Annotated in this window: 21 protein-coding genes (2 of these 21 running past the window's edge); 15 read left to right on the plus strand and 6 right to left on the minus strand. The window is 52.9% G+C overall.

Going from position 1 to position 57,671, the window contains the following annotated elements; translation table 11 throughout:
- On the plus strand, positions 1 to 2,474 hold the 3' end of the coding sequence (locus tag BM123_RS09755; RefSeq protein WP_090167771.1) for a PKD-like domain-containing protein. 5,836 nt of this gene lie to the left of the window's left edge; 2,474 of the gene's 8,310 nt are visible here — the last part of the coding sequence; its start codon lies off the left edge, out of view; it ends in the stop codon at positions 2,472 to 2,474.
- Positions 2,475 to 2,542: 68 nt separating this feature from the next.
- Positions 2,543 to 3,580: a T9SS type A sorting domain-containing protein gene (locus tag BM123_RS09760; RefSeq protein WP_090167773.1), complete on the plus strand. Its 1,038-nt coding sequence runs from the start codon at positions 2,543 to 2,545 to the stop codon at positions 3,578 to 3,580.
- Positions 3,581 to 3,784: 204 nt separating this feature from the next.
- On the opposite strand, the gene BM123_RS09765 is transcribed toward BM123_RS09760, so the two are convergent.
- Complete coding sequence (locus BM123_RS09765; protein ID WP_139211827.1) at positions 3,785 to 4,756, minus strand: hypothetical protein; 972 nt, start codon at positions 4,754 to 4,756, stop codon at positions 3,785 to 3,787.
- 83 nt (positions 4,757 to 4,839) lie between these two features.
- Here BM123_RS09765 and BM123_RS24680 point away from each other — a divergent pair, with 83 nt between their 5' ends.
- The 3 genes from BM123_RS24680 to BM123_RS09775 all read left to right on the plus strand — a co-directional run bounded on the left by BM123_RS24680 (position 4,840) and on the right by BM123_RS09775 (position 7,170).
- Complete coding sequence (locus BM123_RS24680; RefSeq protein ID WP_262490452.1) at positions 4,840 to 4,965, plus strand: hypothetical protein; 126 nt, start codon at positions 4,840 to 4,842, stop codon at positions 4,963 to 4,965.
- Positions 4,966 to 5,030: 65 nt separating this feature from the next.
- The gene (locus tag BM123_RS09770) at positions 5,031 to 6,554 is read left to right on the plus strand and encodes a bifunctional metallophosphatase/5'-nucleotidase (protein ID WP_090167776.1); all 1,524 of its coding nucleotides are present in this window, start codon (positions 5,031 to 5,033) and stop codon (positions 6,552 to 6,554) included.
- A 43-nt stretch (positions 6,555 to 6,597) separates the two neighbouring features.
- Positions 6,598 to 7,170 carry a PhnA domain-containing protein gene (locus BM123_RS09775; RefSeq protein WP_090167777.1) on the plus strand — a complete coding sequence of 191 codons (573 nt, stop codon included), beginning with the start codon at positions 6,598 to 6,600 and terminating at the stop codon, positions 7,168 to 7,170.
- A 112-nt stretch (positions 7,171 to 7,282) separates the two neighbouring features.
- Here the strand turns inward: BM123_RS09775 and BM123_RS09780 are convergent, their stop codons facing one another.
- Positions 7,283 to 7,732, minus strand: coding sequence for a DUF1761 domain-containing protein (locus BM123_RS09780; RefSeq protein WP_090167779.1), 450 nt, complete (start codon positions 7,730 to 7,732; stop codon positions 7,283 to 7,285).
- A gap of 237 nt (positions 7,733 to 7,969) precedes the next feature.
- Between BM123_RS09780 and BM123_RS09785 the strand changes: the two genes are divergently transcribed.
- A complete protein-coding gene (locus BM123_RS09785; RefSeq protein WP_090167781.1) occupies positions 7,970 to 8,719 on the plus strand; it encodes a LytR/AlgR family response regulator transcription factor in 750 nt (249 codons plus the stop codon).
- Positions 8,720 to 8,918: 199 nt separating this feature from the next.
- Here the strand turns inward: BM123_RS09785 and BM123_RS09790 are convergent, their stop codons facing one another.
- The 4 genes from BM123_RS09790 to BM123_RS09805 form a co-directional block, all read right to left on the minus strand.
- The gene (locus BM123_RS09790; protein ID WP_090167783.1) at positions 8,919 to 26,312 is read right to left on the minus strand and encodes a SprB repeat-containing protein; all 17,394 of its coding nucleotides are present in this window, start codon (positions 26,310 to 26,312) and stop codon (positions 8,919 to 8,921) included.
- 139 nt (positions 26,313 to 26,451) lie between these two features.
- Positions 26,452 to 28,614 (minus strand): fibronectin type III domain-containing protein, encoded by a 2,163-nt coding sequence (locus BM123_RS09795; RefSeq protein WP_139211828.1) that lies wholly within the window; start codon positions 28,612 to 28,614, stop codon positions 26,452 to 26,454.
- The gene (locus BM123_RS09800) at positions 28,601 to 35,281 is read right to left on the minus strand and encodes a fibronectin type III domain-containing protein (RefSeq protein ID WP_090167786.1); all 6,681 of its coding nucleotides are present in this window, start codon (positions 35,279 to 35,281) and stop codon (positions 28,601 to 28,603) included. The genes BM123_RS09795 and BM123_RS09800 overlap by 14 nt, the downstream gene beginning before the upstream one ends.
- A 40-nt stretch (positions 35,282 to 35,321) precedes the next feature.
- A complete protein-coding gene (locus BM123_RS09805; protein WP_139211829.1) occupies positions 35,322 to 37,103 on the minus strand; it encodes a TonB-dependent receptor in 1,782 nt (593 codons plus the stop codon).
- A gap of 188 nt (positions 37,104 to 37,291) precedes the next feature.
- On the opposite strand from BM123_RS09805, the gene BM123_RS09810 reads away from it, so the two are divergent.
- From BM123_RS09810 to BM123_RS09850, 9 genes are all read left to right on the plus strand, one after another.
- Entirely contained in the window at positions 37,292 to 40,525 is a 3,234-nt protein-coding gene (locus tag BM123_RS09810) for a histidine kinase dimerization/phosphoacceptor domain -containing protein (RefSeq protein WP_090167791.1), read from the plus strand.
- Between the two features lie 111 nt (positions 40,526 to 40,636).
- Positions 40,637 to 41,017 (plus strand): LytR/AlgR family response regulator transcription factor, encoded by a 381-nt coding sequence (locus BM123_RS09815; RefSeq protein ID WP_090167793.1) that lies wholly within the window; start codon positions 40,637 to 40,639, stop codon positions 41,015 to 41,017.
- Between the two features lie 100 nt (positions 41,018 to 41,117).
- Positions 41,118 to 42,317, plus strand: coding sequence for a GAF domain-containing sensor histidine kinase (locus BM123_RS09820; protein WP_175489316.1), 1,200 nt, complete (start codon positions 41,118 to 41,120; stop codon positions 42,315 to 42,317).
- Between the two features lie 231 nt (positions 42,318 to 42,548).
- Complete coding sequence (gene rplM / locus BM123_RS09825) at positions 42,549 to 42,989, plus strand: 50S ribosomal protein L13 (protein WP_090167796.1); 441 nt, start codon at positions 42,549 to 42,551, stop codon at positions 42,987 to 42,989.
- Between the two features lie 161 nt (positions 42,990 to 43,150).
- Positions 43,151 to 43,540, plus strand: a complete 390-nt coding sequence (gene rpsI / locus BM123_RS09830) for a 30S ribosomal protein S9 (protein ID WP_090167799.1) — start codon at positions 43,151 to 43,153, stop codon at positions 43,538 to 43,540.
- 154 nt (positions 43,541 to 43,694) lie between these two features.
- Positions 43,695 to 44,498 (plus strand): 30S ribosomal protein S2, encoded by an 804-nt coding sequence (gene rpsB, locus BM123_RS09835; RefSeq protein ID WP_090167801.1) that lies wholly within the window; start codon positions 43,695 to 43,697, stop codon positions 44,496 to 44,498.
- Positions 44,499 to 44,665: 167 nt separating this feature from the next.
- Positions 44,666 to 45,496 (plus strand): translation elongation factor Ts, encoded by an 831-nt coding sequence (gene tsf, locus BM123_RS09840; RefSeq protein WP_090167803.1) that lies wholly within the window; start codon positions 44,666 to 44,668, stop codon positions 45,494 to 45,496.
- 695 nt (positions 45,497 to 46,191) lie between these two features.
- Positions 46,192 to 49,902 (plus strand): M14 family zinc carboxypeptidase, encoded by a 3,711-nt coding sequence (locus tag BM123_RS09845; protein WP_175489317.1) that lies wholly within the window; start codon positions 46,192 to 46,194, stop codon positions 49,900 to 49,902.
- A gap of 278 nt (positions 49,903 to 50,180) precedes the next feature.
- On the plus strand, positions 50,181 to 57,671 hold the 5' portion of the coding sequence (locus BM123_RS09850; protein WP_175489318.1) for an SdrD B-like domain-containing protein. Its footprint extends 168 nt past the window's final position; 7,491 of the gene's 7,659 nt are visible here — the first part of the coding sequence; its start codon is at positions 50,181 to 50,183; its stop codon lies beyond the right edge, outside the window.

Here is a 57,671-nt window from a genome sequence, read left to right on the forward strand (position 1 = left end):
CAAGCGGTACGGTTGAATTTGATATTGTCGTCTTACCAGTCAACGAAGCAGTAGTGGAAGTTCGGCCAAATGACGGCTCTATTCCTCCGATTTCCCCTAATACGGTACTTTGTAGTGGAGAATTATTCGATCTCGCCGTTAAGGCATTCGGTAATAACCCTACTCCACTTATTGATAGCTTCGTTGTAAAGATTGATGTTCCTGCCGGATTAGTTGCGGGTGATACCACCTTTGTTACTGATACAACTCTCCTGAAGGATGATTACTCTAACTCAAGTGCACAGTTTACTCGTATACTTGGTATGAGTTTCGTCAATACTACGCCTGGAATTAAGACGGTGACCTACATCGCTACTCCCTATACGGAAGATTGTGCAGGCATCCCGGATACCACTACGGTTAGTTTCGAGCCTGAGATCGTGCTTACCTTAAACAACCTTTCTGTTATCTGCGCAGAAGCAGGGGTCACCGTTGAGCTTGAGTTAGAAGACGTCAATGGGCGGGATCTCAATGATGTCCCAGGACAATATCGCTGGGAAATGATTGGTGGAACAGCGAAAAAGTTTGCACTACAAGCTACTCCTAATAGCCAGTCGATTCTAATTAATGATGCAGAAACGAATACCTTTATAGCAAATAACCGCCAATTCATTTACGTCACACCTCAATCTGACCTGGAGGAAGGATATGTGGATTTTGCCATCGAGTATGATAACACCGGTGGTTGTATTATGGAATTTGATACCGTTCGCCTGACGCTAAGCGGGGAGGTAGAACCTGGAGTACTTGATACTGACTTTGGCGTGCAGTGCGATGGCGCCACCATTATTTTATCGAATGCTCTTCTCGGAGAATCTGCAGGAGGTGTCTTCACATTTGCTAACGGTGACCCTCTCATGAACGGGCAGAATTTCACGCCATCCATTGGTGGTACAAGCTCAACGCCAGTGGGTGTCGACTTTAAGTACGTTGTTGGTGGCGGCGATAGCGGCTGTGATAAAGACTCCGTAATGTTTACCATTATGGTTGAGCCAGAGCCAAACTCCGGAACCTGGAACAACATTCCTGGCGAGGCCTGTCAGGGTGCTGGTGATTTTGATCTTTTTTCCATGATCCCTGGTGCGACAGATTTTGGCATCTTCAATCAGGAAGCAGGACCAGGTTTCGCTGTGATCAGCAATGAAGGCACCATAACGCCATCTGATATTGCCACTGGCCTCTACACTTTTTCTTATACTGCCATGAGTCAGCACGGCTGTATGGATGATGACGCAGTCCAGTTTCAGGTTTTGGTTAATTCCGCCAGCGATTGTTCTACGCCGATCCCATGTGATGAGGTATCTCTTACTGCAGGGTTCAACGTTATTAGCTTCGATGTAATTCCCGAAGATGCAAGTATTGAAAGTGTCTTTGCTGACCTGATCGCTACCAACAACCTTCAGTCGGTAATCGCTATCTATCCTGATGAGCAAACTTCATCGCAATCGTGGACTTTTTTCCCCGGTCTTGGTGGAATTAACTTTATCCCCAGCGGTGTTCGAGGTGGATACGGCCTTGCGGTGGAAGTAGTAACCGATGCAACCGTAAGCGTTTGTGGTGTTCTGGTCGATACTACAATGGAGGTTCAGCTTCAATCAGGCCTGAATATCGTCGGTTACCCTAAGCAGGAGCCTACTTCATTAAGTAATTACTTTAGCACACTGATTTCTGACGGTAACCTGGTCGACGTTCGTACGATTAAGAACGGACAATTCCAGCAAAGCCTGATCACTAACCTCGGCCCATTTGGCCCTATCCGGGAGCTTGAAAACGGTTTTGGTTATCTGATTAACCTGAGGGCCAGCTACGCTGCTAATAGTTGGAGGAGTGGCGAAACAATGCCAACCTCTAATTTCGATCGCCTTTATGGCCAGATTTCTGATGTGGATGAATACGCTGGAGAAACCCTTTACTTCACTGACGAGGCAGGCAATGTTATGGGTACTGGAGAAGTGCGTGAAGATGGTTACTTCCTTAATGTATTCCTTTACGGTGACCTGGCGGAAACGCCACGTATAAGCGAAGGTTTCCAGCCAGGCGAAGAAGTTTTTGTTCGACTGCGTAACCAGATCTACACTACCGGAATAACCTTCAAAGGAGATTGGAGTCTGCGTAAAATCGAACTTATCCTTAGTGAGACGACGAGCGTGATTGAAACATCGGAGAACAGTGACTTTACGCTCGCGGTTTTCCCTAATCCTTCAGAGGGGCAAATTACAGTTAAGATGACCGTTGCCGAAGCGCAACACGAGAATGTAACCGTGCAGGTCATTAACGCCCTTGGCCAAGAGGTAAGTAGGTTCAGGCAGCCCGAACTGCTCACGGGCCAGAACATGCTTCCCCTAGACCTTGTTAACCTTCCTGCCGGAAATTACTACCTCCGCGTTGTCGGGAGTTCTGGAGTACTAGGAACAGAAGGCTTTATACTGAAATAAACAACTTGCATAATCCATTTAGTAGCGGGCCTGCCCCGCAGGCCCGCTACTATTTTTAATACAATCCAATGAAACATATTTGCCGTTTTTCAGTCCTTTGTGGGCTGCTTATTTTTACTACAGGACTTTTTGCTCAACCAGCAGAATTTGGCTTTCAGGCCGGTTGTAATGAGCCAGTGATCAACGCTGGCTTTGGCATGATCGGCATCGTTGCCGTCGACGGAAGTGCCCCCCCCGTGGGCTCCTGGATAGCGGTATTCAATTCCGCCGATGAAGTTGTCGGGCGAGGGCAACTGCAAGAATTCGAATTCCCGGCTGGAAGCGGAACCTTTGCCGTTGGATTCAGCATTAACGTGCAGGATTCGCCAGCCGGTGCATCATGCCCGATTCATACGCCAAACTTGCCGCTTCAACTAAGATATTATGATGCTGCAAATAGTGAAGTGTTAGCAACTACCCCAGCTTCCTTTCCCGGCACGGTTACTACTGGTAACATTGACGGACCTGATGGAGATGCTGCAGATGTTGACATTTACTCTTTTTCAACCTCCCTCCCCGTTTCCCTCGTTGATTTTACCGCTACGCCTAATGATCAGCAGGTTAACCTTAACTGGGCCACCAGCGAAGAAACGGACAACAGCCACTTCGAAATCGAGCGTAGTGCTAACCCGGAGTCTGGTTTCGAGAACATCGGCAAAGTATTGGGCAACGCCACCACGGGCGCCTTCAATAACTATGCTTTCACTGATGAGGTACCCACCAGTGGCGTGAATTACTACCGCCTGCGCCAGGTGGATTTTGACGGTGGCTTTGAGTACAGTGCCGTCATTTCTGTGGAAATGAATATCAGCAGCGATCGTCAGCTGGCCGTATTCCCCAACCCCGCGGCCTCTAATGGTCGATTAACGATCAACCTTCAGGGAGACTGGGCAAAGGGAGCTACTGAAATCCGCCTCGTTGATGCGGCTGGTCGCCTCGTGAATGAATGGAAAAACGTTACCGTAGGTAGTACCAACACCCAGCTTCCGGCTCTGCCTGCAGGCATGTACCAACTAATCGCTAAGGATGAGCAAGAGCAGAAGGCCGTCCGCCTGATGGTTCGTTAATCTGAGATTAGCCCTTTAATTGATTAGCGGTCAGTAATCCGCCTCCGGAGGTTTTCGGGAGGTGGATTATTGGCCGCTTTTTTATTGGCACTGGGTTGCGATAAAACAAAAGAACCCGAAGCCCCTCCCGCCATCCGGCGCAGTACGGCCGGGCGGGAGGTCTTCGGGTAAGATATCTTTAGGGGGTGTTTATTTCCGGGCTGTTTAGCAACAGCCAAAGTCCAGCAAAATGGCGGCTGGCTTGCTGGCGCGGCCAGGCTGCGCCTGGCTACTGAGGTGGAGAACCTCAATACCTGATTCGGATTCCTGATAAGTGAGAAAATCGGGCTGGCCATCGCCATCGATATCACCGATGGCAGAGAGGTGGACAACAGACCCCAGGGGCTCTACGGCCAGCGAATAAGAGCCCGAACGATGGTTGACGTAAGTATCCGTCACAAATTCCTGACCGTAGCGTTGCTCGCAGTTGACGCCGATGCGGTCCTTCAAGACAGCCTGAAGATCATTGATGGTGGAGCAGGTTACTTCCAGGGTTTCAAAGAAACCATAACCGGCAAAATGGTGCTCCCGCAGCGCTTGCTTTGCTCCGATGATGAGGTGTAAGTGGGCAAAGTCTTCTACTACGTAGGTGAGGTAACTATAACCCGGAGCATGAACCGTTACGTAAGACAGGGTAACTTCCCGGAGCTCAAACTTCCCCTCGGTACCATAGACGCCGTAGTAGCGAAAATTGACGGGTAGTACGTCTTCGAGTTCATAGCCGGCGCGAAAAGCGATAAAGTCGCGGCCACGATCAATCAGGTTTCGGGGTGCTGCAGGCAGGCTGTGGAGATAGGCATTGAACAGGAAACCGGTATCCTGGCCGTAGGCGGCCATGATCCAGACACCCGTAATCGGGGTGTCGTGAAAGATAAGCTCGTCATCAGCTCCCTGCCGCTCCCGGTGAAGGTTACGGAGCGAGCCAATGGTGTCATAACCCATATCACAGGTGGAGAGAACGCTGACGGTTTCGTTAAAAGGAATGAGCGCCAGCGAGGCAGAGGCCGTGCTCGGGGCGCTGCGCAGTTGCAGGCCCGAGCGGGCAATTACACGGTTGAATGCCGGATCTACTGTGTCTGCATGGGCGCGGACGCAGGTGCAAAGGAAGAGAACCAGGAGCAGGGGGGGAATACGCATCTTCATAGGTATACTTTTTCAGTACACTACAAAAGTGCGCCCCGCTGACCGGGGAAATGGGGAGAATTAGAATTTGCGGGAGTATGGGGAGAATTCGTTTTTATTCTCAGGTATTCGTGCAGCGGAAGGCTGAATACAGCCTGAACACCAGGGAAGGGAGCCTCTTTTGCTCCTTCAACATCCTCCTTGCACCTGCGGCCGCGCCCTGAACTATGGAATTGCCGGATTCCAACGTCTCTACCGTAAATTGTACCCACCACCAATTAAGATACCCATGCGCCAGCTATTTCTACTTCTCTTTGCCCTGTTGATCACGGCCTGTACGGCACCCACCGTAGCGACGGTTGTCCGGGAAGCTCCCGTTGAATTCATTATACTTCAGCTCAACGATGTATACGAAATTGCGCCGCTGGAAGGTGGTAAAGCCGGCGGCCTGGCCCGGGTTGCTACCGTCCGTCAGGAGCTGTTGCGTGAAAACCCCTATGTGATTACCATGCTGGCCGGCGATTTCCTAAGCCCCAGCTTTCTCGGCACCATGAAGTTTGAGAATGAAGCGGGAGAACGCGAAAAAATTGCCGGATTACAAATGGTGGAAACCCTGAACGCCATGGGGCTGGACTACGCTACTTTCGGTAATCATGAGTTTGACATCAAAGACCGTGCACTACTGGAAAAACGGCTCGCCCAGAGTGATTTTCAGTACACTGTCTGCAATGCTACTGCCGTTGTGGATGGACGGGAAAGGGCCTTTATGCAGGGGAATAAACCGGTGCCGGAATATCTGATTCACGAAATTCCCGTGGCGAATGGTGCCCCCTTGCGGCTGGGCCTGCTGGGCGTCGTGCTGCCATTCAACCAGATCAATTACGTAAAGTATACTGACGTTACGGAATCTTTTCGCAGCACCCTGAAGCAGCTGCAACCCGTCAGCGATCTCGCCGTGGCCATTACCCACCTGAACGTGGACGAGGACGAGGCGCTGGCCGCTGATGTGCCCGGCGTACCACTCTTCGTGGGCGGCCACGACCACAGTCAACTCAGCCGCTACGTAGAGCGCACCGTGATTGCTAAAGCCGACGCTAATGCCAAGACCGTCTACATCCACCGGATTTCTCATGACCGGAATAGCGGCAAAACCAGCATTAGCTCCACCATCCGAAAAATCGATGATACCATAGCCGACGAACCGGCCACTAAAGCGGTCGTAGACAAGTGGCTGGCCAGGGCCTTCACCGTTATGGAAGACATGGGCTTTGAACCCCGCAGGGAAGTCGCTGAAATCGACGAGCCGCTGGTCTGTAAAGAATCGCTCATCCGAACAAGCCAAACGAATTACGGCCGCCTGACGATGGACGCTATTGCCGCCGCCATGCCCGGTGCAGACGTATATTTTATCAATTCAGGAACCATGCGACTGGACGATAACATCTTCAATGTTGTAACGGAGTACGACATCCTGAGAACTTACCCCTTTGGCGGCAAGTTGGTGCGTATCGAGCTGCCCGGTGAGGTGCTGGAGCGTGCGCTCCAGACCGGCATCCGGGATAACCTCGGCGAAGGGGGCTACTTGCAATACAAGAACGTAAACCCCAGTGACCTGGCCGTTAACGGAGAGGTGATCGATCCGGGAAAAAACTACTCCGTTGTGCTGCCTGAATTCGTAGCCAAAGGCTATGAGGCTAATCTTGAATTCCTCGGAGATCATTACGACGGTACCAATGAAGAAATGCTGACCGTTGACGGCAAACCACTGCGGAATGATATCCGGGACGTGGTGATCTGGTATATGGGCAGATAGTAGGGTGGTAGTGGTCGTACTGAATTGACGTACCTTCGCCCCCATGAAAATTGATCGCGACCTGCAATCCCGCTCCGGCAATGCCTGTGAACTCAGTGGAGAAACTGAGAACCTGACCGTTTACGAAGTTGGTCCCGGAGCAGACGGCAGCCCGGAGAAAAGCATCGTTATCAGCCAAAAGCTAAATGACCAATTGACGGGAGAGGTGGACCCGGTGGCCAACGACTGGCGTTGCCTCAACGACAGTATGTGGTCGGAGGTGGAAGCGGTAAAAGTAGTCGCCTACCGTATGCTGCACCAGCTGCGCGGAGAAGGCTGGCCACAGGACCTGCTGGACATGATGTATCTCGAAGATGACACCCTCGCCTGGGCCAAAGCCGGCCTGCCTGATGAGGATGCCGTCGTGCACAAAGACGCGAACGGAAACGTGCTCGAAGCCGGAGACTCCGTTACCCTCATCAAAGACCTGAAGGTGAAGGGCGCTAACTTCATTGCCAAACGAGGTACGGCCGTGCGCAACATTCGGCTGGTACATGACAATGCCGGCCAGATCGAGGGCAAGGTCGAAACACAAATGATTGTGATCCTGACGGAGTACGTGAAGAAGAATAAGTAGGACTTAGGTTGCAGGTTGCAGGTTGCAAGTTGCGGGTTGCAGGTTCAGCTTGTAGGCCTAACTTCCTGCAACCTGCAACCTGCAACCTGCAACCCGCAACCCGTCTACCCGTCTACCCTTTTTTCCGCCACCCCCCGACAATACCGCCAATTACGGCAAAGAGCACGACGTAGTAGCTGCCATCAATGACACTCAGAATGGTGGGGTCGGCAGCGAAGCGGTTACTAACGTAAGAGGTTAGCATGGCTACCAGGCCAATGAGCGCACCCAGAACCGCGCCGCCAGCAAAGCTGAAGCGATTGGTTTGGACTACCAGCCAGTTCAGGATCAGTGCATAAATGACCATGCTGACCGCATTGATAATCATGGGGAGTACGGGGTCCAGGGTTATGGATTTGCCGTGCTTAAAGACTTCAGCTCCTGGTTCCGTTAGGCCTGGTCCAGTCATCCCAACGGCTTCTGCCCATTGGGCCTGGAAGAACAGTCCGTACCAGAGGAAGCCGATGAACATACCGGCAATGGCTGCGACGATGATCGCTAGCCAATTCGTTTTGTTTTGCATGATGGATGTTTTGCTTGTGTGAACATACGGTTTTAGTGTCTGATTTGAAAATTTAAATCGTTTTTGTTTTAAATGCCTGGTCTTAGATTTTCCTTTGGCGCTACTCTGAATGTCCGTAAGCGGGTTGTGAAGACTAGGATTGGTCGGTTTGCGCTACACGGCAGTCTTAATATTGATCTACAGGCTTAGCCATAAAAGCGTACCTTAAAACTTTATTTTTACCTACTTCAATCTCCTATGAATTCTGCCGTAAAAGTCTTAATCGTTGAAGATGAAATGATCATCGCTGCCAAGATCAGTATGCATCTGGAACAGTTGGGCTATGAGGTCGTTGGTATTCTCCCCAGGGGAGAGGAAGCCGTTGTGCAGTGCCGACAGTCGCCACCTGATATATTGCTATTGGACATCAACCTCAAAGGAAACCTTGACGGCGTCGAAACCGCTCAACTTCTCCTGAAGGAAGATATCATTGTGCCCACTATCTTCCTGACGGCAAATAGCGATCAGGCGACTTTTGACCGGGCAAAATCGACGCTCCCGCAGGCCTTCCTGACCAAGCCCTACCGCAAAACAGAACTTTCCCGGGCTATTGACCTTGCGGTTGCGAACGCTTCCACTGCACCTGCGTCCGCGCCCCAATCCGCCGCCATCTCCGAGGATGCTCACTTGCTCAGCGACCGCATCTTCGTTCGCCACAAAGAGCGTATGGTTAAGCTTTTCCTGAAAGATATCCTCTACGTTGAAGCAGAACGTGCTTACTGTAAGATTGTAACCTCCTCCACGGAATACCTCTTAAGTATCGCTCTTGGTAAACTGGAGGAACAATTGACCTCGCCCACCTTTATGCGCGTACACCGCTCTTACCTCATCAACCTGTCTCAGATTGATGAAATTGCAGAAGGCCACGTAGCTATTGCTGGCAAAGCCATCCCTATCGGTAAGTCACACCGGGAGGCTTTTATTGCGCGGGTGAATTTGATTCGGTAGCCTTACCTGTAAAGACGCGTATTGTTTTCCCTGGTCCCTCCCCGTCGAGCCCTGAACGAGAGATGTTGGAGAGAGGGAAGAAAAAACATTGAGAGCGATTCGTTCAGCGTCCGGACGGACATTTTGGGGCAGGAATCCCGCTTCGCTTGATTACCTGACCCAAAATGATCAATTCGATCGCCTCCACTTGTTGTTACTGTTAGAAAACCACAATCACCACCGTTCTTCGTGCCGTAGGCGTTTGCACCAGCAGCAGGTAAGAGCCGGCTTCCAGATTGAGATTGTAATTGAAGGTATAATCCGTGCCGCCCTGATCTTCCTGCCGGTCAACCGGGGTGCCGTCCATTTCATAAAGATTCATAAATATCCGGTCAGTATTGGTGAGTTCAACCGTGGCGATGAAGTTGCTATTGTTGGGGTTCGGGCTGATGCCTACGTCAGAAATTCCCGTACGGAAAAGACCCGTTGATGGGATCGAGGTACTGTCAGGATGAACCGTGATATTCTTCGTGAGCAGGTCGTCACAACCGCCAAAACCTGCCAGCAGACTCAGGCTGTATTCTCCGGCCTCATCAAAGATGAACCAGTACTGGTTTTGTCGTTGATCCACCTGGGTTACTCCTGCCTGATCGAAGATCCACTCCAGATTGTCGGGGGCCGGCCAGCTGGTTTCGAGTACGACGACGGAATCTCCAACCACGACATCCGATGGAAGGACAAAGCCCGCCACAAAGCTTTCGCCCGTCACGTTGACGGTTACTTCTGTGCTGGTCATACAACCGCTTGCGTTTGTTGCCGTAACGGTGTAAGTACCTGCTTCATCAAGGAGTACTACAGGATCGCTGCTACTGAATCCGCCGGCAGAAGTCACGGAGGTGTTACTGTATTCCGTTAGGTCTAAAGCCCAAATGTCATCCCGGCAAAGCGAGGTGTCCGCCGGGAAGGGCAACACAACAGCATCGGCTTCCGGTAAGAAGAATGTAGCTTCTGTAGTACAGCCTTCCGTACTTGATACGGTAACTGTATAGGTTTGCCCTCCGGCTAAGTCAAGGGCTGCTACTCCTGTCTGTCCGTCAGACCAGTTGATGGTTAAGGGCTCCATTCCGCCACTCACGGCGATTTCAAGTCGACCATCGGTCAGACTGCCACAGCTCGGTGCTATAGAGTCCACCACACTAATGGCAATGGCAGGGCCATCCTCAAGCGGGATGTCTAAGGTAGCTGTGCAACCATTCGCGTCAGTGATCGTGACCTGATAATCGCCAGCGATAAGACTCGTCAGAGCGGAGGTATTTGCACCATTACTCCACAGGTAGGAGAAAGGAGATGTACCGCCAAGTGGGGTAAGCACAATCCCACCATTGGCGGCGCCCGCGCAGGTCGGGTTCGTCAATGCTGCTTCCAGGCCAGGGGGCAGGATGAGGTCTACCGTCGCCTCTAACCTCACCGAACAACCCACTGCATCCGTTACCAGAACACTGTAGGTGTCAGCGGACAGGTTGCTGGCGGTGGCTGTATTCAGGGAAGTATCATGAGACCAGTTAAAGGTGTATGGGCCGCGTCCATCGGAGATGGTAACGGTGATTCCTCCTTGCCCATCCGTACAATTGGAAGGCGTGGCGGCGATGACGAAGGTGGCGGGGTTATCCACGGTGTTAACCATGATCATATCTTCTACCGAACAGCCCGCGGCGTCCGTTATGGTAACTCCGTAGTTGCCTGCGGTAAGGCCAGTGGCAGAGGCTGCATTCAAATCCTCATCGTGGCTCCAGTCGTAGGTCAATTCACCGTTGGCATTGATTACTGTCAGGCTAATGGAGCCATCGGTTGCCTCGCAGTTTGCACCCATAACAGCGGCTTCTGAAATGGTAAGAGCGTTACTTTCGCCTACGTTGAAGGTCCGGCTTAGGGAACAGCCATTAGCATCCGTTACTACTACCTGATAGATACCACTGGAAAGGTCTTCTGCCTGGTTACTGTTCAGGTCTTCGTCGTGGCTCCAGTCGAAATCATAAGGGGGGGCACCTCCTTCAACGGAGAGGGTGATGGCACCATTGCTTTCCCCACAACTGCTGGCAATCAGCTCCGTTGCGGTGATGCTTTCTGGCCCGTCTGAGGACTCAATCGAGATGGATAGGGCGGCAGAGCAGGTGGCGTCACTTACCGTGACGGTATAAAGTCCGCTACTCAGGCCTTCAGCGGTCTCACTGTTCAGTTCGCCGTCGTGGCTCCAGCTGTAAGTGAAGCCTTCCGAAAATCCACTGACACTAACCGTCGCAGCTCCGGTGGCTTCACCACAAGCACTCGGGCTTTGGGCAAAAAGGCTCACTGTCGGTGCCTCACTCCCGGCGATGGTGAACGTTTGTGCAACGACACAGTTGTTCGCATCCAGAACGTTTAGGGCGTAATCGCCAGCGGGCAAGTCGCTGAGCTGTGCGCTGTTTAGACCAGGGAAGTCTTCCCATTCAAAGGTGAAGGGGGCCGAACCTCCCTCGGGACTGATGCTGATGCTACCATTGTTTTCTCCACAGCTGGTGTTCTCGAGGCTCAAAACGTTCAGGGCTGAAGGCCCTTCCTCCAGGCCGATGGTGAACGTAACGCCGGTCGAACAGTTGTTAGCATCGGTGATCGTTACAGTATACTCTCCAGAGGCGAGGTCGCTAAAGCTGTCGGCGTTTATGCCCGGAGCGTGGCTCCACTCATAGGTGAAAGGCGCCCTTCCGGTAAGGACTGAAATAGCCGCTGTTCCGTTGCCGTCTTCACATCGGGCGTTGACCAGACCGGCTACTTCTGCGGTCAGCCCATCAATGGCTTCAAGCGAAGTGCTGATTTCTGCGGAACAGCCATTGGCGCCGGTGATGGTGACGGAGTAGTCTCCCGCAGCCAGATCTTCAGCGATGGAGGTCTCCAGACCATCATTATGACTCCAGGTGAAGGAGAGCGGGGATGCCAGACCAGTAGTACTCAGGCTAATGCTGCCGTTGTTTTCATTACAGGTCGGTTCGATCAATGCAGCTATAGTGGCCATCGGGGTTTCACTGCCTTCGACGGTAAAGTCACCAGTGATCATACAACCATTGGCATCGGTAACGATGAGGTTGTAGGTACCCGCTGCCAGGCCGGAGGCCTGGCTTTGGTCAAGACCGGCATCGTGATTCCAGGCATAACGGTAAGGAGCCAGCCCGCCTTCTACCTCAATGCTGATACTGCCATTGTCTTCTCCACAACGGCTGTTTTCCAGACTAAGGAGGTTCAGGGCCGAAGGACCAGCCTCAAGGCCGATGGAGAACGTTACAACGGTGATGCAGTTGTTGGCATCCGTGACGGTGACGGAGTAGTCTCCCGATGCGAGCTCACTAAAGCGGTCAACATTCTCGCCGGCGGCATGACTCCACTGGTAGGTGAAAGGCGCGTTTCCAGTGAGGACGGAGATGGTGGCCTGTCCGTTGCCGTCTTGGCAGCGGGTGTCGACCAGGTTGCTCACTTCAGCAGAAACCCCTTCACTGTCTTCGAGGGAAGTGCTGATTTCTGCGGAGCAGCCGTTGGCTCCGGTGATGGTGACGGAATAATCGCCGGCTGCCAGACCAGCGGCCATTGGTGCATTGAGCGTTTCGTTATGGCTCCATCGGTAGCTGAATGGAGGGGTTAGCCCCGTAGCACTAACGGTAATGCTGCCGTTCTCATTCCCACAACTAGGTTCGGTCGTTTGGTCCATACTGACCAGCGGTGTCTCGCTGCCGGCTACCGCAAAGTCAGCGCTGACGGTGCAATTGTTGGCATCGGTAAGAATGACGGTATAGGTTCCCCCCGCCAGGCCAGAGGCAATAGCGCCTTCCAGTTCTGGGTCATGGGACCATCTAAAGGTGAAGGGAGCCGTTCCGCCTGAAGCCGAAACTTCCAGCGCACCATTGTTCTCTCCACAGCTGGTCGGCGTATTAGCGATGAGTTCGACGTTTTCCGGCCCGGTTAATCCGCTGATCTGGAAGTCTGCCGTTTCCGTACAGCCGTTCTGATCGATGATGGTAACGCTGTGGTTGCCTTCAGGAACGTTGGTGGCTTCCGGACCGGATAGCGCCGCATCATGGCTCCAGAAGAAGAAGTAAGGCCCGCGCCCACCCTGTGGTTCTACCATTGCCTGCCCGTCATTTTGGGCGCAAGTCGCAGGTGCAAGGGTGAATTCAGGGAGCAGTGCGGTTACCTCCGTTTCTACGCTTGCGGTCAAGGCGGCAACGCAGCCCGTTGCATCGGTAAGGGTGATGCCATAGGTGCCGGCCGACAGGCCGCTGGCCGTGTTTGCGTCCAGTTCAGTATCGTGGCTCCAGCTGTAGGCGAACGGAGCAGTTCCGCCACCGTCGTAAGAAATCAGAATTACTCCCGTCTCTGCATTACAGGTATCCATTGAAATGCTGCTTATGCTGATGGTCGGACCGTCCTGGCTGCTCACTGAGGCCGTTGTCTCCGCCCGGCAACCGCCGTCACCCGTAATAGTAACACTGTAGTTGCCGCTGCCGAGATCTTCCGCCAGCGGACTATCTAGTTCCAAATCATGACTCCACTCATAAGCTAGAGGGGGCACTAATCCGCTTACGGAGACCAATATTGATCCATTGTTTTCTCCGCAGTTGGCATCAATGACTTCCTCTACGATTATTTCCGGGCTTTCGCTCTCATCGATGGTGTAAACGTCAGCCACCGGGCAACCATTCACATCCGTGATGGTCACTTCGTACTGGCCTGCAGCCAGCCCGATCGCGAGGCCCGTGTCCAGATCATCGTCATGAGACCATTTGAAAACATAGGGAGCACTACCCCCATCAGGTGCTACTTCAAGCGTACCGTTATTTTCACCACAGATAGTAGATCGCTGATTGATAACATTTACTCCTGCCGGACCATTGATAAATTCAATCTGAAAGACCTGAATCTCAAAACAGCCATTGGCATCCGTAATCGTTACGCCGTAGTCTCCGGCCGTAAGGTTCTGGAAATTGTCCACGTTTTCTTCGGGGGCGTGCGACCACTCAAAGGTGAAGGGTTCCGTTCCGCTGGTGACAGAGATCGTGGCGCTGCCAGAATCTTCTTCACAGATAGCATCACTTAATCCCGTAAGACTGGTGGTAAGTGCGTCCTGCCCGGTCAGGGTAAGCATAATGCTGGCGGTACACTCATTTGCGTCAGTAATGTCGATGGTGTAATCATCAGGAGCGAGGCCAGTGGCCGTCGGGCCGTCGAGGGTGTCGTCATGGCTCCAGACGTAAGTCAGGGGAGCGGTGAGTCCTTCAGCGAGGACGGTAATTTGTCCGTTGTCTTCTCCGCAACTTGGATTGGTTTGGCTGCCGATGCTGAGCGTCGGTGTGGCGCTGCCGTCAATGGTAAATACATCCGCTACGGAGCAATCGTTAGCGTCGGTGATGGTGACCTCGTAGTCTCCGGCAGCGAGGTTGGTCGCGACGCCGTCTTCCAACTCGTTGTCATGACTCCAGGCGAAGGTGTAAGGGCCCGTGCCTCCTTCCGGTGCGACTTCCAGGCTGCCATTATCTTCTCCACAGGTCGTTGCCTGCTGGCTGATGAGGGTCACGCCGGCCGGGCCGGCGATGAAGTCGATGCTGAAGGTCTGCACGTCTGTACAGCCGTTGGCATCGGTAATGGTGACGCTGTAGTCGTCGGCTTCAAGATTGTCGAAACTGGCCACATCTTCGCCCGGGGCGTGCGACCACTCGAAGGTGAAGGGTTCCGTTCCGCTGGTGACAGAGATCGTGGCGCTGCCAGAATCTTCTTCACAGATAGCATCACTTAATCCCGTAAGACTGGTGGTGAGTGCGTCCTGCCCGGTCAGGGTAAGCATGATGCTGGCGGTACACCCATTTGCGTCAGTAATGTCGATGGTATAATCATCAGGAGCGAGGCCAGTGGCCGTCGGACCGTCGAGGGTGTCGTCATGGCTCCAGACGTAGGTCAGGGGAGCGGTGAGTCCTTCAGCGAGGACGGTAATTTGTCCGTTGTCTTCTCCGCAACTCGGATTGGTTTGGCTGCCGATGCTGAGCGTCGGTGTGGCGCTGCCGTCAATGGTAAATACATCAGCTACGGAGCAATCGTTAGCGTCGGTGATGGTGACCTCGTAGTCTCCGGCAGCGAGGTTGGTCGCGACGCCGTCTTCCAACTCGTTGTCGTGACTCCAGGCGAAGGTGTAAGGGGCCGTGCCTCCTTCCGGTGCGACTTCCAGGCTGCCATTATCTTCTCCACAGGTCGTTGCCTGCTGGCTGATGAGAGTCACGCCGGCCGGGCCGGCGATGAAGTCGATGCTGAAGGTCTGCACGTCCGTACAGCCGTTGGCATCGGTAATGGTGACGCTGTAGTCGTCGGCTTCAAGATTGTCGAAACTGGCCACATCTTCGCCCGGGGCGTGCGACCACTCGAAGGTGAAGGGTTCCGTTCCGCTGGTGACAGAGATCGTGGCGCTGCCCGTTCCGTTGTCACAGATGGCATCACTGCGTTCGCTGAGACTGGTGGCAAGAGCGTCCTGTCCGGTCAGGGTAAGCATAATGCTGGCGGTACACCCATTTGCGTCAGTAATGTCGATGGTGTAATCATCAGGAACGAGGCCAGTGGCCGTCGGGCCGTCGAGGGTGTCGTCATGGCTCCAGACGTAGGTCAGGGGAGCGGTGAGTCCTTCAGCGAGGACGGTAACCTGTCCGTTGTCTTCTCCGCAACTTGGATTGGTTTGGCTGCTGATCGTCAGCACCGGCAGATCACTCGCTTCAATGGTAAATACATCGACTACGGAGCAATCGTTAGCGTCGGTGATGGTGACCTCGTAGTCTCCGGCAGCGAGGTTGGTCGCTATGCCGGTGTCTAGCTCATCATCATGGGCCCAGTCGAAGGTGTAGGGCGCGGTGCCACCGACCGGGGAAATGCTTAGACTGCCGTTGTTCTCGCCACAGGTGGTTCCCTCGTTGCTAACAGAATTTATGGCAGACGGGCCGAGTTCCAGACCTACGAAGAAGTCGATCCCGAAAGTGGCACCGTTAACATCAGTCACCGTGACTGTATAATTGCCGCGAGCAAGGTTGTCGAAGGAGGCTTCATTAACGCCTGGTGCGTGGGACCAGGCGTAGAAGAAGGGGGCTGTACCCGAGAGCACATTTACCTCCGCGGCACCATTATCATCAGTACATACTGAGTTTCTGAGGTTAATGATTTCTGCGGTCAGGCCTTCGGTAAGCACTACCGTGAGTTCAACGGCACAGTTGTTAACATCGGAAACGGAAACGGTGTAACTGCCTGCGGTCAGGTCATCCGCCAAAGGGGCATCAACGGTATCGTCATGACTCCACTGGTAAGTAAGCGGATCCGTGAAACCAGAGGTCGTGATGCTGATGGAGCCGTTAGCCAACCCTCCGGTGGGGTTGACCTGCTCGTCGAGATTAACGGTGGGTGCGGCGCTACCTGCAACGGTGAAGGTCTCAGTGAAGGAACAATTTTGAATGTCGATTATCGTCAGGGTATAGTCGCCCGGAGCGAGTTCAGTCAGGGTCGGGTCATTTACCTCGGGGAAATCAACCCAATCATACTCAAAGGGTGGATTACCACCGACGGGGGCAACGGTTAATACTGCATTGCTCTCTCCACAGGTGGTTCCTTCGTTGGCCGTTGCAACGATTGCCGTGGGGCCTGAGCGGGAGACGATAGAGAAACTCACAACCGTCATTGCACCTGCGTCATCGCTCACTGTAACCATGTAGTTGCCACCGGCGAGATTGTCGAAACTGTTAACATTTTCACCTGGAGCGTGTGACCACTCATAAGTGTAAGGGAATTCACCGACGTTGACCAGAATGGTGGCTTCCCCATCGTCGTTTGAACAGCCTGCGTCCCGAAGATTGATGACCCGGGCACTAATAATGGGTACGCCCAACTGGATAGTGATCATCTCTGAACAGCCTGGTTCATCGGAAACGGTAAGCGTATAGGTCCCCGCCGGAACACCTTCCAGGAACGGAGAATTGATACTGGGATCGTGGCTCCAGCTATAAGTGATCGGTTCGGTAAATCCGGAGACTACTACACCGATCTCACCGTTGGCCATGCCATCAGTAGGCTGGAATATGTAGTCGAGGATGATCTCTGGTTCGGGAGCAGGCTCAACGGTGAAGACTCTGCTAAGCGAACAGCCCTGTCCGTCGGTGACCGTCACGGCGTAATCGCCGATAGCCAGGTCGGTCAGTTCTCCATTCGTTACGTCCAGGAAATCGGCCCAATTGTAAGTGTATGGAAATTGTCCGTCCGCGGGTAAGAGCTCCAGGGTGCCATTGTCCAGCCCGCAGGAGGCGGGGCGGGAGTAGGAGAAAAACTCAGAGAACCCACCCTCAAATTCAAGCTCGAAACTGAGGTTGAAAGTAGCACCGGTAGCGTCTGAGACCTGCACACTATAACTTCCTTCGGAGAGATTTTCGAATGAGGGGACATCCTCACCCGGCGCGTGGGACCAGGCGTAGCTGTAGGGCGCAGTACCGGTCAGTACGTTCACCTCCGCCGTGCCGGTGTTGTTGGTACACACCGGATTGTTGACATTGATGAGTTCGGCGATGAGCCCGGAGTTGAGCACTACGGTTACTTCGTCGTAGCATAGGTTGGCGTCCTGAACGCCGACGGTATAAGTGCCGGCAGACAGGTTAGCTGCTATTGGTCCTTGCAGGTTATCGTCATGGCTCCAAAAATAAGTAAGTGGAGGCACGAAACCAGTCGTGGAGATGGTGATTGAACCATTATTCGCCCCTCCGGTAGGGTTCACCTGGTTGGTAACGCTGACGGCTACCGGGGCGCTACCATTGATGGTATAGGTTCCGCTAACGGTACAGCCATTGGCATCGGTTACCGTCAGGTGGTAATCGCCCGCCGGACCGCTAATGCCATCGAAGCCATTGGTCTGACCACTGGTCTGATCGGCTATTTCTGCCCAGTCGAATACATACGGGCGCAAACCTCCGGAGGCATTTACGTAGAGGAAGCCACTGCCGTTCCCGCAACGGGTATGCACTTGGGTGAATAGGTTCAGGGTTGGGGGTTCGTCGACGTTTATACGACCGGACCACTGTCCCGTACAGCCGGTAGCATCAGTAACCGTTGCTCGATAAAATCCGGCGTTAAGATCGGTAAAACCGGGTACGTTTTCGCCAGGAGCATGTTCCCAGTCATACCTGAAAGGTGGGGTGCCATTAGAAACGGTCAGGCTTATACTTCCATTACCATCAACACAAAGTGAGTGGGTTCTGGTGTCGGTTACCGTAATGGATCCTACGTTTTCTACCGTGAAGGTTTCCGTTACCGTACAGACGCCATCGGTTGCGGTTACTTGATACTGGCCTCCGGCAAGGTTCTCGGCTATCGGACCAGTGAGTTCAGGGTCATGGCTCCAGGCATAGGTAGTGAGTAAGCCAAGGCCAGTACCGATGACGTTAAGTTGCCCATTTGATTGTCCGCAATCTGCGGGAAGGCTTCCAGAGACTTCAAACAGATCGGGCAGGGGGCTTCCGTTAATGTTGAAAGATCTTTCGGAGGTACAGCCGTCCGCATCGGTAGCGGTAACGGAGTAGGTTCCGGCGGCCAGGTTTGTAGCCGTGCCGGTAACCAGAGTGTTGGTATGGCTCCACCGATACGTGAAGGGGGCGTTGCCGGAAGTAGGTTCTACGGTGAGGCTGCCGTTGTCGAGTCCACAGCTGGTATGTGTACGGCTGAGGTCAGTAAGGAAAGCGCCGCCGGGCGAGCCTTCAATGTTGTAGTTTAGCACGACCGAGCAGCGCGGACCGTTTTCCGTTACGGTTACGGAGTAATCTCCCGCAGCCAAACCGGAGGCAAAGTTTCCAACGAGACCGGGATCATGACTCCAGTTGTAGCGTATGCCATTGACGTTGCCGGTCGTTTCGAGAGTAATATTGCCATTGGGCGTTGCACAATCCGAAGGCTCCTGTCTGACGATTTGTACGGACAGCGGATTTGTGCTGGGAGCGATATTATACGTCCGATCAATACTACACCCGTTATCATCAGTGATCGTGACGGTGTAGTCGCCGGGGGCAAGATTGGTCGCCGGGCTCGTGGTGAGAGTGTTGGAGTGACTCCAGGCGTAGGTGAAGGGAGCCGTGCCGCCTACGGGCTCGGCGGTAATTTGACCGTTGTCGAGCCCACAGGTAGTTGCCTGGGCAGAACCATTGATCAGGCCTATGCCGCCGTTGCTGTTAATGGAAATGGTCAATTCGTCGGTACAGCCGTTTGCGCTGGTGACCGTAACCGTACTGAGACTGCCCGGAAGATTATTCACTGTAGGGCCGTTGGCCATCGGGTCATGCGACCAGGCGTAGAGAATGGGTTCGATGCCGCCGGTGGTCGTTACGGCGGCTGTCCCGCTATTTTGGCCGCAGGCCGTTGGGGTGCTGCTCTCCAGGCTTACGGTAATGCCGGGGATTGAACTAAGCTCAACAGTCTGTTGTCTGCTACAACCTGTTACATCGGTAGCCGTAATGGTGTAGGTACCTGCGGAAAGTGAACTCGCGAAACTTACGGTACGCTCAGGATCGTCACTCCAGGCATAGCTGTAGGGTGGGGTGCCGCCCACTGCCTGGACGGTAATGCCGCCAAAACCACTGTCGCAAGTATCATCATCCGCACTTAGAACATTGATCGCTACGGTAGCATCGATAGTTACGTCCAGAATTTCACTTTCACAGCCGTTGGCCGCTTGCATTTGGAACTGGTAGTCCCCGGGGGCAAGACCGCTGAATGTTGGCGAAGAGTCGTAGGTGCCGCCAGCGATACGATACATAAAGGGGGCGAGGCCGCTGGTGCCGGCTAAGGTAACGGAGCCATCATCGAGCCCGTTACAACTCACAGTGCTGGAAAGCACCGTCAGCCCCGGGGGAGCTGGCGGCGGAACGACTACAGATGTCTGGCCACTACATCCCGTTGCATCCGTGACGGTTACGTTATAAGTTCCGGAGTTCAAACCGATGAACCCGGATATATTGTCGCCGGGGGCGTGCTCCCAGTCGTAGGTAAAGGGAGGTGTGCCGTTTAGCACGGTTACGCTCGCGGTACCACTACCTTCCTCACAGCCAACGTTGGCACCCGTTGCCTCAAGCTCGTTAAAGCCCGTATTGGCGACATTATACGTGGCTTCCACGCTACAACCATTACTACCCGTAACCGTCACGGTATAATCGCCACCGGAAAGGTTCTCCGCCAGAGGACCATCGAGGTTCGAGTTGTGACTCCAGCTGAAAGTTGGATCTGGTACAAAGCCCGGGGTAACGGTCAGGCTGCCATTGGCCTGGCCGCAAGCCGATGGGGTGCTACTCTGTAAGAAGATCTGAGCGGCGTTGCTGGGGGCGATGGTAAAGCTGCCCACCGACGTACAGCCCTCCGTATCGGTAGAAGTAACGCCGTAGGTCCCGGCAGCCAAATTGCTCACCGTTCCGATGCTTAAGGTATTGGTATGGCTCCACCGGTATTCAAAGGGAGGGGTGCCGAAAGCGGGTACTACTTCCAGCGCACCGTTGTCTAGCCCGCAGCTTGTATTGGTAAGGGAGGTTATCGTCATCATCGCACCGTTCGGGCTACCGGTAACGTTAACGTCGATGCTTGCGGTACAACCAGTACCGTCTTCCGTAACGGTGATGGAGTAATCACCCGCCGCCAGTCCGGAGGCAAATTGGCCAGTAATGCCCGCATCATGACTCCAGGCGTAGGTCACGCTGTTGGTATTGCCTGACACGCCCACATTTATGGAGCCATTGCTCATTCCGCAGTCGGAAGGTGTCACGTTGTTGGTGCCCAGTACGATCGGGCTGGAGGAAATGATGGTAAAATCACGTTCCAGGCTACATCCATTGGCGTCCGATACAGTCACCGCGTAGGTGCCTTCGGCCAGATTAATGGCCTGGTTGGTCGTTAGGGCATCAGTATGGCTCCAGGTGTAGTTGTAGGGCGGGGTTCCTCCTACGGGAGTAAGGGTGATTTGGCCGTCGTCCTGCCCACAGGAAGTAGCTTCCACTATATCGGTCAACCCCTGGAGGCCAATAGAATTAGTGGCTGGAATGGTCAGCTGGTCCGTACAGCCGTTACTGCTGGTTGCCGTGACGATCACGTCGACTGTGTTCGGAAGATTGCTAACGGTAGGTCCGTCTGCCGTTAGGTCGTGCGACCAGCTATAAGCTACCGGGTCAATGCCTCCCGTGCTGGCCAGGGTGGCCGTGCCATTAGCAAGTCCGCAGCTATTCGGCGTGCTACTCACCAGGCTAAGACTGATACCCGGCGTAGTAGTCACCGTGGCGGTTGCCTGGGAACTGCATCCCACGATGTCGGTAACCGTGATGGTATAGTCGCCGCCGGGAAGGCCCGTAGCGGATGCCTGGCTCCGGTTTAGGTCATCGCTCCAGGCGTAGGTGTAGGGTGGGGTCCCGCTACTTACGCTGACGGTGACGCTGCCGTTACCACTTTCGCAGGCATCAGTGCCAATGAATAGCGACAATGACGGGCCCGCACTCGAATTGACAGTTGCCGTAAAGGTCTGAGAACAGCCAGCTGCACTGGTCACAATGACGTCGTAAGAACCAGCCAGCAGATTAGTAGCGGTAGGGCCCGTCTGTCCGTCTGGCCAGGCAAAGGAGTAGCCGTCGTTGCCGCCCACAACGTTCACCGTGGAGCTGCCGTCGGCAGTATTACAAGTAGCGGCAACGATAGCACCTTGCTCCAGGCTAAAGAGCGGAAGCTGGCCTACGGGCGCGCCAATCAAGGCACTCTCGCAGCCGTCGGCGTCCCGTACCTGAAACTGGTAAGCACCCGGCGCAAGATCGGTGAAAACAGGATCGGGACTGTAGACGTCTCCTTCCATTCGGTAAGAGAAGGGGGCGCGGCCGCTGGTGCCGGCAAGGGTAACGGAGCCGTTGTTGCCCCCAACACAGCTGTTGGTGATGGAAACCCATTCTCCGGCTACCGGATCCGGATCGCTGATGACGATTGGTTCGCTGGTGGCCGAACAGCCCGCCGCATCAGTAACCACAATGGTGTAGGTACTTGCCGTTAGGCCGGTAAATGTGCCGTCAGAGACGGGGGGCGCACCGTCCAGGGAATACTGGTAGGGAGGGGTGCCGCCGCCGGCCTGTGCTACTATTTGGCCGTCATTCTCCCCGTTACAGGTGGCGTCGGTGGGCGTGGCGCTGATGGTAAGATCATTGTTCTGGCTTATCAGGTCTACGCTGAGCAGGCCGTCCTGTAAGCAGTTAGCATCATCAAATACCCGTACGATGTAGTTTCCGGCTGGCAGTTCATCAAAAAACAATTCGCTCTGCCGTGGGCCACCGTTGATAGATGCCATGATGTTTGAGGAAAGGGGGTAACTGTTTTGCGTAATGTTGATCCGGAAGCTCCCGGTGGGGGAGCAACCCGGTTGCACCACATCCACGATCTCCGCCTGGAGGGGATCCCGACCGCCAACCCAGGCGTAACTTTCCACGATGCAGCCATTGGTCGACTCGATCCGGTAGTCGTACCGCTGGCGGGTCAAGTCTCTGCGTTCAACGAGCCCATCCTGTACTACACTGAACGAAGGTTCGCCATCGTCGAGCCAGTCGAATTGGTAAGGGCCTACGCCGCCAAAAAGGTCGACGATGAGTACGCCGTTGCCGGTACCGGGGCAAGGGGTTTCGTCTTCCGTTCTGACGCCTACTGAAATAGCACCGGGGGAGATAGGTATATCAATCACCTGCGAAATTTCACAGTTATTGGCGTCGTAAACACCAACCTGGATATCCCCGGAGGCCGCGTTCGTAATGTCAAGTACCGCTGGGCTGCCGATTGGAACCTGGCTTTCCCCCAGGTAGACAAAAGTTAAGGGTTCTACCCCGCCAGTAGCTCGAACCCTGACCTGAGCGTCACGGGCGCCGGGGCAACTCTCTCCCTGAATACTTTCCACCTCTAAGCTGAGCGGCAGCGGCGGTGCCGGGTTTTCAAAAGTGGCTGTCTGGCAGCGTTGTCCGGTAGCCGGATTATCAATGAAAACGGTTACCGTACCCGGTAGCATGCCCGATAGAAAAATAACGGAGTCCGCCGTCGTAATGGCTGCCGGGGCGGCTACACCATCGGTACTGAAAGTATAGGTCGTGAGCCCCAGCCCACCGTTGACCCGCATAATGCCCGTTAAAAACTCATCTAGTTCGGGGGGGCACTCTCCATCCCTTATCGGCGTAGGAGTAAATCTCACGCCATATTCCTGGGTCGGTTCGTACCATGGAAAATAACTGACGGTTCGGTCTTCGTAAACACAATTCCGGGCATCTCGCATGATCACCGCTACGAAGCCCTCTCCGCTAATATCAAAAGTGGTCTGCGGCGAAAAATCATAAATGGTCGTTGCAGAGCCTACCCCAGCCACTAGGCTGAACTCGTAAGGCGGGGTTCCCCCCGTTGGGTTACTGATGCTGAACGTAGCCCCGGAGCCGTCGCACTCTAATCCTTTGGTAAAGCCAGCAGTAAACGACATCTGATCGGGGCTGACGAGTCGAACCAGTTCTTCCGGCGGGCCACCCACTTCGTGCGATTGTGCGATGCAGCTTGCACCAGAGATGGTCAAACTGGGCTGAATACGAGCGAAGTAAGCGAAGGTGCTTGGGTCTTCTGGAATGTTTGCAAGGTCAAAATAGGCATTTATGCTGGGGAGTCCCCCAATGGTGATGGTATTGTCTTTGGAGTAGGTGTAGCTGAAGCTAGGTAGGCTAACGGGTATAAATCCCGAATTGTCAGAAGGGCCCGTTGAGATGTAAAGGTCAATGTCGAAAATGTCTTCGGGGTCTCCTCCTCCGTATTTCAGGGTAATGGACCCGTCATAGGCTTCATAACAGCTGGGATCTGTCTTGTCAATAATCTCAATGAAAAGTGGGCCCTCCGGTAGGGCGGTAAAGGGAACCGCCGCTGATGTACACTCAATGTGTATGGGCAAAGGGGAATAATGCAGTATGCCCAGCTCAAAAAGATAGTTGCCGGGCATTTGTCCACTCACCAGGATTTCCTGTATCGGATCATCAGGAGCGGTAAGTAAGGTTATGGGGCTTCCAAAAAGACCAGTTTCACCATCGGTATTGATAATGAATAGACTTTCATCTGCATTCATCATTTCCTGGGTGCGGAGAACCAATTCACAACTTCCCTGGCCGTAACTCAGGTCGGGCATCCGATTAAACTTAATCCTGAAGTCTACTGTTGCTTCATCGCATATGTAACGGGTGACGTAGCTCACGTCCAGTATTTCCAACTGGTCGGGCTCGGAAATAGTGATCGATTGGCTGGCTATACAACCAACGTTGGCATCGTCCTTTATTTCCGCCAGATAGGTGCCCGCTGCCAGATTTTCAAAAAGGGTTTGTGTCCCGAAGTCTCCTGGGGTGGTGCCCTGGGCCGTAAGGCGGTAAGTCAGGTTGCCATCGCCCGTACCGGTAAGCTGGATGCTGCCGTCCGTGTCCCCAAAACAGTCTACCGCCAGACGTGAATTAGCCAGGTCGACCTGTACGTTGACCATGGCCGGATTGGGGATGTTCAGCGTTCTGATGGCTACACAGCCATTGGCGTCGGTGACCTGGAAAGTATAACTCCCGCCCGTCAAACCGGTGAAAGTGTAGCGAATGGTATCATTACCAAGGTCTTCGGTAGAAAAAAGGTCTGCTCCCTGAATTTCGGCCATGTAGCCCGGGGTTCCACCGGAAACGTCGATTATGGCCTCTCCGCTGGTGGGTTCACACACCGTTGGTCCGGCTAGCATATTCAGGATGACCTCCATCGGTGCTAAATCAGGAGCGACCGTGAAAAAATAGGTCCGGTCACAACCCGTATTGTCGAGCCGGCGAAAGTTGACGGCGTAGTCTCCCTGGCGGAGATTCGCCGTAGTTGATGAGCCCGCGCTAACATCCCTTTGGAATACCTGGCTGTCTCCCCCGCCAAGTAATACGTTGAGGGCGGTCAGGGTCACCTCATTGGTACCCGTGCCATTATCCGGCGTAAAGTCGACAGGGATGGTCTCTCCCATACAGTTCACCGTCAGTGCGTCGCCATCAGGTGTCCAGCTACCACTGGCACGGTTGACTGGTGCTGAAATAGAAAATAGTTCTGAGCGTCTAGCACAGCCGTTACCGTTTTGGCGCAACGAGACAAAATAGCTTCCTGGTATTACGTCGGTAAAAACATGCTCCGTCCCGGCGTTCGGGGCCACAGGGCCGCTTACCGGTGTATCTTCATCGGCTGTACTATAAAGCTCCACCGTGAAATCACTGGTCGCAGCACCGACTCGTACCGTACCCGACGGCGTTTCACAACTGGCATTGGTGGGTACCAGCTGCGTGATCGCTGGAGCGGGTTGGGGGTCAATGTTGAATACCTCACTGTCCGTGCCACAATCGCCGATCAGGTCTCCCTCTGCGTTCCTGGCGTTGCTAGACGCAGTAATTATGTAACTGCCAGCCGGAACGTCTTGAAAGGTGTAAGGCATGATAGGAGAGACAACGGTCGGATTATCGAAGACGATGCCGGAGGTGTTAACCCGTTTCAATTGTAGTGCATAGGTAATGTTTGAGTTTAGCCCCGGTATGGGGTTTACCGTAACGCGACCTTTGCTTGCATCCTGGCAGGTGCTGGCGGTGCTAAAGGTGATGTCAGAAGGCTCTATACTTGGAAATATGTCGATGTTGCTGAAGTCCACCTGCTTAGGTTCCTCATCCCGCAGACACGTAACTAGACGGGCCCGGTAGCGATCGTTCGGAAAACCAGTGTACTCCACTTCGATGGGGGTACTAGTCATACGGTCCCCGATCGTTCCCCAGTTATTCCCTGCATTCCCTGACTTTTCGTAGCGGATGACGCCTCCGGTAAAGTTGTCGGCCAGCACGCCCTGGAGGTAGACATTGCCCCCTGCGCAAAGGTCCGCAACGGGTTCTCCGGCGGCATTTCCCGCAATTTCAACCCGTTGCAATACATTCTCCAAGGTATAAACGACGGTAAACTCAAAGCCAAAAGGAGAATTGGGGTCACTGTAATCACTTCCCATAACCACAATGGTTCTGGTGACGCCCGGTCCGGACCCTGCTTCCGGCCTGCCCGTTGGGCGTATCGAACCATCCTCATCATCAGGACCAGGAGAACTGCTAAGCTGGAGAGGGAAACCATCTCCAGCTTCCAGCCCATCGCTTTCCCCAACGTTTTCCTCCCAGGCATCCAGGTCGTCGAATACTACATCAATCCCCGTATTACACAGGTTAATGGTACGTGAACCGGGAACGAGGGTGCCACTCACAACCACCTGGTCGTCGATGTCGATCCATCCCGTAGTTTGCAGGTCGTTCAACGACACGAAAACGTTATTGTTGATGTTGGTGCCAAGGCCGCGCAGCTGGGCGTTGATGCGGTAGCGGGGGTCGGGGCCGTAAGGGTCCTGATTAACGGGGATACCGCAGTACACCCGTGTCAGCTTCATCTCGTAGGTCATCACGGGGTCCTGGGCCTGAAGCATCACTGGAAAAAGGCAACAAAGGAAAAACAGGAAGGAAAAGACTTTCATCGGATGAATATTGAAAAACGGGAGGGATAGAATAGTGAGGGTGGCGCGGTCGCAGGTGCGGAGAAAGCTATTTTAAGAGCGATGGAGGGAAAGTGCTGCCACTGCTTCTTAATCCTTTCACTGCACCTGCGGCCCCGCCCTAATAATTGACGGAAACGGCTGGGCTGAGGCGAGACAAGCCGCCGTCGGAGTACACGGCCCGCACCCGGTATTCGTAGTCGGTATCCATTTTCAGGGGGCCGGGGTCGGTAAACTGGTAGGCTGCTTTTTTCCCACTACTCGGCGCTGTAGGCGGCTGGTGCAGGGCAATGATGTCGGGGTTCTTTCCCGGTACATTGCGAAAGATCTCGAAGTGAAGGAATTTGTCGTCTTCCGGAGCATAGGTCCAATCCAGCAGGATGGTGTGCTCGCGGCGATCAGGGGTAGCTTTCACTTTCTTTACCTGCTGACGGATAAAATCGTCGATGACCTTTCCTTGCAGCACATCCGAGCTGGCCCGGAGGCCCGAGCGGTCTATGGCGTCGAGGCGGTATTCGTGCGTTAGGCCCGGCGCCAGGTCGGTATCGCGGTAGTGATCCGCTTCTTTTTCATCCGGAAAGGGTAGCGTCCTGATCAGCTGCCAGACGGTATCGCCCGCTGGTCGGCGGAATAACTCGTGCTGCTCAATGTCGGGCGTACGGCTGGTGGCGAAGTAGAGGTCGAGGTGCTCGGTGGTGCTGGTCACCTCTTTGAGCAAAGGGGCTGCCGGAGCGATGGTGTCAGGCCGTAGGATCTCGATGTATTCGGAAAACGGCGAGGGGTTGTGACGAATGTCGAGGGCCGTAATCTTAGCGTAGAGGGAAGACGTCAGCGTATTGAGGGTCGTTTCACCGATATAGTAGTCGTTAACGAGGGGCGTACTGGTGGCCAGTTTGAACTCTTCCTGTGGCGTGTTAGCGAGCCAGATACGGTAGCCGAGGAGGTCTTCCTCGGTGTTGGCGTCCCAGTTCAGGATCACCTTGCCGTCGTCGGTGATGATGCCCCGCAGGTTGACCGGCGTTTCCGGCGGCGTGGTGTCATTGGGCTGGGCCATAATGACGAAAGAGCGCAGTTCCCGGTTGTACTGGTCGTAAACGGCGATCTGGTAGTAGTTGACGCGCATAGGTGCTTCATCGCGGAAGTTGCGGGCATCGCCGGGGAGTAAGTCGCTTAGCGGTTCGAATATCCCCACTGCATTGTCAGCCCTGAAAACCCGGAAATTGTTGACGGGGATGTCGTTGGGGAAGGTCCAGCTAATGTCGAAGCCTCCTTCCTCGTTCGGGAAGGCCCCGGCGATGGAAGGCGCCGTTTCGGGCAGCGGGTCTTTGCCCATGCCCTGCACGACATTGCTGGGGGGGGCATCCTGGGCGAAGGGTGTGCGGCCGATTACCCGCATGAAATAAGGGCGGTTGTTCTCCGGCAGCGGTACCTGGTAAAAGGCTATGGGCCGTTGGTTCTCTTTGAAGACTGGGACAAAGGGTTCTTCATTGACCCGTTCCCAGCTAACGCCATCGGCGGAAAGTTCAATGAAGTAGCTGGTATAAAAATCCCGGGCGACTTCCACGTCCCAGCTTAGGACGCCAACCTTGTCTTCGAACTCGGCCTCCAGGCTGCTGATCTTCGTTTTTAGTACGTTGGACCCTGCTTTAACGGTGACGAAGGCGCTGTACTTGGTGTCGAGATTAGTGAGGTCTCCCGTGGCTCCCCGGAGGGTATAAATGTAGGTTTCGTTGTCCCGTACGTTGGTGTCGGTATAGCCCAGGCCTAGCAGTGTCGCTGCTTGCCAGGATTGATCTGCGGCGTAGAGCCCGAAACTAAAGCGGTTCTCCTGGTCAGTAGCACCGTTGAAGAGCGCTCCGAGGGATACTTCGTCGGCGTCGTCGGTCTGTGGCAAAAAGCTTTCTCCGTAGATGGCCTGCCCACCGATGGCCACGAAGTCATCCGTCGCTCCGGCAGTCTCGAAGGCTGCTAGCGGTGCGGGCCGCAGGTCTTGGGCTATGACGGTGGTCTGCTGGCGCTCGGCCAGGGGAAGGAGTTTTCCGTCCCGCATCATCGTCTGCCGGCTCAGTTGTAAGCCTTTGGTCCTGACTTGCTGCCAAAGCTGGAAGCTGCCCGGCGCCCAGCGAAGCAGTATGCTGTCGGTAGTCGAGTGCGCAATCATCGCCAGTTGGTTCTCCTGTTGTTGGGCAACCAGTTTCGCCTGGAATGAGAAACAAAACAGTAGCAGAAAGGCCGAAAGCCGTAGGGTGCCCATAGCGTGGTGGTTGGTGTTAATCAATTTCATTTGGGATCAGATGTTGGTAAGTGGAGGAAGGGCTGGTCTGGCCCGGGAGTACGTACTCAATGATCATCTCGTAGTCCCCATCAGGCGGGTAGATGAAATCCCACTCCATGAAGCTTTCGAGACCGGGGTCGGGGTCAGTGCCATTTAGGGTTCTTATGTAGTTGCCTGCCTGGTTCCAGTAGTCGGCGTAGTCGCGGTAGATTTGGTACGGCAGGTGGTATCGGTACAGGACGGGGCGTTTACGAGTGGTGAAGGCTCCTGAAGAGATGTTGTCATTACTCAGGTAGGGCAAGGGCGACAGGCTGTTTTGCCGGAAGAAAACTGCCTTCACCGGAGGCATCCCGTAGGGCTCTTCCTGCCGCCAGCTCAGGTTGAAGTTGTAGGGCGCACCCGCCGGAGAGGGGAAGTTGTCGTAGACGTTGGGCCGGATGCGGTTGTTGAACCAATCGTTGGCGGTAACATTCGGGTTGGCACGGATACGGATTAGGGGGGCGTAATCTTTGCCCTCTCTCTGGAATCCGCTTAATTCATAGCGGTCAAAAACCTCCGGGCCGGAGAGTACTTCCACAAAATCCTTTATCTTAAGGTAAGGGATGGGATCTAGGTTGGCGTCGATCGAATCCGTGAGGGCGCGGTCTTGCATGACGATGAAATCTCGTTTGAGCTCGGCCATCTTGTCGGCGAAATTGTCGTAGTGACTGGTGCGGAAATCGAGGTGATAGACGATGCGTTCTTTGCGGCTGGTCAGCGCACCGTTGGCCTCCTGGGTGGCTAGCAATATCTCGGTGTCGGCGGAGTCAGGTAGGGACCCCTGATCGAGGCTGAGCAGGACTGCATCCGCTGCGACTACGTTGGAGGTCAGGTCGGCATCTTCGCCCACCGGGAGATCGACGATCTCGAATGAGCTGACGACCGAGCGGGCCAGTTCATTGGCGGGGATGGCAAAGTTGAGTTGGTTGTTCAACGCATCGTAGGCATAACTGGCAGCGTTGACTACAGCGCCATCTTGCTGAAAACGGATCTGCTGATTCCACTCGGTCGGGTCAATGTTTTCAAAGAGGTAATCCTGTCCCTGAATGAGTTTTACGTAGCCCCGGTCGCTCTCTTCCACCAGGAAGTTGGCCTGTAAGTTGATCGGGTAGGCGTAGGCAACGTTTTCTTCGGGAATGTGATCTGGCGCGGTACCCGTACGGAAGTAAGCCGAGTCTTCCTGCTCAGGTGGGATGTTCCCGCCTTCGTCAATCAAGCGGAACGGTTCGCCGGAAGACCTGCGCTGGTACAACTCCGATTGGATGTTCACTTTGTAAACCCGGTGGGGAGGTAGGATGTCGCTGGGGATGAAGGCGGCAATTGTCTTGTCTTCGCTCCATTCCAGGCTACCGGGGATGTTAGCTCCGGTAATGGAGTCCGTTACCCGGAAGGATTTCAGGCTGGGCTTGAACTCCATGTACTGGCCCGTCTCGTCGAGTAGTACCGTGCCTTTGTTCATCTCGAAGTTGAAGATGGCCTGGGGGCGGGCGAAAACGCTGCTCTCTTCCGCCGTTTCATTTGGGGTGATGCTTTGAACTAAACGGATGCTTTGATCTCCGGTAGGAACGACCTCACATTCCTGCCCAACTTCAAAGTCGAACTTGCAGTTGCCTTTGATCAAGCCATTCAGTACAGTGAACCGGCCGGCGACCGCTCCTTTTGCCCACATGGGGTTGGGGAGGCGGGCCTGGATCAGGGCGGCGGCCCCGACTTCAAGGATTTTTACCTTGAGTTTCAAGGCTCCGATGGCAATGTCGATGCCGACTTTACCATCCAGATAGCCGTAAAGCTGCCCCGTAGCGTACCAGCCATTGAAGCCGATGGGGTCTGAGTTGTTGAGGTCGTTGGCGCAGCGGGCGTTGAGGCCGTAGTCTTTCAGCATCATATCAAAGCCGACTCCACCGTACAACTCTGCGTAGAAGATCAGAAAGTTAAGCTTCGGCATGTTTAGTTTGAGGCTCGCCCCGAAGAGGAGGCCTCCGGCGTTGGCGAAAGCAGGATCGTCGCGACGGGCGGCGTTGCCAAACGAATCATCACCAAGGATATCGAGCACACGCTGTGGTGGACTGGGGAAGGGGTCCAGAATGGTACCTGCTTCGATATAGGCCGTGAGGATAAGGCCGATGACGTCGATGGAGCCCAAAGGCTTGGATCTTACTGTGTCTGCAGCCGTTAGTGGCGTACTGTTATCAGGGGGTAACTCAGCATCACCGTTACCATCCGCACGGGCGAGGTTGGCCAGTTTACTGACGTCGTAGCTAAGTTTGATCGGGGTGTTGGGCCGTCCGAGGTAGAAGTACCAGTCGTCCTTACTGAAATAGATATTGCCCTCTCCGGCCACGTTGTTGGGGTAGGCGCCCCGGATGTAGGCGATGCCGGGCGGTGCAGCCACCTGCAAGCGCAGGTAGGCGGAGAAAGAGTTGTTCATAAAGTCATAGCCCATATCGAAGAAGAAGGCTACGGCGGGTTTGGGTATGGGGTTAAGTGGCGTCCGGGGCGGCGTCATGATGTTGGCATTGCCCATCAGGCCGATATAGTTGAGGCTCCCGTTCGTATTAAAGATGATTTCAAAGGTTATGTCTCCGTTGAAGACTTCCCTGCGTACGGCACCGATGGCCACCATGGCTTTAATGCCGATGCCTACGCTCTGGTCGGGGACGTAACTAACCCCGGAAAGGGTTTCCCCCAATTCAGTGGGTAATTCCAGGAAATCAGGTACGCTGGAGGAAGGGTCCGTACCGGAAATGAAAGCGTTGGCGAGGTCGGATGCCCCACCGACAACCGCGAGGGTATCGTTTGCAATCGGTGTGTCAGCGGGTATGCTTTCCGCTTCCGAATATGGGAGGCCGTTGTCCCCGAAGCCTTGTCGCTTCATATGGTAACTCACGCCACCCCCGAAGCCGTAGAGTGCCATGCCCGAAGTACCCAGCGTAATGCCCGGGTCGAGCGCCAGCAGGGCGTCGGCAAAGAAGTAACGGTAATTTTCCTGTTTCGTCGGGTTCTTCTTAGTGCCGAACATCGCCGCCACAGCTACCCGGATACCGGGTGTGAAGGACGCCTGAATGCCCCCCTGGAAGCCGGTACCATAAACAGGGTGGGTCTCATAATTTCTGAGGTAACCGGCAAAGGCGAAGCCCGGCCCCTGATAGTTGATCGAAAGCTTATCCAGCCGGACTCGTTTGAATTTCCACTCCTGTTTACGGGTGACCGGGTCTACGTTGACATCACAGATGACGAAGGCGCGGCCGTTGGCCCCGAAACCCTGGTCGTCGCTTTTTACCAGGTTGAGGGTAAGGTCGATGCCGAAGGCGACCTCGTTCTGCGCCTCGTTCTGGAACAGACCTACCTGGTTGAGGGTAAGGGGGAAGCCGGCGACCTTGGATTGAGAATTATCGTTCGACGCAATCGCCCACTCCCCCAAATTTTCGAGATAGGGCGCCCGGGAAGATAACTTGAAGTTCTGAAAAGCGATGTAAGGGACCTTCAGGCTATTGACAGTATCTTGAGGTTCAGAGACGTTGTTGAAGTCAGCACCGCTGGCATCGCTTGCTCCTCCAAAGGCTCCCCCTGCACCTGCGGACCCCGCCGAAGTGTCCGCGCCCTGATCGTTGTTTCCGCCACCCAAACTTGGTTTAAAGGTAATTTTCCCATGCAGCTCTGCCGAAGCAGCGAAGGTATCCTTCGCTGCTATGTATTCCAGCGAAATTTTTGTGTTGGGGTCAAGCCGGACTTCCGCCACGAAGGCGTTCATTGTCAGAGAAGAGTCACGTAAAGCGAGGCTAAAAGCATATCGGCTGCCCGGTTGGATGTGGCAATTATAAGTCAGATTGGCATCTACGGCTGGCACGATCAGTTCGCCCGCAATGGCCAGTTTTTTGAATTGGTTCTGCTGGATGCCTAGTGCTACGGTATCGATGCCGATGGCCCAGGAATCGAGGCGGCCAGTATCAATCGACAAGATGTTGGTGCCAAAAACGGTTCCCGAAAAGCCCGTCTGGTCGATGATCAGGTGCTGGGCCCCGATGGTTACCGGTGGTTCATTTTCTTTTTTGCCCGTCAGGTTGTTCGGGATGCGGATGCGGGCGCCACCCAGATAGAACCCTCTCCATTGCGGGTTTTGCAGACCTGTGCGTAGGGCCGGATCCGGGCTGTCCGTCACCCCGTCGTACACATAACCGGAAGGAAACTGGACTGATGAAGGCGTGCTGGTCGTGGAAAAATCGAAAACGGCATTCTGTACGGAAAATGCCCAGCCTGGCAAGCTGTCGAGTTCAAACGGGGTAATCGAGATGTCCCCCGCAAATTCTCCCCAGCCATCGGCGACGGCGGCGAAGGTGCCAGTGACATAACCGCTGGCGTCCCTTTCGTAGGTATAAGGATCGACGGGTATCGCGACGTTGCGGCACACCTCTACTTTCATGTTGATAGCGACCTGATTGACGCCCTCACAGTCAAAGCGAACGTAAGTGCCATTGCCACCATTGATGGTCAGCTTCATTTTATCATTCCAACTGAAAGAAAGGTCGGAAAGCATTTTCAATTTCGTCTCTCCCTGCAAGCCTGATGGCCCGAAACCGACGCCGATGGCCTGGAAAGCCGTATGCTGATTAACCGAGGGGATAGTAGCAGAAAAATAAGCATTGAGGAAAGCCCCGGTGGGAGTGAACTTGATGCCGTAGATCGCCAGCATATTCGGGGAATTGCCGAGCTTAACCGGGCAACTCACTCCGCCGGAGAGTAGCGACTCGTCTACTGCAGCAGGTACGCCGCCCTGCTTGTCGAACATCCGATCCACCGTCCAAATGAAGTTTGATGACCAGGGGTTGGCCGGGTCGTCATAATCAAGGTAGTTGTAGGGGTTGAAGGCATTCCACGGGTTCCAGATGTTACTGCCATCGTATGGTTTTTCCGCGGTATAGGGGTTGTTGGGGTTGTTGTAGTCAGAGGGCGTATAGCGGGCACGGGAGTTGTTAGGATTGTACTCATTGTAAAACTGGGAATCGTCTACTACCACTCCACCGGTGCCCGTGGTACTGGTGGGGTCGAATGGAATGTAGTGGTTGTTGTAGTCAGGGTTGCCAGAAGCATAGAAGTCATCGCTCTGATAGGCAACGACTGAGGGAGTGTCTCTTGGAGGGCTTGTGTCTCCGCAGAAGTTACGGAGACTGTTGTCTTGAGCATCAAAAATTTCCCCTACGGTCATGAAGCCAGAGAGACTGGAAAGCCCTTCGTCGATGGCCACCACGTTGCCGTCGAACACTACCCGGTCGGAATTGATGAAGAGGTTGTGGAACCGGCAATTGAAGGTCTTGAATAGCCACGGCACCCGCACTTGACCCAGGCCTTTCCATCCCCCATTTTGTGTTTTGGTAGCACTTTGGATTTTCATCTTGAAACCACCAACGGTGACTTCCTGGCCGCGAGTCAGGTCCTGCTGCAGCAGCATTTTGTTGGTTGGTAGCGTAAGACTTTCGATGGGAGCGCTACAGTCAACGGCATCGTCGACCGGAATGCCCGGCGTGGTAAACTCGAAAAGCGGGCCGAAGAGACCACCGCCAACGTTGCTGCAGATCGACTGTACCTGTACTTCATAGGTTGTTCCTTCTAGTAGCTCCCTTAGAAAAACCTGGTTGCGGATGGAAGCTTCCTCGTACCAGTTGGCACCATCCTGTTTTTTTCGGTAACGAATGACGTAGCTGGAAGCAATACCCTCTTGGTAATCCCAGTTGATGCGGGCCGCTTCAGTATTGCTTACATCAGCGGACACGTTTAGTGGCGCTGGGCAGTCGCTGCCATAATCGAAGAAGACCGGCTCACTGTAGCCCGCATTGCGGAAGTTGTTGTTGCCCAGCGGGTCGCGGGCCTGCACCCGGAGAAGGTAGCGGTAGCCGGTTTCCAACTGAGGGAAACTGGCGTCGATTACTGTAGTCGTCAGGCCGTCAATCTGCGTTTCAACCCAGGGCTGCTGGAAGCTGTAAATTTGCTCGGGTGTAAAGTTGGCCGAAGGATCTACCTGGTATATTTCCACGCGATAATCAGTAATGAAAGAAGCTGTATGCCGTGCCTGCCACTGAATGATAAGGTTTTGCGGGTTAAGCGGTAGCTGCTGGCCGGTAGGAGACAGTACCACCGGAGGGTCAAGTAAAGAGGCTTGTACGAAAGTGCACGCCCGGTCCGAGGCTGCTTCCTCCTGTGACCGGTTGTAATCGAAAACCCGTACACATATGGTGTAGGAACCATCGGGCAAGCCTCCGTTCTGGACGTAGGCCTGGCGCGAGTAGCCGGTGAAACTCAGATGATCCAGGTTCAGGTACTCACTCAGCTCAATGCCGCCGAGCTGTACTACCTGTCCGTAATTGAGGTTAATGGGGGTCGGCAACCAGTTGTTATTAGTTTGCAGCCGAACACCGTTACCTTCGATGGTCAGTTCCAGTCTTACCTGGTAGTTACCGTCGTTGCGGTCGTTGAGTAGTAGAGAAACCCCCAGTGAACTATTGAGCGGATCGCCCCATTCACTGATTTGGTTGGAAAATGGAGGCAGCGACTGCACTACAGCAGTCACCGGAAAAGATTGGCCGAAAACGCTAACGCTCAGCAGGAAAATGAAGGTGCCGAAAAGAAGGCGTAGGGAAGACATAACGGGTGTATTGTGTTGAAGCAAAAGCAATAGGTGTTCGTTACTTTTTCTCTGGTGTTGGAGGCGATTCGGTGGCGGGCTTTTCTTTCCGTCCTAAAGCCCCGCCAAAGCTGTAGCCATAGGTCAGCGAACCGTACCACTCCCGGAAGTTGCGGTCGGCCAGCTCGGAGCCAAAGCGGTTGATGTGGTTGGCCCGCAGACCTAGCCGGTGGCTGTTGGCCAGCCGGTAGGTGCCGCCCAGTGAAAGGTTGAAGACGCGGTTGTTGTCACCGTTTTGCTCAGTCAGGCTGAGGGCCGACTGCAGGTGTGTAGCCAGGGCGTTGTTGAAAAAGTTTTTGTTGACGCCCAGGGTAGGAGAGAGGGCATTGTTGCTGATCATGCCGATGTTGGTCCTGTTGTAAGTCAGGCCGGTATTCCACTGCAGGCCTGCCTCAGGGTTGCCAGCAGTGTAGGCCAACGAGGCAATCGTCACCAGACTGTTGGCGTTCGCGTTCACTTCGTCGTTGATAATGTTGTTGGCTTGCTGGCGCATCAGCATCAGGCGGACGGAGGAGGGCTTGTCTTTGTTGCCCAGTTGGCGCATTACCATTACGTTGGCACTCTGGTTTACCTGAGCCAGGAAGATGCTGTCGACGGGCGCGAGCAAGTTCGTGCGAGCCCGCAGTTTGGTGTCGTTGCGGAAGTTGCTGTAGCCGCCGCTCAGCATCCATTTATCGGTAGGGCGGTAATTGAGGTTGGCGGAGGCAATGATGCGGTTGGTGGATTCCTCTTCCTCACTGTCGAGGTTCGTGCGCTCCAGGCCACCATTGACGAAAATCGTCAGCTTGTTTTCCAGGAAATTGCGGTTGAGGCCAAGGGTGATGTTTTCCGAGTCCTTATTAAAGAACAAAGCCCCGAGCGTTCGAAAGCCCCGCGTGATGCGTTCGTAGCGGGCCTGCAATCCGTATTTCTGCTGGTTGTAGGCTAGGCCGATCTGGTAAGCCTGGCCGGTCTGGGTCTCTTCGGTTGGTGAGAAAAGGCCGAGCAGGGAGTTGCCAAAGTTGGTGTCGGCGTCGGTAAGCGGTGCGGCCGAGCGGTTACCGTTGAAGGCGGAGTGGGCCAGCTCACCGAAAAGCGAGATGTTTTTGCCGAGCTGCTGCCGCCCTTCGATACTGATTACCTTGTTGTTCTGGAGGCCGAGAACGGGACCGAGCTCCGTCTGTGGCGGCAGTCCGTCAGCCTCCTGATCGTCGGCGGCGAAGAAATTGGCGTATACGGCGGTCGATTTACCGCCGTAGCCCATCCGAAAGCCATAGCCATTACGTTGATAAAAGCCATTAAGGTCGCCCAGAGTGTTAAGGTCGTTGGCCAGAGCACGGTTCAGTTTGCCATAAAAGCCCGAAAAATGAAACTTGCCGGGTTCCAGCGTAAGCCCTCCCCCCCGGAAGCTGATGCCGCCCATAGTGTATCGGCTAAAGCTCATGCTTCGGTCTCCGGCATGCAGCGTTGCCCACTTGTAGCGGGGACTGATGCCAACAAAGGAATAGGAGGGTAAGCCAAAGTTTTGGTTAGCTTCCGAAAAGACGAAACTGAATGGGGCATTGATGCCCAAAAAGCTGAAGTTAAGATTTGCCCGGGCAACCCATTGGAAGTTGTCCCGCCGGTTAGCAATGCCCACTGCATCGTAAAACTGACTCGTCAGATTAATGCCACCGGTGATGCTGAGCTGCTGCTCTTTCAGGTTCTTTAACCGGTTAACGGTCGCCTCTACATCTTGTGCGGCGCTGACGCAGGATGCAAGCAAAAGAACAAAAAGCAGTGTGTGTCGGGATGAATTGGGCATGGCAAAAGAGCTTTAATCGAATAGGGGGGAAATCGCTTTCTTCCTTATTTGATTCAATTTTAAGCCGTTGCCCGCAAGGAGGAAAGAAGCTCTTTCCGAAGAGGCAGTATTACTTTCCGAAGGTTTTTATCACCAGGTGTAACTACGTGTTTTTCTCTCTTGTCAAGGTTTTTTTCCCATCTTGAGGAATGGCAGCGCTGAAAAACATTCTCTTTCTCCAGATCACCATCTCATTCATACTTGTCTCCTGTTGCGGTAAGCTTTACGGGCAATGGCTCCCCGTTGAAGAGGTGGAAGTCTTACTCCCCAATGGAGATGTCTACGAAAAGTCAATGGAGGTGGTGCATATTGACCAGGCGGGTATGCTATGGATGTCTAGATATCCCGATGGATTGGGCGTTTATGATGGCGAAAAAATGATCCCTTACGGCTTCGAAAACGGCCTCTCCACTAATGTCTGGTACGTCAGTCAGGATGAACTGGGATTCATCTGGCTGGGCACCAGAAACACAGCTTCTGAGAGAGGTGGTGTTCAGCGATCCAGCAAGCCCTTCCTTAATGGAATTCTCCCCAAGGACGGAGTGTTTCTCGATTCTCTGCCCGGATTACCTCTTTTGGATGTAGAGGTCTCTGCTCTTAAGAAGGATGAGCTGGGCAACCTCTGGGCGGCATCAGTAGATAGCTTGCTGATCCGGTATCATGTCGATGCCGAGGGGACTGTTTCTGCTGATACCATTGCACCGCCAACCGGAGTGTTTGGTGGTTTAATGATAGCTTTCAAAGAGCAGCAGGCTTATCTGCTCGACCGGGATGCGAGCCGGCTTTATCGTGTTCCAATCGACTATGAGGTGGGAGACACCATGGAACAAGTAGAACTTCCGGGAAGTACAGTTGGAAACATCCATTTTGGACCCGGTGACCGCCTGTATTGGAAGGGGGCAGAAAGACTGTTTATGGCAGACGCTCCTCTAGCCAAACCGCTGGAAGACATTAAGAATAATATCCGGGAGCTGGAGATGGGAGCTGTGAAGGAAAATTTTGTATTTCCTGATAACGAAACAATGCTGGTTCAATCGACTGGCAATCTGATCGAGATCAACACCAACACACTCTCTATCCGCCGGATTTACGATTCTGCTCTGGACCTCAATGTCAAACCCTTACTCGATATCTTTAAGGGAAGGACCGGTAATATTTGGTTGGCCACCAACGATGGCCTGGCGAGAATGCCGGTAGACTACCGGGCTTATTTGAGCCCGAACCTGCATTCTACCGGCTTGAGTACCGGCCTGGGAGATGAAGCTACTGTACAGGCGGCCCGAATGACCGGACCCGAAGGGAAGTGGCTGACCATCGGTACTTCTCAGGGGCTACTTCTTCGTTCGGAAGAAGGCACCTGGACTGCAGTCGGCGAAGCAGAAGGTTTACCCTATCCACAGGTCTTGGGAGTCGCATCCGATGATGAAGGGCGAATTTGGGCTTCCTCCCGTCAAAGGGGCATCAATTTACTTACCCCCGAATCAAACCCTCACGATATCAGGGTGGCCAGTAAAACCCTCAATTTATTTGACCGGCCTTACCTCATCCATCAGATCCCCTCACTTTCGTCCTACGTCCCAAGTGCATTAAATTTGGAAAGAGCATCTGGTGGAGACCCGGTTCCATCCATCTGGGGAGGGAATGGTACCTTCGGAATGGTACTCTCTGACGATGAGCCCTGGTACCTTTTTACCAAGGAAACAGGCCTGGAAACAGCAGTCCTGACTTTTTATGAAAAAGACGAGCAGGAGCATGTTATTGCCGCTAACATCCAGACGGGTATTTTCCGCTCCAAAGAGCCATTTACCTTCGAGGAAGTGCAGCGTCTCGCAACCAAAGGCAAGGCTGTTTCTAAAAACAGATCCTTTGCTGGCGTCCGGGATACGGGGCTTTTTGAACACATTCCCCTGATTTGGAATGATGTTGTATTCCCCGCCATAACGATCATACGAAAATGGGAAAATGAGCTCTGGGCTGGTGTTCCCGGTGGAGTATTGATCCTTGATCTTAATACGCTTAAAGCCCGGGAATTCGTCTCTTTGCAAGACACCTTACGCACGCCCACTGACATTGCTTTTGATCCAGACCGAAACCGGGCGTGGGTTGTCACCGGTTTGGGTCTGTGTGAAGTGCATTTGGAGAACTACGAATTACTCAATGTCATCCGTAAAGCAGATGGCCTTCGTGGCGAAATCGGATACGGACCACAGTGTACGGTACTAGACGAAACCGGAACCATCTTTTTCGGGTCTGAAAAAGGGCTGGCGGCTTATCGTCCGGAGTTAGCAAGGCACGCAAAAGACTCCTTTGCCCTCTACGTGAGAGAAAACGATTTATACCAGAATGGCTGGGGAAAAAATGAAGCTTATTTCAGTTATGCTGCCCTGGATTATGATAACAGGAAAAAACAATATCAAACCAAACTGGAAGGCTACGATGAAGAATGGTCGGATTGGTCTAAAGACGCCAGCCTTCGGTACACCAACCTGCCCGCCTACCTGTTCCCCAAGGTCTATAAATTCAGGGTCCGGTCCCAAACAACGAACGGAGATTGGGTGGAGAACGAGGTTCCGACTAAGATCGAAGTCTCTCCCCCCTGGTACCTGACTTGGTGGGCGGCGCTCATTGGTCTGGGCTTACTGGCCCTGATGATCCGTTGGTTCCTGCGCTTCCAGCTTCGCCGACAGGCAGAGGCGCTGGCCCTCCAGGAAGCCGCAGTAATCAAACAACAGCGCGATGAGATCCAAAAGAAGAGCGATCAGAACGAGTTGCTCCTTAAGGAAATTCACCATCGGGTGAAGAATAATCTGGAGGTAGTCTCCAGCTTGCTGGAGCTACAATCGGCAGGCCTTACCGATTCGGAAGCGCGCGACGCGATGCAGGCCGGCCAGAGCCGGGTGCAAAGCATGGGGCTGCTCCATCAGAAACTGTATCAGGGAGAGAACCTGGCGGCCATTGAAATGAAAGGCTACTTCGGAGAACTGGCAAGTAGCTTGCTGGAGTCTTTTGAGGCCGAAGAGAAATTAAAGGTAAAGGTGGATATGGCCCCCCTGGAACTGGATGTTGACACCGCTGTCCCACTTGGCCTCATCATCAATGAGTTATTGACCAATACCATTAAGTATGCTTATACGGAACAAGGCGAGGGCGCAGCCGCAGGTGCAGTGGAGGTTAAACTGAGCAAGGAGACGAAGAAGACCTATCGCCTTACCGTTAAGGATAATGGCAAGGGCAAGGACTTTGCTGCCGGGGCCACCGGCACTGGTTTCGGCAGTCGACTGGTCAATTTACTTACCCGGCAGCTGGGAGGTACCCTAACCGAAGAGAATGACGGTGGATTGAAGACAGAGGTGCTTTTTGAGGTAGCGGCTCCTCCGGAATGATTGATCAGGGAAGGTTTTTTTGCTTCGGAAAGTGAAACTGCCCTTTCGGAAAGGACCCCAATGGAAAGAAGGCCCGATCCGTGAATATTGGTCATAGTAAACAAATACGTTATGACTTTTCAGCACGGACAACTCTCCATCACCTCTGATCCCCGATCTCCCAACCCTTGCCAGGATCGTATTTACATCCACTACAAGAAACGTATGATTAGGATTATGACTTCTGATATCCGCTATGTGGAAGCACACCGTGCTTATTGCCGGCTGGTCACCACTGACGGGCGGGAGTTTACCCTTTCCCTTGCCCTGGGGGTGTTACAAAAGCAGCTGCCTTCTGATAATATCGTTCGCGTCCATCGTTCCTACCTGGTTAATGTCTTACACATCGACCAGATTGAGGACGGTACAATTTTATCCGGTAAGCAGCTTCTTCCGTTGAGCAGAAGCTGTCGGGCTTCGTTGCTGGGGCGCCTCAGGGTTATTGGCAAGTGAGTCTCAAGGCCGGATGGCCTGAATGATATAGGAAAGACATTTGTTTAGAATGAACCCTATCGTGTAGGAGGGAGTCAGGGACGTGCTTATCTTCGCTATCGTGAAAGCTCAATTGCCTAAGAACGAACTCGCCAGACTCGAGAATCTCAGGCGCTACAACATCCTCGACAGTGATCGCGAGCAGGAGTATGATGACCTGACCTTTATTGCTTCTCAGATATGTGGGGCTCCGGTCTCTATGATCAGTTTAATTGATAAGGACCGGCAATGGTATAAATCCACACTGGGAGTTGACCCTGACTTACGGGAGACCGGTCGGGATATTGCTTTCTGTGCCCACTCTATCCTTGATCCTGAACACCCAACGGTCGTTAAGGATATGCGCAGCGATGACCGGTTTGCGGATAATCCCTTTGTGGTGGGGAGCCCTCGCGCCGTTTTTTATGCTGGCGTGCCTCTGCTAACCCGGGAAGGGTATGCGCTGGGAACGATCTGTGTGCTCGATTTGCAACCCCGTGAACTAACGGAAGACCAACTGGATGCCCTGCGCCGGCTGAGCCGGCAGGTAGTAAAGTTGCTGGAGCTACGGCAGGCGTTACAGCAAACTGAAGCGAAGCATAATCAGCTTGAGTGGTCTCACAATAACCTGAAGGAGTTTTGCCAGTTGGTGGCTCATGACCTGAAAGCCCCCCTACGGAGTATTCAGCAATACACCGAACTATTGAGGGAGGATCATCAAGACTGTTTGAACGAAGACGGGCTGAAGATGCTGGGCACTCTGGGAGCGCTTTCGGCAGATGCCAGGGAAATGGTTCAGGGCGTATTACGCTACAGCGTAGCGTTTAATGGTCTTGATGACAACATCGGGCGGGTGGACCTGCATGCAGTAATAGATACACTGAGCAAACGGCTGCAGCCTTCTGCCGGCAGCCGTATAGAATTCGTGGGAGAGGTGAGCCACCTGCAAACCTCAGAGCTAGCCATAGAGCATATTCTGCAAAACCTTATCGGGAATGCGCTCAAGTTCAGCGACAAAACCGATACGCTGGTCCGGGTCAGCTGTACCAAAGCCGGCAGTAAATATGAAATAGGCGTAGCTGATAACGGCCCGGGTATTGCGGAAGAGGAACTGCGAAAAGTTTTCTCTATGTTTTACACAACGGCCCCGGCGAAAGGCGGAGAAGGACACGGAGTGGGGCTTACCATCGTGAAAAGAATGGCGGAAATGTTAGGGGGTACGGTGAGTTTGTCCTCTACGGTAGGAACCGGCAGTGTTTTCACGGTGACTCTGGAAGCCTGATTTTTGTTGATCAGAAGGCGCGGTACGTACCCTTCCTGAAGTAGTCATTTTCAGTTCTGTGCGAAATTTTGACTGTTTTTCAGTGACTTATAAAGGTTGCTGTTGAAAAATAAGTTGTAAAAGGCTTGTTTATCGAGGCTAAAGCATCTACCTTTGCAGCCGCTTAAGCGAGGACACCCGGAAAGGGAGGAATTTGCCTGGGTGATAACACAAATAAAATTAAGCAATACAGTGGATACACTTAGCTACAAGACCAAGTCGGCCAATGCCGCATCGGTGGAGCGCCAGTGGCACGTAATTGACGCGGAAGGAGAGATTGTAGGTCGTTTGGCCTCTAAGGTCGCTACCGTTCTTCGCGGCAAGCACAAGCCGGACTTCACCCCTCACTTTGATAACGGCGATCACGTAATCATCGTAAACTGTGATAAGGTTCGCTTTACGGGAGAGAAGTTCACCGATAAGGAGTACCTCCGCCACACCGGTTACCCCGGTGGTCAGCGTAAGGCAACCCCACGTGACCTGATGGCCCGCAAGCCAGAACGGATTCTTGAAATGGCCATTAAGGGCATGCTGCCTAAGACCAAGCTTGGTCGTGCGCAGATCAAGAAGCTGCACATTTACGCCGGTGCTGAGCATCCGCACTCCGCTCAGAAGCCGACGGAACTCAAATAAAGGGTTGCAAAGGGACAAAAGGAATAAAGAAGTAAGGGGGTACACAAGCCCTGCATTTCAACATTTATTGCACCTGCGTCCGCGCCCAAAAAATAAAAAACCCGGGACAAAGCCGGAATTGGATACCCTCCTGTTCTCTTTTCTCCCTTAATCCATTACTTATGGAAAAGATCAATGCCATTGGCCGACGCAAAGCTTCCGTAGCACGCGTTTACCTCTCTCAGGGGTCCGGAAAAATTACCATCAACGGTAAAGATTACAAAGAATACTTCCCCCAGAAGCACCTTCAGCCTGCGATCGTTCAGCCTTTCAGCATCATCGAGGTGGACAATGCTATCTATGATATCATGGTCAACGTTGCCGGCGGTGGTATCAAAGGACAAGCAGAAGCTATTCGCATGGGCATCAGCCGCGCGCTGGTGAAGCTCAACGAAGATTTTCGCAGCCCGCTTAAGAGCCAGAAAATGCTTACCCGTGACGCCCGCGTTGTGGAACGTAAGAAGTACGGTAAGCCCAAGGCGCGTAAGAGCTTCCAGTTCTCTAAGCGTTAATTTCTGGTTGCAGGTTAGAGGTTACAGGTTGCCTTGTGACTTACCTACCTCATTGACCTGCAACTTCCAACCTGCAACTTGCAACTTGCAGGACAATCTCTAATCCACGTCCAAAACCCTACGCGGGTAATAAGGACTGAAAATATCACTCCCCATGGCTACTAAGCCCACCCACCAGGAGCTGCTCGAAGCTGGCGTACACTTCGGCCACCTACGCCGCAAGTGGAACCCAAAGATGTCTAACTACATCTTCGGTGAAAAAAACGGCATTCACCTCATCGATCTTAACAGTACGATTTCCGGAATGGACCGTGCCGGAAACGCGATGCGTCAGATTGCACGCGCTGGAAAAAAGATTCTCTTTGTTGCTACCAAGAAGCAGGCCCGCGATATCATTACCGCTGCTGCTACGGAAGTGAACATGCCATATGTCACTGACCGGTGGCAGGGTGGTATGTTGACCAACTTCAACACCATTCGCCGTTCTATCCGTAAGATGCAGAACATTCAGCGGATGCTTGAAGATGGTACCCTCGACAGTGTGACCAAGAAGGAAAAACTGACGCTGACGCGTGAGCACGAGAAGATGAGCAAAGTATTGGGTGGTATTGCGGACATGAGCCGTATCCCCAACGCTATCTTCGTGGTAGACATCGTACACGAGCACCTTGCCGTGGCCGAAGCCAAGAAGCTCAACATGCGTACTTTCGGTATTGTCGACACCAACGCCGACCCTACCAGCGTTGACTACCCGATTCCGGGAAATGACGACGCTTCGAAGTCCATCAAAGCGGTCATCGATTACCTCACGGCCTGTATCAAGCAGGGTCTCTCCGAGCGTAGCGAAGAGAAAGACCAGAAAGCAAGTGCGAAGCCGGCTGAAGCTGCTGCTCCTGCAGCTGCGGAGACTCCCGCTCCCCCGGCAGCGGAAGAGCCTACTGCTCCGGCAGCGGAATAGTTGTGGTAGCATGATAGTAATGATAGTATAATAGTAGTTGGCCATCGTTGCCGCTACTATCATACTATCATTACTACCTTACTATTATACTACTCTACCGGGCACAGCGGTTACCACCCAGGGCCCACCCCAAATAAAATTTAGAATTACTTAAATTATAATACGCTATGGCCATTTCAGCCCAAGACGTAAAGAAACTACGGGACATGACCGGTTCCGGAATGATGGATTGTAAGAAAGCCCTGGCGGAAGCTGACGGCGATTTTGACAAAGCCATCGAAGTGCTGCGTAAGCGCGGCGAAAAAGTTGCTGCCAAGCGCGGTGATCGTGATGCTAACGAAGGTGCCGTTATCGCTAAGATCAGCGACGACAAAACCTACGGTATTATCATCCGCCTGAGCTCCGAGACGGACTTCGTATCTAAGAATGACGACTTCGTTGCTTTTGCTCACAAAATTGCCGACGTAGCTCTGGCCGGTAAGCCCGCTGACCTAAATGCTCTTATGGCATTGCCCATGGAAGGTGACCTCACCATTCAGGATAAGGTGACCGAAATGGTCGGTAAGATCAACGAGAAGATCAACGTTACCGCTTACGAGCAACTGTCTGCTCCTCTGGTAGCAGAATACATTCACATGGGTAACCGTGCTGGTGTACTTGTTGGCCTGAGTGCAAGCTCAGATGCTGCTTATGATGCTGGCCGTAGTGTTGCCATGCAGGCTGCAGCCATGAAGCCAATCGCTCTGGACAAAGAAAACATTGATCAGGCTACCCAGGACAAAGAGATCGACATTGCCAAGGAACTTGCGCGTCAGGAAGGTAAGCCAGAAGCTATGCTTGACAAGATCGCTATGGGCCGTTTGAACAAGTTCTTCAAAGAGAAGACGCTGGTTAATCAGCAGTTCGTGAAGGACAATAAGAAAACGGTAAAGCAATTTGTTGCTGAGGTTGAAAAAGGTCTGGAAGTGACGGACTTTAAGCACGTCGAACTCGTGTAATAGTCTTAAAACGGCTTTTAAGTAAGACGCCACGTTCCTTTGATCGGAACGTGGCGTCTTTGTGTTTGCGGTATTCTTGTAAGGAGCGGTTAAGGCCGAGAATAAATTGGTGTTGGGCCGGCAATCAGGCTAAATGATTATCTTAATAAGAGTGAATATATGGGGTGGGAGATTTGAAAAATATTGTTTAAAGTACACGATAGTTTAGGTGTTAAGCAAACAGAATTTGTCAGTTAAACGACCTGGTTGTTAAAATTTTACTTAGCTTTATTCCAGATTTAAGTTTTAAGCGAATTCCATCATGAAAAATAAATCGTTGTAAAACCTCTGTTTCTGCAGAGGATGAGTAGCTTTTGTCATGTAGTATTTTCTGCGTGAAAGCTCGTCACTTCTTCCTTCGATTTTGCTTTGTTGTTGTGATGGAATCCTGAATTCCTCGCACTATCCGTATTGGATTGTTGTATTTGTTTTTAATAATGTTTCTCATGACAAAACCTAATTTTTTTCACTGGACCAAGTCCAGTGCATGCCTCTTGTTTTCTCTTGTTTTTCTTCCTTTGTACGTTTCGGCACAAGACCGCGCTGATGTATATTCAGAAGTCAGGTTTATACTTGCCGATGACCAATCCATCGAAAGGTTGATAGAAAGTGGGGTCGATCTCGATCATGTACATCCCCACCATGGGAAAAACTCAATGATTCTCAGGCAATCTGAACTGCCGCTACTCACTACGGCGGGTATCTCCTACGATCTTCTTACGGCGGATGTTTCGAAAGCTATCGAAAAAAGAAATATTGCTGATCAGGAGACCTACCGACCTGCTCCGAACGCGAAGTCTACTGCCGGCTTTGAGTTAGGCAGTATGGGGGGATTTTACACTTATGCTGAAGTGCTTCAACAGTTGGATGAGATGTACGCTTTATATCCGTCTTTGATCACGCAGCGTTTCAGTATTGGGACGACCACTGAGGGAAGAACGATCTGGGCTGTCAAAATATCAGACAACCCGAACACAGACGAGAGCGCTGCCGAAGCACCCGTTTATTTTGATGCTTTGCACCATGCCCGGGAGCCTGCATCAATGGCAACCGTGATTAATTTCATGTTTCACCTTCTCGAGAACTATGCATCTGACCCCGGGATGAACTACGTAGTTAATAATCGGGAAATTTTTGTCGTTCCCGTAGTAAACCCTGACGGTTACGAGTATAACCGAACCACCAACCCCAACGGCGGTGGTTTATGGCGTAAAAACCGCAGGGTCAATTCAGGAAGTTCTTGCAGAGGGGTAGACCTTAACCGGAATTATGATTCTGATTGGGGAGGTAGCGGTTCAAGTAGTAGTACTTGTTCTGATTCTTACCGTGGACCTGGCCCGTTTTCTGAGCCAGAATCTCAGGCGATTCGTGACTTTACTACTTCGATTGGGGCGTCCATCGCCTATACAACCCATACATCAGGCGGATACTGGCTGGGCCCCGATTTTAGTAGTGGACAGGCAGAGTTTGCCATTCATGCAGAACTCAACGGTGATTGCCTTGATGAGAATGATTATATCTATGGAGATGCGGATATCATTTTGGGGTATGCCAGCGGTACGACTCAAAACTGGATGTACGAAAGCCTTGGCTCCCTTTCCTGGACACCAGAAATCGGGACCACCGGATTCTGGCCTTCTATTCCTGAGATTATTCCATTGGTTAATGAACAGATTAAACCTTACGAATACGCTTGCTGGGTCGCTGGAGCTTTAGCAGACTTTCAGGGCTTTGAATTGGTTGGTAACTCTGGCTTGTCTTCAGCAGCACCTCTGGAGATGAATATTCTTATCCGGAACAAAGGTTTGAGTCGGTCTGCACAAAACGTAAGTGTTTCGGTGTCTACGGATGTATCTGGTGTGGTAGCGATTAACGGCTCCCGTAGCTACGGGAATATTGCTTCCCGAACTTCAGCTTCTAACAGCCTTCCCTTTACGTTTAGTGTTGATGGTGCCGTTGCCGCGGGAACGGAAGTTAAATTCTATGTTGACGTTAGCCAGGAAGGTGTGATTTCTGATCGTGATTCTTTCTTTGTTACCGTTGGTACGCCCAACGTGCTTTTTGCGGATGATGCCGAAAGCGGCTCCAATGCCTGGAGCAATGGGGGAAGTGGCAACAATTGGGAAACCTCCACAGCAGATGCTTATACGGGAACCAGTTGCTTTGTCGATTCCAGACTGAGTCATACTGCTGGCAACAGTAGCCGGTCTTTCACTACTAATGCTCCGATTTCACTGGCAGGAACCAGCAACCCACGACTGGAATTTGCGGCTAAATGGGGGCTACATACTAATACGGACTACGTGCGTCTGCAGGTATCCGTAAATGGAGGCAGCTGGACCAATATCGCCACCCCTGCCATGGAAACCATCAGCGGAGAGCCTGCTTTTGTGAGAAATGAACGCTGGACTAATCAAGTAGCAGACCTGAGCGCATACTCTGGTCAGTCCGTTCAATTCAGGTTCGTATCCTTCAGTAACAGTAGTCTTCGTTCGGACGGATTTTATTTTGATGATTTTCGAGTAGTGGATTATGCTCCAATGCTGATAAGTACCTGTACCGATGGCGTTCAAAACGGCAGTGAAACAGCTGTTGATTGTGGTGGCCCGGATTGTGCCCCTTGTTCAACCTGTACCGATGGCGTTCAAAACGGCAGTGAAACAGCTGTTGATTGTGGTGGGCCGGATTGCGAACCCTGTAGTACCGACTGTACAGCAGTAACGCTGAGTTCGGACGACTTCGAAGCAGGTTACGGGAGCTGGAACGATGGTGGCTCAGATTGCACGCGGATAAGCAATGCAACTTATGCAAACAGCGGAACTATTTCCGCGAGAATAAGAGACAATACTTCTTCCTCCGTTCTTACTTCAGATATCTTAGACCTCTCTGCCTATTCAGAAATCAATGTTGCGTTTACCTACGTACCCGTTAGTATGGACAATGTAAATGAAGATTTTTGGCTACAGGTCTCAACCGATGGAGGAAGCAGCTATACAATAGTGGAGGAATGGAACCGGGGAGATGAGTTTCAAAACAATCTTCGGTATTTTGAAGATGTTACTATTCAGGGGCCTTTTACGGCTAACACCCGCCTTCGTTTCCGTTGTGATGCTTCCGGGAATTCCGACTGGATTTACCTGGACGATATTGTCGTCTCATCTTGCCCCGGCGGCTCCGGTTCTTCAAGCTGTACGGACGGAATCCAAAACGGCGAAGAGACCGGCGTGGATTGTGGCGGACCAGACTGTGCCCCATGTCCAACCTGCTCAGATGGTATTCAGAATGGAGGAGAAACTGGAGTCGATTGTGGTGGCCCGGACTGTGGGGATTGCGATACTTGCTCAGATGGAATTCAAAATGGTGATGAAACCGGTATAGATTGTGGCGGAATTGCCTGCCAGGAATGCCCAACCTGTTTTGATGGAGAACAAAACGGAAACGAAACGGGCATTGATTGTGGCGGCCCGGATTGTGCTGCTTGTCAAAGCTGTACGGATGGTATTCAGAATGGTGGTGAGACTGGTGTTGATTGTGGTGGCCCGGATTGTGCCGCCTGTCCGACCTGTACCGATGGGATTCAAAACGGAAACGAGACGGGTATCGATTGTGGTGGGCCGGACTGTATCGCCTGTACTATATCCTACTGTTCTTCAAGCGCTAATACTCAGTATGAGTATATCCAGTCTGTAACCTTTGCTGGAACGACCAATTCTTCCAGCAATAATGGCGGTTATGCCGACTTTACCGGAAGCACTACTTTTAACTTGAGTGGTACGGTGACTTTATCATTGACGCCTGGCTTCCCGGGTGGTTCATATAATGAGAACTGGACGGTATACGTCGACTACAATGCAGATGGAGATTTTTCGGATGCCGGAGAACAGGTGTTTCAGGGAGCCAGTTCCGGAATTGTAAATGGCTCTTTCATTGTTCCGGGTGGATTGACGGGAACCAGCCGCATGCGCATTCAAATGCGCTATGGCTCCTATAACTCCAGCAGCTGTGGGAGTTACTCCTGGGGAGAAGTAGAGGATTATACCGTTGACTTTGGCAGTGGAGTTACCCGAAGAGCAGTCTCTACTAATTCAGTGTTCAGCCCTGTTTCGGATTCTCCGGTTTTAGAGCTTTATCCGAATCCGGTCCGGACAGATTTAACGGTCCGCCTGACGGTTGGAGAGCTGAAAGAAACCCCATCCTGGATAGTTGTTGATGCAACGGGCAAAGTAGTGATGGAAGGCCAAACGTCTTCTGATGCGCTGCAGTCCGGTCTTAATATCTATCTGCAGGATCTATCTGCGGGAATGTATTACTTCTCTCTCCGCTCGGCTGAAGGGCGGATGACTAAACGTTTTATCGTCCAACCTTAGCGTTTTATTATTTACTAGTGGTCCCTTTTCTGGCGCTGGCCTGTCTTTAATCGGCAGGTCAGTGTCCCGGGCCAAAGACTGTTGTTTTTCTAACGGGAAGGAAGATTTTTATTTCTCCTGTAAGCACGTTTGGCTTTTCGATTTATAGCTTTTATATCATGAAAAATATAAACCTTATTTCTGGAATAGCGCTGGCGCTATTTTCAGTCCTCCCTTGGTCCATGTCTTGGCCTGATACTGTCGATCTGATAAGAGAACAATCCGGACCTAATGACATTATGGTCTCAGTCTTCAAAGACTTTAACGGGGATGGGATTCGTCAATCCACGGAACCTCCGGTAGCAGGAGTAACGGTCACAGCATATGATGATCTGAATGCTTTGGCTGCGCAAGACAATATTGGGAATAGTGGAAACTATTTGCTGAACGTAGGAGCTGGAACAGGTACTTACCGGGTAGAAGTGACCGGCCTTCCCGTTGACCTTCAGCCAGGGGCCGTCGGTTCTTCAACGGTCTTTTTTGCAACTGCTAACCAGACAGTAGCCGTTGCACTGGCGAATCCGGACCAATACAGCCAGCCTAACCCTCCTTTAATCACTACCTGCTTTATCGAAGGCCCGCAATCTGTGGGTGCCGGAGAGACACTAATTCGTTTCGACTACGACTCTGGTTGTTTTGATGCAGGCATCAACGCTACTTGCGACGACGGCGGCACCTTCAACGGCCCCAAGGCTGCCCTGGCGGATGCATCAGACATTGGATCTACCTTCGGAGTAGCATACCAGCGAAATACCCGCTCAGCTTTTGTCGCTTCTTTCATGAAACGACATGCCGGGTTTAAGGAAAATGGAAAAACAGGTATTATCTACCGCGTCCAAAACCCTAATACGGCAACACCCACCATTACAGAATACATTGATTTTGATGCCCTTGGGATACCTACCCAACCGCTTACCGGCGATCCACACCCCGCGGACAATGCGTCGGTTACTGACTGGGAACTTGATAACAATTCCTGGGACTGGGTAGGGAAAATGAGCTTTGGTGACCTCGATATCTCCGAAGACGGAGAAACCCTTTACGTCGTCAACCTCTTCGATCGGCAGCTTTACAGTTTTCCCGCTAAGGCTACTCCTTATACAGCAGCTGACGCAGCTATGGTAACGGCCATTCCCCTGCCACAACCGTGTGGGAATGCTATCGATGCCCGCCCTTTTGGCCTGGGAGTATATAATGGCAAAGTCTACTTCAGTATGATCTGTTCAGGAGAGTCCAGCACGGGAGCCTGGGCGGGTGGAAAAATTCCTGCCAACTCGGTGTGTAACGTCAATACCCCTCCGGTGGGAGACCGGACAGCTTTGGAAGCTAATATATATGAATACGATCCTGGAACTGGCTTGGTGAACCTTACTCCGGTATTAAATTTTCCTCTTAACTACGGACGAGGTCTGGCCATCAACTCCAGCTATGGAGCTACCTCTGCTACCTGGAATCCATGGGTGAGTGAATGGACAGTTTTTAATCGCCCTCCAAGAATCATCAACAACACTAAAGCGCTTGCACAGGACCGTTCTTACCCACAGCCCATGATTTCCGACATTGAATTTGATGCAAACGGTAATATGGTACTCGGGCTACGGGACCGCTTTGGAGATCAGACCGGACACCTGCAATCCGCACCTGCAGGCTTTACGATTAACCCGGATCCGGATCCGGGAAATGGGGCCCCTCCGGCCTTTGAAAATATGTACGACGGGGTAGCTGAAGGAGATATTCTTCGTGCTTGCGGTGATCCCACTAGTGGCTGGACGCTGGAGTCTGGCGGAGCGTGTGGCGGTATATCCGGACCAACAGCACCCAATGTGAATTCTAATGGCCCCGGTGGGGGAGAATATTACTCTCAGGATGATTACGACAATTTTCACAACGAAATCGCTCAAGGTGGTATGGTCATCGTTCCCGGTCAGGAAGAAGTTGTCACTATTGTGACAGACCCCATCAACAGCTCAACAGAATTCTACGACGCGGGTATCGTTTGGTACCGTAACAGTGACGGCCAGCGAGTGCAAAACTTCCTGGTCTTCAGTACCGCCGTAGGGGTCGGTGATGATGACGGACCCACCTTTGCCAAGGCCAACGGCCTGGGAGATATGATCGCCCTTTCTGATCCCACTCCGATCCAGATTGGCAACCGCGTTTGGTTTGACTCAAACAGAGACGGTATTCAAACCCCTGATGAACCTGGCCTTAATGGAGTACTGGTGGAGTTGTATAAGGATATTGGAGGAGTAATGACCAAAGTGGCAGAAACCACCACATCGGCAGATCCGCTTCAGGGTAATGGCGCCTACAAGTTTACCAACAGTACAGAGCAGACCTGGTCGAACGGGCAAACAGAGGTCCTGCCAAACATGAGTTACGAAATCAGGGTGAGCCTCGCTGATGTTCAGTCTGTAGAGAATACAGTGACAGAATTTACCCTCCCTAACGGTTCCGGGGATTCTTCCAACAATAACCTGAGTGACCTCAATGACTCGGACGCCAATAGTTCGGGAGTTATTGCTTTTCAAACAGGCGGTGCCGGAGAGAATAACCATACCCTTGACATTGGAGCAAGAGTAGGCTGTTCCGTTTCGGGGAGTATCGTATCCGAAACCTGCGACGGCATGAGCACCCCCGTTACCGCTGATGACACCTACGACATTGTCGTAACGGCAACAGTAACCAATGGTAGCGGAGCCTACGACGTGTTGGTCGATGGCCTCGAAGTCACCGCTGCGGTAAGTTCCGGAACCCAGACCACCATCACCTTGCCGGCTTCTGGCACTACCGTTGACATCTCCTTCCGGGATGCAACGGATGATTCCTGTATGTCGGGTGCCATTACCTCTTCTTCACTCGAAAGCTGTAGCCCCGCCATCCCGTGTGATGTATCTATCACTAACGTCAGAGTAGCTTGTGCAAACGAAACGGAATTCATGCTGACGTTTGACGTTAATTGGGATTATATCCTCGCAACTACCGACATGATTCAGGTTACCGTCAATGGTGTCGCTCAGGCTCCTTTCACACCGCTTACGCCTGCGGGAACGCAAGCCTTTGGACCATTTTCGTTCAACCAGCCGGCAAATGGCCTTTTAATGGAAGCCTCCTTTACGGGGTTGTCAACCTGCTCCACAATCGCGTCTGCTGACCTCATCGCCTGTACCGATCCCTGTACTGACGCCCTAGGCGGTAACGTCTTCAATGATTTCAATAACGACGGCGCGGACGCAGGTGCAAGCGAAGTTGGACAAAGCAATGTGCTCGTCGAAGTCTATGAATGCGATAACGATGTCCCCGTCGCGACCACTTATACTAACGCTGATGGCGATTGGAGTGTAGATGACACCAATATCACTTATCCCGTTCGTGTGGAGTTCTCCACACCATTGCAGGATTACCTCCAGCCTGGTGTCGCAGGCATGAACAACGGCACGAATGTGCAGTTCGTAGAGGCACCAACCTGTCAAGTGATTTATGGTGTACTAAACCCCAGTACTTATTGTGGCGAAGATGTCTCATTAGTTACCACCTGTTACCTCGGAGGTGACAACACTGGCGGGCAGGCAGCAGTTTTAACCTGGTCCTACGAAAATGTAGGACTTGGACCAAACGATAAACGTTCTGTCTCAACGGTAGGTCAGGTTGCTTCTGCCTGGGGAGCGTCTTACAATACTTCTGAAAAAGAGTTGTTAGTGGCCGCAGTGCTGAAGCGGCATAGCGGTTTGCATTATGAGGCAGACGGGAGCGGTGGCCTTGATGCTATTTACGCTATTGATCCGTTTTCCAGCAATCCAAACGGGACGATCTGGCTAGAGCTCGATGACGATCTTGGTATTGATGTAGGTTCCATTCCTGATAATGCAGGCCGTGGGTTAGGAGCTCCAACCGCACCTAGTAATGACGTAGAGGCATATGATAAAGCGGGTAAAGTTGGAATCGGTGATATCGACCTAAGTGAAGATAACAGTCGCCTTTACGTGATGAATCTGTTCGACAAAACGCTTTACGAAATTGACGTAGCAACCAAAACACTGGTAAACAGCTATCCTGTACCGGACCCTGGATGCGCCAATGGCGACTATCGCCCCTGGGCTGTACAGTACCATAAGGGCAAAGTATATGTAGGGAGCATTTGTGATGGCAGTGAGGCGGGCAAGAACGCTACTGCTGGAGATGCATTGACCAACGAAACCGGCCGTTCGGATCTACGTGCCTACGTATACAAGCTATCCGATGGTACTTTCAACGAAGTATTGGATTTCTCCCTGGATTATACCCGCGAACCACCTGATCAATATAATGGAAGCTGTAATACCTCTGATGGCTGGTTTCCCTGGGTGCAAAGTAACGAAGTGCCCCTTTCATGTGTGTTTTTTAACCCTACAAATGTTATCGGTTATCCTCAACCGTTGCTCACTGATATTGAGTTTACGGATAGCGGAGACATGATTCTGGGCTTTCTGGACCGTACAGGCTTACAAATAGGCAATGGTAATTACGGACCCACTGGAACGACGCTTTACGGCCTGGCTTCCTCCGGAGATATTTTACACGCTTGTGCAGACGGCGCTGGTGGGTTTACCCTCGAAAGTCCGGAATGTGCCAACGTAAATGGGCATTTCCTCAATTCAGATTCTGGGGAATACAATGCCTTTCCGGATGGACACGGAGAATATTATGGTGGCGATTTCTTCCACAATAATGGTACATTTTCTAATCCGAACGAATTTCCGGGCCATTCGGAGATTACGCTTGGGGGGCTGGCGGTGCTTAGTGGTAGTGGAGAAGTAATAGCTAATGCCTACGACCCGGTTACGGGAGGAAATAATTTCGGCACTGGTGGAATAATTCGATTGAGCACAACTACCGGTATGCGTACGAGTAATGGCTTCCAGCTTTACGATGCCAGTGATGTGGGAACCTTTGGTAAGGGGGTGGGTATAGGCGATTTGGAAATCATCTGTGGCGAATCCCCCATCCAAATCGGAAACTACGCCTGGGTCGACACCGACGAAGACGGTGTTCAGGATGCCTGTGAGGAGCCCGTAGAGAATCTCCCCGTTTCTCTTTACACCAAAGATGATAACGGAGACCTGACACTGGTCGCCACTACCACTACAACTGCCGATGGAGAATATTACTTCACCGGCGACGGTACGACCGGCGAAACCTGGACAAACATCGACGATGTGATCCTGAAAGATACTACCTACCTCATCGTCTTTGGCGATGCCGCAACGGCACCAACGGATACTACAATCCTGGCTGGTGGTGTTGAATACACCATTACAGCAGACTCAACGGGCGAAGGCAATAGCCCGGGGCTTAACGATTCAGATGCCATCCTGATGAATGTCAATGGAACCATGCTGCCGGCCATTTGCTATAGTACCGCTGATACCACCGATCATACGCTCGACGTCGGCCTTAAGTCCGTTGCATTTCTCAGCATCGGCTCCACCGTCTTCGAAGACCTGGACAATAACGCCCTGCAAGACGTTGACGAAGACGGCATCCCCAACGTGGAGCTCGTTATCTACCAGCTTGTGGGCAACAAAGACGATGCCACCAACGGCGAAACGGACGATATTCTTCTCGATGTAGGCTCCGACGGCGATCTGTCCACGGCCACTGACGGCATGCCACTGGTGACTGACGCCAACGGCGATTACCTCGTCACCGGCCTCCAGCCGGGCGATTACTACCTGGTTATTCCCTCGGGCAACTTCGCCGATGGCGAAGCGCTGAACGACATTTCGATTTCCTCTACGGACATCGCGACCTCAGCAGCGGATAACCAACGGGATGGCGACGATAACGGCCTGCAGCCCGCTGGCCCGGCGACTGAAGTGTGCAGCCCCGTCATCACCCTCTCCGCTGGAGACGAACCGGAAGACGGCACGGACCCCGACGAAGAAACGGGCTCCGGCTCCACTCAGGACAATGCCTCGCCCCTCCGCGATGACAACGGCGATATGACGGTCGACTTCGGCTTCTTCCGTCCGCTCAGCATCGGCTCCACCGTCTTCGAAGACCTGGACAATAACGCCCTGCAAGACGTTGACGAAGACGGCATCCCCAACGTGGAGCTCGTTATCTACCAGCTTGTGGGTAACAAAGACGATGCCACCAACGGCGAAACGGACGATATTCTTCTCGATGTAGGCTCCGACGGCGATCTGTCCACGACCACTGACGGCATGCCACTGTTAACTGACGCCAACGGCGATTACCTCGTCACCGGCCTCCAACCGGGCGACTACTACCTGGTTATTCCCTCTGGCAACTTCGCCGATGGCGAAGCGCTGAACGATATCTCGATTTCGTCTACGGACATCGCGACCTCAGCGGCGGATAACCAACGGGACGGCGACGATAACGGCCTGCAGCCCGCTGGCCCGGCGACCGAAGTGTGCAGCCCCGTCATCACCCTCTCCGCTGGCGACGAACCGGAAGACGGTACGGACCCCGACGAAGAAACGGGCTCCGGCTCCACCCAGGACAATGCCTCGCCCCTCCGCGATGACAACGGCGATATGACGGTCGACTTCGGTTTCTTCCGTCCGCTCAGCATCGGCTCCACGGTCTTCGAAGATGGAGACAATAGCGGTCGTCAGGATGCCGGGGAGGCAGCCATCCCTAATGTAGTCGTCCAGCTTTTCCGGACGGTAGGGAATAAGGACGACGATATCAATCGAGAAACGGATGATACCTTGTTGGATGCCGGCTCAGATGGAGATTTAATCACCCCAACTGATGGATTGCCGACAACCACAAATTCTACAGGAGACTACCTTTTTACGGGTCTTACGCCTGATGAATATTATGTCGTTATCCCCACTAGCGAATTTGGTGTTGGAGAGCCACTTGAGGTACTCAATGTTTCCTCCTATGATATTGCCACCTCGCTGACGGATAACCAAATTGACGGCGACGATAATGGTCAGCAACCCGCTGGTCGGGGAACCGCTATTTGTAGCCCGGAAATCACCCTGTCTGTTGGCGACGAGCCGATTAACGGTTCAGTGGCTGGCACTGAGGTGGATCAGGGCAACGTGCAGGATGATGCTACGGCAGCAAGGGACGCCAATGGTGATATGACAATTGATATGGGGCTATTCGCTCCGGTATGCCTTGGAGATACCGCCTTTATCGATATTGACGGAGATGGAATCCAATCCGTTGGAGACGAACCCTTACCCGGAGTTGTCGTAACGCTTTATGAAAGTGAGACCATGATGCCATTTACGGGAATGGACGTAAACGGTAATACTGTTGATCCACTAATCACCAATATGGACGGAGCGTATAAATTTACCGACCTTCCTCCCGGAGATTACTACGTTGTTTTCGATATTTCGATGATTGCTAATGCTGATCTGTACGAGTTCACCATACCAAATCAGGGAGATGATATTGATGATTCTGATGCCATCCCGGATGGACCTGGCGATGATGTCGCGAGAAGCGAGTCGACGGGAGGTCTTGATTCTGGCGAAGAATTCCGGAATCTGGACGTTGGGGTGACTTGTGCCATTACCGTGGAAGTATCCCAACCATTCACGATCTGTAGTACCCAGCCGATTAACCTGTTGGAAGGAGCCTCTGTCTCTCCGGAAAGACTGGGTGGGGTATGGTCCACGTCCGATGGTACTGGTTCCTTCGTAGATGTTGATGGAAATGCCTTGTTAGCCCCCTTCGAGTTAGGCATTGCCGCTGAATAT

Source organism: Neolewinella agarilytica (genome assembly GCF_900110645.1).
Lineage (GTDB): Bacteria > Bacteroidota > Bacteroidia > Chitinophagales > Saprospiraceae > Neolewinella > Neolewinella agarilytica.

What these genes read in the sequence shown, in the direction of transcription:
- rpsI (WP_090167799.1), top strand. Translation starts at nt 43,151, where the DNA reads ATGGAAAAGATCAATGCCATTGGCCGACGCAAAGCTTCCGTAGCACGC.
- BM123_RS09790 (WP_090167783.1), bottom strand. Translation starts at nt 26,312, where the DNA reads ATGAAAGTCTTTTCCTTCCTGTTTTTCCTTTGTTGCCTTTTTCCAGTG.
- BM123_RS24680 (WP_262490452.1), top strand. Translation starts at nt 4,840, where the DNA reads ATGGGGAGAATTCGTTTTTATTCTCAGGTATTCGTGCAGCGGAAGGCT.
- BM123_RS09780 (WP_090167779.1), bottom strand. Translation starts at nt 7,732, where the DNA reads ATGCAAAACAAAACGAATTGGCTAGCGATCATCGTCGCAGCCATTGCC.
- BM123_RS09795 (WP_139211828.1), bottom strand. Translation starts at nt 28,614, where the DNA reads ATGAAATTGATTAACACCAACCACCACGCTATGGGCACCCTACGGCTT.
- rpsB (WP_090167801.1), top strand. Translation starts at nt 43,695, where the DNA reads ATGGCTACTAAGCCCACCCACCAGGAGCTGCTCGAAGCTGGCGTACAC.
- BM123_RS09760 (WP_090167773.1), top strand. Translation starts at nt 2,543, where the DNA reads ATGAAACATATTTGCCGTTTTTCAGTCCTTTGTGGGCTGCTTATTTTT.
- BM123_RS09800 (WP_090167786.1), bottom strand. Translation starts at nt 35,281, where the DNA reads ATGTCTTCCCTACGCCTTCTTTTCGGCACCTTCATTTTCCTGCTGAGC.
- BM123_RS09765 (WP_139211827.1), bottom strand. Translation starts at nt 4,756, where the DNA reads ATGCGTATTCCCCCCCTGCTCCTGGTTCTCTTCCTTTGCACCTGCGTC.
- BM123_RS09775 (WP_090167777.1), top strand. Translation starts at nt 6,598, where the DNA reads ATGAAAATTGATCGCGACCTGCAATCCCGCTCCGGCAATGCCTGTGAA.
- BM123_RS09845 (WP_175489317.1), top strand. Translation starts at nt 46,192, where the DNA reads ATGATTCTCAGGCAATCTGAACTGCCGCTACTCACTACGGCGGGTATC.
- BM123_RS09810 (WP_090167791.1), top strand. Translation starts at nt 37,292, where the DNA reads ATGGCAGCGCTGAAAAACATTCTCTTTCTCCAGATCACCATCTCATTC.
- BM123_RS09815 (WP_090167793.1), top strand. Translation starts at nt 40,637, where the DNA reads ATGACTTTTCAGCACGGACAACTCTCCATCACCTCTGATCCCCGATCT.
- BM123_RS09805 (WP_139211829.1), bottom strand. Translation starts at nt 37,103, where the DNA reads ATGCCCAATTCATCCCGACACACACTGCTTTTTGTTCTTTTGCTTGCA.
- tsf (WP_090167803.1), top strand. Translation starts at nt 44,666, where the DNA reads ATGGCCATTTCAGCCCAAGACGTAAAGAAACTACGGGACATGACCGGT.
- BM123_RS09785 (WP_090167781.1), top strand. Translation starts at nt 7,970, where the DNA reads ATGAATTCTGCCGTAAAAGTCTTAATCGTTGAAGATGAAATGATCATC.
- BM123_RS09770 (WP_090167776.1), top strand. Translation starts at nt 5,031, where the DNA reads ATGCGCCAGCTATTTCTACTTCTCTTTGCCCTGTTGATCACGGCCTGT.